Origin of the sequence: Nesterenkonia sp. (assembly GCF_029265375.1) — a bacterium.
Lineage (GTDB): Bacteria > Actinomycetota > Actinomycetes > Actinomycetales > Micrococcaceae > Nesterenkonia.
The window spans coordinates 1-55,202 of record NZ_JAJUJJ010000016.1; the positions used below are offsets into that span (position 1 = coordinate 1).

At 67.8% G+C, this 55,202-nt stretch carries 57 protein-coding genes and 1 pseudogene (1 of these 58 running past the window's edge); 38 read left to right on the forward strand and 20 right to left on the reverse strand.

Annotated features, from left to right (window positions below; translation table 11 throughout):
• The first annotated feature begins 425 nt into the window (after positions 1-425).
• Positions 426-1,598, forward strand: a complete 1,173-nt coding sequence (locus Q1K09_RS07940) for an aminotransferase class I/II-fold pyridoxal phosphate-dependent enzyme (protein ID WP_300344455.1) — start codon at positions 426-428, stop codon at positions 1,596-1,598.
• Between the two features lie 25 nt (positions 1,599-1,623).
• Here Q1K09_RS07940 and Q1K09_RS07945 read toward each other — a convergent pair whose 3' ends face one another.
• Both Q1K09_RS07945 and Q1K09_RS07950 read right to left on the reverse strand, forming a co-directional pair.
• Positions 1,624-2,391 carry a hypothetical protein gene (locus Q1K09_RS07945; RefSeq protein WP_300344456.1) on the reverse strand — a complete coding sequence of 256 codons (768 nt, stop codon included), beginning with the start codon at positions 2,389-2,391 and terminating at the stop codon, positions 1,624-1,626.
• Entirely contained in the window at positions 2,388-2,624 is a 237-nt protein-coding gene (locus tag Q1K09_RS07950) for a helix-turn-helix transcriptional regulator (protein WP_300344457.1), read from the reverse strand. The genes Q1K09_RS07945 and Q1K09_RS07950 overlap by 4 nt, the downstream gene beginning before the upstream one ends.
• 190 nt (positions 2,625-2,814) lie before the next feature.
• Here Q1K09_RS07950 and Q1K09_RS07955 point away from each other — a divergent pair, with 190 nt between their 5' ends.
• The 4 genes from Q1K09_RS07955 to Q1K09_RS07970 all read left to right on the forward strand — a co-directional run bounded on the left by Q1K09_RS07955 (position 2,815) and on the right by Q1K09_RS07970 (position 6,621).
• Positions 2,815-3,639 (forward strand): SurA N-terminal domain-containing protein, encoded by an 825-nt coding sequence (locus tag Q1K09_RS07955; protein WP_300344458.1) that lies wholly within the window; start codon positions 2,815-2,817, stop codon positions 3,637-3,639.
• A gap of 223 nt (positions 3,640-3,862) precedes the next feature.
• Positions 3,863-4,753 (forward strand): manganese catalase family protein, encoded by an 891-nt coding sequence (locus Q1K09_RS07960; protein ID WP_300344460.1) that lies wholly within the window; start codon positions 3,863-3,865, stop codon positions 4,751-4,753.
• A 252-nt stretch (positions 4,754-5,005) separates the two neighbouring features.
• The gene (locus tag Q1K09_RS07965; RefSeq protein ID WP_300344461.1) at positions 5,006-5,350 is read left to right on the forward strand and encodes a bifunctional 3-phenylpropionate/cinnamic acid dioxygenase ferredoxin subunit; all 345 of its coding nucleotides are present in this window, start codon (positions 5,006-5,008) and stop codon (positions 5,348-5,350) included.
• Positions 5,351-5,379: 29 nt separating this feature from the next.
• Positions 5,380-6,621, forward strand: coding sequence for an FAD-dependent oxidoreductase (locus tag Q1K09_RS07970; RefSeq protein WP_300344462.1), 1,242 nt, complete (start codon positions 5,380-5,382; stop codon positions 6,619-6,621).
• A 72-nt stretch (positions 6,622-6,693) separates the two neighbouring features.
• Here the strand turns inward: Q1K09_RS07970 and Q1K09_RS07975 are convergent, their stop codons facing one another.
• Entirely contained in the window at positions 6,694-7,389 is a 696-nt protein-coding gene (locus Q1K09_RS07975) for a Pr6Pr family membrane protein (protein WP_300344463.1), read from the reverse strand.
• Positions 7,390-7,429: 40 nt separating this feature from the next.
• Here Q1K09_RS07975 and Q1K09_RS07980 point away from each other — a divergent pair, with 40 nt between their 5' ends.
• Complete coding sequence (locus tag Q1K09_RS07980; protein WP_300344599.1) at positions 7,430-7,876, forward strand: VOC family protein; 447 nt, start codon at positions 7,430-7,432, stop codon at positions 7,874-7,876.
• Between the two features lie 254 nt (positions 7,877-8,130).
• Here the strand turns inward: Q1K09_RS07980 and purB are convergent, their stop codons facing one another.
• On the reverse strand, positions 8,131-9,561 hold the full coding sequence (purB, locus tag Q1K09_RS07985) for an adenylosuccinate lyase (protein WP_300344464.1): 1,431 nt from the start codon (positions 9,559-9,561) through the stop codon (positions 8,131-8,133).
• Between the two features lie 176 nt (positions 9,562-9,737).
• Here purB and Q1K09_RS07990 point away from each other — a divergent pair, with 176 nt between their 5' ends.
• Together Q1K09_RS07990 and Q1K09_RS07995 are read left to right on the forward strand one after the other, a co-directional pair.
• A complete protein-coding gene (locus Q1K09_RS07990) occupies positions 9,738-10,217 on the forward strand; it encodes a hypothetical protein (RefSeq protein ID WP_300344466.1) in 480 nt (159 codons plus the stop codon).
• A 13-nt stretch (positions 10,218-10,230) separates the two neighbouring features.
• The gene (locus Q1K09_RS07995; protein ID WP_300344467.1) at positions 10,231-11,823 is read left to right on the forward strand and encodes a hypothetical protein; all 1,593 of its coding nucleotides are present in this window, start codon (positions 10,231-10,233) and stop codon (positions 11,821-11,823) included.
• 16 nt (positions 11,824-11,839) lie between these two features.
• Here Q1K09_RS07995 and Q1K09_RS08000 read toward each other — a convergent pair whose 3' ends face one another.
• On the reverse strand, positions 11,840-12,238 hold the full coding sequence (locus tag Q1K09_RS08000) for a phage holin family protein (RefSeq protein ID WP_366909191.1): 399 nt from the start codon (positions 12,236-12,238) through the stop codon (positions 11,840-11,842).
• A 38-nt stretch (positions 12,239-12,276) separates the two neighbouring features.
• Here Q1K09_RS08000 and hisC point away from each other — a divergent pair, with 38 nt between their 5' ends.
• Genes hisC through Q1K09_RS08020 form a run of 4 tightly spaced genes read left to right on the forward strand, consistent with a single transcriptional unit; the run spans position 12,277 to position 17,122 of the window.
• Complete coding sequence (gene hisC / locus Q1K09_RS08005) at positions 12,277-13,371, forward strand: histidinol-phosphate transaminase (protein WP_300344470.1); 1,095 nt, start codon at positions 12,277-12,279, stop codon at positions 13,369-13,371.
• 23 nt (positions 13,372-13,394) lie between these two features.
• Positions 13,395-14,504, forward strand: coding sequence for a thiamine pyrophosphate-dependent enzyme (locus Q1K09_RS08010; RefSeq protein WP_300344471.1), 1,110 nt, complete (start codon positions 13,395-13,397; stop codon positions 14,502-14,504).
• Positions 14,501-15,529 (forward strand): transketolase C-terminal domain-containing protein, encoded by a 1,029-nt coding sequence (locus tag Q1K09_RS08015; RefSeq protein WP_300344472.1) that lies wholly within the window; start codon positions 14,501-14,503, stop codon positions 15,527-15,529. The genes Q1K09_RS08010 and Q1K09_RS08015 overlap by 4 nt, the downstream gene beginning before the upstream one ends.
• 12 nt (positions 15,530-15,541) lie before the next feature.
• On the forward strand, positions 15,542-17,122 hold the full coding sequence (locus Q1K09_RS08020) for a dihydrolipoamide acetyltransferase family protein (protein ID WP_300344473.1): 1,581 nt from the start codon (positions 15,542-15,544) through the stop codon (positions 17,120-17,122).
• A 45-nt stretch (positions 17,123-17,167) separates the two neighbouring features.
• Here Q1K09_RS08020 and Q1K09_RS08025 read toward each other — a convergent pair whose 3' ends face one another.
• Complete coding sequence (locus tag Q1K09_RS08025) at positions 17,168-17,890, reverse strand: hypothetical protein (RefSeq protein WP_300344474.1); 723 nt, start codon at positions 17,888-17,890, stop codon at positions 17,168-17,170.
• A 95-nt stretch (positions 17,891-17,985) separates the two neighbouring features.
• Here Q1K09_RS08025 and Q1K09_RS08030 point away from each other — a divergent pair, with 95 nt between their 5' ends.
• The 4 genes from Q1K09_RS08030 (at position 17,986) to Q1K09_RS08045 (ending at position 21,491) form a co-directional block, all read left to right on the forward strand.
• Positions 17,986-18,831, forward strand: a complete 846-nt coding sequence (locus Q1K09_RS08030; protein WP_300344476.1) for a CoA ester lyase — start codon at positions 17,986-17,988, stop codon at positions 18,829-18,831.
• Positions 18,832-18,875: 44 nt separating this feature from the next.
• Positions 18,876-19,979: an enoyl-CoA hydratase/isomerase family protein gene (locus Q1K09_RS08035; RefSeq protein ID WP_300344477.1), complete on the forward strand. Its 1,104-nt coding sequence runs from the start codon at positions 18,876-18,878 to the stop codon at positions 19,977-19,979.
• 35 nt (positions 19,980-20,014) lie between these two features.
• Positions 20,015-20,599 carry a DUF1648 domain-containing protein gene (locus Q1K09_RS08040; protein WP_300344478.1) on the forward strand — a complete coding sequence of 195 codons (585 nt, stop codon included), beginning with the start codon at positions 20,015-20,017 and terminating at the stop codon, positions 20,597-20,599.
• A gap of 109 nt (positions 20,600-20,708) precedes the next feature.
• Positions 20,709-21,491, forward strand: a complete 783-nt coding sequence (locus tag Q1K09_RS08045) for a response regulator transcription factor (RefSeq protein ID WP_300344479.1) — start codon at positions 20,709-20,711, stop codon at positions 21,489-21,491.
• Positions 21,492-21,497: 6 nt separating this feature from the next.
• Here Q1K09_RS08045 and Q1K09_RS08050 read toward each other — a convergent pair whose 3' ends face one another.
• Together Q1K09_RS08050 and Q1K09_RS08055 are read right to left on the reverse strand one after the other, a co-directional pair.
• Entirely contained in the window at positions 21,498-22,643 is a 1,146-nt protein-coding gene (locus Q1K09_RS08050) for a hypothetical protein (protein ID WP_300344480.1), read from the reverse strand.
• Positions 22,644-22,720: 77 nt separating this feature from the next.
• Positions 22,721-23,725, reverse strand: a complete 1,005-nt coding sequence (locus tag Q1K09_RS08055; protein ID WP_300344481.1) for an aldo/keto reductase family protein — start codon at positions 23,723-23,725, stop codon at positions 22,721-22,723.
• 228 nt (positions 23,726-23,953) lie between these two features.
• Between Q1K09_RS08055 and Q1K09_RS08060 the strand changes: the two genes are divergently transcribed.
• From Q1K09_RS08060 to Q1K09_RS08070, 3 genes are all read left to right on the forward strand, one after another.
• Positions 23,954-24,475, forward strand: a complete 522-nt coding sequence (locus Q1K09_RS08060) for a ferritin (protein ID WP_300344482.1) — start codon at positions 23,954-23,956, stop codon at positions 24,473-24,475.
• Positions 24,476-24,526: 51 nt separating this feature from the next.
• Positions 24,527-25,084, forward strand: coding sequence for an acyl-CoA thioesterase (locus Q1K09_RS08065; RefSeq protein ID WP_300344484.1), 558 nt, complete (start codon positions 24,527-24,529; stop codon positions 25,082-25,084).
• 89 nt (positions 25,085-25,173) lie between these two features.
• Positions 25,174-26,850, forward strand: coding sequence for a formate--tetrahydrofolate ligase (locus Q1K09_RS08070; RefSeq protein ID WP_300344487.1), 1,677 nt, complete (start codon positions 25,174-25,176; stop codon positions 26,848-26,850).
• A gap of 20 nt (positions 26,851-26,870) precedes the next feature.
• On the opposite strand, the gene Q1K09_RS08075 is transcribed toward Q1K09_RS08070, so the two are convergent.
• The 3 genes from Q1K09_RS08075 to Q1K09_RS08085 are packed head-to-tail and all read right to left on the reverse strand — an operon-like array spanning position 26,871 to position 29,285.
• The gene (locus Q1K09_RS08075; RefSeq protein WP_300344490.1) at positions 26,871-27,557 is read right to left on the reverse strand and encodes a GntR family transcriptional regulator; all 687 of its coding nucleotides are present in this window, start codon (positions 27,555-27,557) and stop codon (positions 26,871-26,873) included.
• 37 nt (positions 27,558-27,594) lie between these two features.
• On the reverse strand, positions 27,595-28,368 hold the full coding sequence (locus tag Q1K09_RS08080) for a maleate cis-trans isomerase (RefSeq protein ID WP_300344492.1): 774 nt from the start codon (positions 28,366-28,368) through the stop codon (positions 27,595-27,597).
• Positions 28,365-29,285, reverse strand: coding sequence for a hypothetical protein (locus Q1K09_RS08085; RefSeq protein WP_300344494.1), 921 nt, complete (start codon positions 29,283-29,285; stop codon positions 28,365-28,367). The genes Q1K09_RS08080 and Q1K09_RS08085 overlap by 4 nt, the downstream gene beginning before the upstream one ends.
• An 80-nt stretch (positions 29,286-29,365) precedes the next feature.
• Here Q1K09_RS08085 and Q1K09_RS08090 point away from each other — a divergent pair, with 80 nt between their 5' ends.
• The 15 genes from Q1K09_RS08090 (at position 29,366) to Q1K09_RS08160 (ending at position 43,381) form a co-directional block, all read left to right on the forward strand.
• Complete coding sequence (locus tag Q1K09_RS08090; RefSeq protein ID WP_300344497.1) at positions 29,366-30,367, forward strand: D-2-hydroxyacid dehydrogenase; 1,002 nt, start codon at positions 29,366-29,368, stop codon at positions 30,365-30,367.
• Entirely contained in the window at positions 30,364-31,785 is a 1,422-nt protein-coding gene (locus tag Q1K09_RS08095; protein ID WP_300344500.1) for an amidase, read from the forward strand. Before Q1K09_RS08090 ends, Q1K09_RS08095 begins: the two co-directional genes overlap by 4 nt.
• A 2-nt stretch (positions 31,786-31,787) precedes the next feature.
• A complete protein-coding gene (locus Q1K09_RS08100) occupies positions 31,788-32,300 on the forward strand; it encodes a DUF3830 family protein (protein ID WP_300344503.1) in 513 nt (170 codons plus the stop codon).
• 232 nt (positions 32,301-32,532) lie between these two features.
• Positions 32,533-33,519, forward strand: coding sequence for a YdcF family protein (locus Q1K09_RS08105; protein WP_300344505.1), 987 nt, complete (start codon positions 32,533-32,535; stop codon positions 33,517-33,519).
• A gap of 134 nt (positions 33,520-33,653) precedes the next feature.
• Positions 33,654-34,298, forward strand: coding sequence for a potassium channel family protein (locus Q1K09_RS08110; protein ID WP_300344507.1), 645 nt, complete (start codon positions 33,654-33,656; stop codon positions 34,296-34,298).
• Positions 34,299-34,603: 305 nt separating this feature from the next.
• Positions 34,604-34,840: a 50S ribosomal protein L28 gene (gene rpmB, locus Q1K09_RS08115; protein WP_300344510.1), complete on the forward strand. Its 237-nt coding sequence runs from the start codon at positions 34,604-34,606 to the stop codon at positions 34,838-34,840.
• A complete protein-coding gene (gene rpmG / locus Q1K09_RS08120; RefSeq protein ID WP_022872124.1) occupies positions 34,840-35,007 on the forward strand; it encodes a 50S ribosomal protein L33 in 168 nt (55 codons plus the stop codon). The genes rpmB and rpmG overlap by 1 nt, the downstream gene beginning before the upstream one ends.
• 2 nt (positions 35,008-35,009) lie before the next feature.
• Positions 35,010-35,315, forward strand: a complete 306-nt coding sequence (gene rpsN, locus Q1K09_RS08125) for a 30S ribosomal protein S14 (RefSeq protein ID WP_168886682.1) — start codon at positions 35,010-35,012, stop codon at positions 35,313-35,315.
• Positions 35,316-35,452: 137 nt separating this feature from the next.
• Positions 35,453-36,205, forward strand: coding sequence for an ABC transporter ATP-binding protein (locus Q1K09_RS08130; RefSeq protein WP_300344518.1), 753 nt, complete (start codon positions 35,453-35,455; stop codon positions 36,203-36,205).
• Complete coding sequence (locus tag Q1K09_RS08135) at positions 36,190-37,764, forward strand: transporter (RefSeq protein WP_300344520.1); 1,575 nt, start codon at positions 36,190-36,192, stop codon at positions 37,762-37,764. The genes Q1K09_RS08130 and Q1K09_RS08135 overlap by 16 nt, the downstream gene beginning before the upstream one ends.
• Positions 37,765-37,975: 211 nt before the next feature.
• A complete protein-coding gene (locus Q1K09_RS08140; RefSeq protein WP_300344522.1) occupies positions 37,976-38,260 on the forward strand; it encodes an HU family DNA-binding protein in 285 nt (94 codons plus the stop codon).
• 119 nt (positions 38,261-38,379) lie between these two features.
• The gene (locus tag Q1K09_RS08145) at positions 38,380-38,628 is read left to right on the forward strand and encodes a hypothetical protein (protein WP_300344523.1); all 249 of its coding nucleotides are present in this window, start codon (positions 38,380-38,382) and stop codon (positions 38,626-38,628) included.
• Entirely contained in the window at positions 38,609-40,708 is a 2,100-nt protein-coding gene (locus tag Q1K09_RS08150; protein WP_300344525.1) for a cytochrome c oxidase assembly protein, read from the forward strand. Before Q1K09_RS08145 ends, Q1K09_RS08150 begins: the two co-directional genes overlap by 20 nt.
• Positions 40,709-40,867: 159 nt before the next feature.
• A complete protein-coding gene (locus Q1K09_RS08155; RefSeq protein WP_300344527.1) occupies positions 40,868-42,823 on the forward strand; it encodes an NHL domain-containing thioredoxin family protein in 1,956 nt (651 codons plus the stop codon).
• A gap of 81 nt (positions 42,824-42,904) precedes the next feature.
• Positions 42,905-43,381 carry a flavodoxin domain-containing protein gene (locus Q1K09_RS08160; protein ID WP_300344530.1) on the forward strand — a complete coding sequence of 159 codons (477 nt, stop codon included), beginning with the start codon at positions 42,905-42,907 and terminating at the stop codon, positions 43,379-43,381.
• Here the strand turns inward: Q1K09_RS08160 and Q1K09_RS08165 are convergent.
• Positions 43,374-44,600 (reverse strand): cysteine desulfurase-like protein, encoded by a 1,227-nt coding sequence (locus tag Q1K09_RS08165; protein WP_300344532.1) that lies wholly within the window; start codon positions 44,598-44,600, stop codon positions 43,374-43,376. The two genes, Q1K09_RS08160 and Q1K09_RS08165, sit on opposite strands and share 8 nt — an antisense overlap.
• 76 nt (positions 44,601-44,676) lie before the next feature.
• Between Q1K09_RS08165 and Q1K09_RS08170 the strand changes: the two are divergent.
• Positions 44,677-45,575 (forward strand): annotated as a pseudogene (locus Q1K09_RS08170) (DNA-formamidopyrimidine glycosylase family protein).
• A gap of 95 nt (positions 45,576-45,670) precedes the next feature.
• Complete coding sequence (locus tag Q1K09_RS08175; RefSeq protein WP_300344533.1) at positions 45,671-46,234, forward strand: AAA family ATPase; 564 nt, start codon at positions 45,671-45,673, stop codon at positions 46,232-46,234.
• Between the two features lie 60 nt (positions 46,235-46,294).
• Here Q1K09_RS08175 and purL read toward each other — a convergent pair whose 3' ends face one another.
• From purL to purS, 3 genes are read right to left on the reverse strand one after another with little or no spacing between them, the layout of a single operon-like run.
• Entirely contained in the window at positions 46,295-48,652 is a 2,358-nt protein-coding gene (gene purL, locus Q1K09_RS08180) for a phosphoribosylformylglycinamidine synthase subunit PurL (RefSeq protein WP_300344535.1), read from the reverse strand.
• Positions 48,649-49,428, reverse strand: coding sequence for a phosphoribosylformylglycinamidine synthase subunit PurQ (gene purQ / locus Q1K09_RS08185; RefSeq protein ID WP_300344537.1), 780 nt, complete (start codon positions 49,426-49,428; stop codon positions 48,649-48,651). Before purQ ends, purL begins: the two co-directional genes overlap by 4 nt.
• A 4-nt stretch (positions 49,429-49,432) precedes the next feature.
• Complete coding sequence (gene purS, locus Q1K09_RS08190) at positions 49,433-49,690, reverse strand: phosphoribosylformylglycinamidine synthase subunit PurS (protein WP_300344539.1); 258 nt, start codon at positions 49,688-49,690, stop codon at positions 49,433-49,435.
• 206 nt (positions 49,691-49,896) lie between these two features.
• Here purS and Q1K09_RS08195 point away from each other — a divergent pair, with 206 nt between their 5' ends.
• A complete protein-coding gene (locus Q1K09_RS08195; RefSeq protein WP_300344541.1) occupies positions 49,897-50,745 on the forward strand; it encodes an aldo/keto reductase in 849 nt (282 codons plus the stop codon).
• An 18-nt stretch (positions 50,746-50,763) separates the two neighbouring features.
• Here the strand turns inward: Q1K09_RS08195 and Q1K09_RS08200 are convergent, their stop codons facing one another.
• Both Q1K09_RS08200 and Q1K09_RS08205 read right to left on the reverse strand, forming a co-directional pair.
• Positions 50,764-51,546, reverse strand: coding sequence for a hypothetical protein (locus Q1K09_RS08200; RefSeq protein ID WP_300344542.1), 783 nt, complete (start codon positions 51,544-51,546; stop codon positions 50,764-50,766).
• A complete protein-coding gene (locus Q1K09_RS08205; protein ID WP_300344544.1) occupies positions 51,543-51,695 on the reverse strand; it encodes a CopG family transcriptional regulator in 153 nt (50 codons plus the stop codon). Before Q1K09_RS08205 ends, Q1K09_RS08200 begins: the two co-directional genes overlap by 4 nt.
• 163 nt (positions 51,696-51,858) lie before the next feature.
• On the opposite strand from Q1K09_RS08205, the gene Q1K09_RS08210 reads away from it, so the two are divergent.
• A complete protein-coding gene (locus tag Q1K09_RS08210) occupies positions 51,859-52,515 on the forward strand; it encodes an NAD(P)-binding domain-containing protein (RefSeq protein WP_300344546.1) in 657 nt (218 codons plus the stop codon).
• 5 nt (positions 52,516-52,520) lie between these two features.
• Here Q1K09_RS08210 and Q1K09_RS08215 read toward each other — a convergent pair whose 3' ends face one another.
• From Q1K09_RS08215 to ehuA, 3 genes are all read right to left on the reverse strand, one after another.
• Positions 52,521-53,468 carry a 3-methyladenine DNA glycosylase gene (locus Q1K09_RS08215; RefSeq protein ID WP_300344549.1) on the reverse strand — a complete coding sequence of 316 codons (948 nt, stop codon included), beginning with the start codon at positions 53,466-53,468 and terminating at the stop codon, positions 52,521-52,523.
• Between the two features lie 185 nt (positions 53,469-53,653).
• The gene (locus tag Q1K09_RS08220; protein ID WP_300344580.1) at positions 53,654-54,937 is read right to left on the reverse strand and encodes an aspartate kinase; all 1,284 of its coding nucleotides are present in this window, start codon (positions 54,935-54,937) and stop codon (positions 53,654-53,656) included.
• A 125-nt stretch (positions 54,938-55,062) separates the two neighbouring features.
• Positions 55,063-55,202: the end of an ectoine/hydroxyectoine ABC transporter ATP-binding protein EhuA gene (gene ehuA, locus Q1K09_RS08225; protein WP_300344602.1), read on the reverse strand. The gene runs 622 nt beyond the window's last position; the window shows 140 of its 762 coding nt (coding positions 623-762); its start codon lies beyond the right edge, outside the window — the gene reads right to left on this strand; its stop codon occupies positions 55,063-55,065.

Sequence of the window (55,202 nt, forward strand, 5' to 3'; positions counted from 1 at the left end):
AGGTGCGTCTGGGCGGACGCGAGGTCAGAGCCGCCTACGCCGACGGTAGCTGGGTGGAGGTGGAGCTGGCAGACGGCTACGGCTGGGTCCAGGGCCACATGCTCGAGGGAGCGGTGGACCCCGAGGGAAACCCGATCAATTTAACATACTGCGCGGCATTCTGAACTAGGGAATGCCGAACACAATATAGAAGGATTGATCATATATGTTGGACGGCCTGCTGAACCCCGTTCTGGAGCTCGTCGGCGGACTGCTGGACACCGTTGTGGGTGTCCTGGGCGGTCTGGGCTTCTGAGTCCAGAACCCACGCTGACGCGTCTGTGAATATATACGGGCGCGCAGGCCGTTCTCTGGTGCATGTCGGTCCTCCGGCGGCCCAGAGGACGGCCTCTCTTGTTTCTCAGGGCGCCGGGTAAGCTGACGCCATGCCTGCTTCACGCCGTTCCGACGTTCCCGGCTTCCAAGTGATGAGTGTGCTGACTCGGATCGATCAGCTGCGCGCAGCTGGGCGGGACATCGTCTCCCTGACCGCCGGAGAGCCGGGCTCCGGGGCGCCGCCGGCGGTCAATGCCGCTGCGGCCGAGGTTCACTCCGCCGGCACTGTGCTGAACTATTCGCCGGCCTTCGGCATTATGCCGTTGCGCCGAGCTATCGCCGAGCACTATCAGCGCTGGTACGGCTGCACGGTGGAACCCGAGCGGGTGGCGGTGACCACCGGCTCCTCGGGTGCGTTCGTGCTGAGCTTCCTGGCCGCCTTCGACGTCGGAGACCGAGTGGCCCTGGCTCGTCCGGGCTATCCGGCCTACCGCAATATCCTCTCCAGCCTCGGCGCAGAGGTGGTGGACCTCGACTGCGGTCCGGAGGTGCGCTTCCAGCCCACGGTCGAGCACCTGGATGCCGAAGCGGCCTCCCGGGGACCGCTGAAAGGACTGGTGATCGCCTCACCGGCGAACCCCACCGGCACCATGGTGGACCGCGACCAGCTGAGCGCCCTGGCACAGTGGTGCGCTGAGAATGACGTCCAGCTGATCAGCGATGAGATCTATCACGGCATCACCTTCACCCACCCCGGCGTCAGTGCACTGGAAGTCAGCGATTCCGCAGTGGTCATCTCCTCCTTCTCCAAATACTGGGGCATGCCCGGATGGAGGCTGGGCTGGACGGTGCTGCCCGAAGACCTGGTGGACCCGGTCTCCCGGCTGGCCGGCAATGTGGCGCTGTGCCCGCCGCACGGTTCGCAGATCGCTGCGGTGCAAGCCTTCACCCCGGAATCACTGGCCTTCGCCGAGGCCCAGCTGCCCCACTACGCCGAGGCTCGTCAGCTGGTGCTGGACTCACTGGAGACCCTCGGCTGGGGCGAGGCTGCCCCCGCCGACGGCGCCTTCTACGTCTACGCGCACATGGGGGAGCACCTGCAGCGGTTCAGCGATGCCGGCACCTACTGCACCGCCCTGCTGGAGGAAGCTGGCGTGGCGCTGGTGCCTGGGACAGACTTCGATCCGGTCAACGGCCACCACTGGGTGCGCCTGAGCCTGGCGCCCGGGCCTCAGGCCGTGGCCGAAGGGATTCGCCGGATCCTTCAGTTCCACGGCGGCTGAGGCAGCCCCGGCCGGCCGGTGCGCATCACCGCCGTCCTCGCGCCCTCCGGCGCCCAGCCGCCCACCAGATCCCCAGCAGCGCAGCCGCGTAGATCAGGCCTCCCAGTGCGACGACCACTGCGAAACCATCGCGGCCGCCGAGGATCCACGGCACCTGCGCCGCCAGCAGCGTGACCACGGCGCAGGCCAGAAGCCCCGTCCGCCACCGGCCGGTTGGGTGCCAGTCGACGTCGTCGTCATCGTCCTCATCCTTGGTGGCCCCTCTCCGCTCTGCGGCGCGCTGGACCCACACCACAATGCTGAGCCACAGCATGCTCACCAGCACGCCGACGGCGGCACCGAGAACCGCCAGCAGCGCCATGACTCGGCGCAGATCCTCCCCGACCACCTCGACGTGCAGGTGAAAATCGACCAGCGGCACCCCGTAGTAGACGCGGTAGACCAGCGCCGCCACAGTGAGGGCCAGCAGCACGCTGAAGAACAGGCTGCGGCCGAGAGTCTGAGTCAACGGGGCTCGCGCCAGGAGAGCGTAGCTGTTCACGCCGCGGCGAGAGGCGTACCACAGGCTTGCGCAGCCCGGTATCACCGGAACAAGCACCAGAGCGGCGGCAGCGGTGATCTGGCCCAGTACTGCGCACACCAGCGCCCCAACCCAGCAGGCCAGCACGGTGCACTGCATCCCGAAGGCCTCGGCCTCCATGGACACCGCGCGCTCGCGCTCATCGGCCTGCTCCACTCCGGAGAGCAGCAGCCGCTCTGCGGCATGGTCCATTGACCCAGGTCTCTGGCTCATTCTCTGCCTCCCTGTTCCTGCTGACTGCCGAAGAGGTCCTCCACCGTTGAGCCCAGCGCCCGGGCGATCCGCAGCGCCAGGAACACCGAGGGCGCATAGTCCCCGCGCTCCAGGGCCACCACCGTCTGACGGCTGACCCCGACCTCCTGGGCCAGTTCCGCCTGGGTGAGCTTCTGGGCTTTTCGCAGGGCGCGAACCGGGTGTGTTGCGTCCTGTCGCGGTTCGCCTCCCATACCTCAATGACAACTCAACTTGACACTCAATGTCAAGGAAAATTGACATTTGCGGAGTTTTCTGGAGGTTCCGTCCCCGCTGGGTGGGGCGCCGCTGTGAGTCAGCTGCCACGGCTGGAGAGAAGCTGAGCTGCCCGTTGTGCTCGGAGTGCTACGGTGCCCGTCCGCCCACTAGAAGGAGGTGCTGGGCATGCACAACACCACCCAGAAGACACTGGTGACCACCGCCGCAATGGCCGCGATGCTGTTCGGACTGGCAGCCTGCGACAACGCAGCAGAGAACCCGGAGGACGGCGCCACCGGCGAAGCCGCAGCCCCGGAGTCCCCAGGGGCCGCCGGTGAGCAGGGCGGCGAGGAGGGCCAGCCTGAGGAGGGCGGTCAGCCCGGTGAGATGCCCTCGCCTGACCTGGAGGATGTGCCCGAGGTTGTTGCCGAGGTCAACGGTGAGGAGATCCCGGGCGATGACTTCCGCCAGGCCTATGAGTCCCAGTACACGCAGATGGCCATGCAGGCCCAGATGACCGGTGAAGAGGTCGATGAGGAGGGTCTGCAGGACCAGACAGTGGAGAACCTCGTCAACCTGGAGCTGCTGGCGCAGGACGCTGAGGCCAGCGGCTATGAGGCCACTGAGGAGGACGTGGACGCCGAGCTGGAGAACGTCGCCGAGCAGAACGGCATCGAATCGGTCGATGAGCTGCTCAGCGTGGCCGAGGAGCAGGGCACCAGCGAGGAGCAGCTGCGCGCCGACGTCGAGCAGCAGGTGCTGATCAACCAGGTCATCGACGACCTCGACGTGGCCGAGCCCACCGAGGAGGAGATCGAAGAGGCCTACGAGGAGGTCGCCGCCCAGCAGCCCCCGGCTGAGGGTGAGGACGGCGAGGACGCCGAGACGCCGTCGCTGGAGGAGCTCCGCCCGCAGATCGAGGAGCAGCTGGCGGCTGAGAAGGAGAATGAGGCTGCTATGGCCCATGTGGAGGAGCTGCGCGAGTCGGCCGAGATCGAGGTCCACATCTGAGGCCCCGACGAACCCAGTAAAAATACTGAAAACTCCCAGGTCAGAAGGGGGTTGTACCCCCTGGGAGGCAGCACTAGCGTGACAGGTGCCTTGCAGAGCACCAGGCGTCCCGGGAGCTGAAGCTCTGGCCGTGTGGGTGGCCCGCCGAATACGGCGAGCCGCCCACGCCCTGGCTGGAAGATTCCCTGCGCGGACTTCCGCGCGCCGACTCCCAGGAGGACCTATGCTTCTGCACCGCCAGACCCTGCAGCACCGCGCCACCCCGGAGAAGCCGGATGCGGTCTACGCCCGGAAGCTCCAAGAGCTCATCGGAGGCCAGTACGGCGAGATCACGGTGGCCATGCAGTACAGCTTCCAGGCCTGGAACGCCCATATTCCCGGCAAGTACAAGGACCTGCTGTTCAGCACCGCAGCCGAGGAATTCGGCCATGTGGAGATGTTGGCGACCATGGTGGCCCAGCTGCTGGAGAAAGCCCCTCAGGGCATTACCGAGGAAGCCGTCCAGGATGATCCCACCGTCGCCGCAGTGGTTGGGGGCACCGATGTGCAGGAGGCTATCGCCGCCGGTGCCGGCGCCCGCCCCACCGACAGCAACGGCAATCCGTGGCAGGCTGGCTATGTCACCGCCAGTGGGAACCTGCTGGCTGACTTCACCGCGAATGTCAATGCCGAGATGCAGGGCCGGATCCAAGTGGCTCGTCTCTACCACATGACCGATGACGCCGGTGTCCGGGAGCTGCTGGCCTTCCTGCTGGCCCGCGACACCCATCACCAGAACCAGTGGCTTGCTGCTGCCCGCGAGCTGCAGGCCTCGGGAGCGGAGGAGCTGCCGGTGCCCAGCAACTTCCCGCAGAGCAAGGAGCACCAGGAGTACTCCTACCAAGCCATCAACTTCTCCGACGGCGAGCATATGGCTGACGGTCCGTGGGCCTCCGGTCCGGCACCGGACGGCATCGGTGAATTCACCTATATCCCGACTCCGCCCGAGTCCGCCCGAGGGCGTGCCGATGCCGCCTCCCACCCGGCCCGATGCCGCTTCTACGGGACCACCGATGTCCCCAATGTGGTGGAGAAGACGGCCGGCGCCGTGCAGGACCGGCTCCACCGCGAATAGCCCGGCCCTGCCACCCGGCAGCCGCGGTCCGGCCTCCAGGGCCAGGGACCGCGGCTGCTGCATGGTGCCGCACAGACGGCCCGGGGCAGGGCGGATCCGCGCGGCCAGATCCCCGTGGGGAAGTCTGGGCGGGCGGTGCGTTGTTGTGATGACCGAACGCGTCCATGAGAAGCTTCCGGGAGCGGGCGCAGCCTGGATCACCCTGATGGTCAGCGTCGCGGACACAATCGGCAACGAAGGAGCATCCTGCCCATGAGCAACGGAATCCACGTCGGATCAGTGGACGATATCGAAGAGGGCGAGGCCGAGATGGTTTCGGCCGAGGTCACCGGGATCGGCCGCGACATCGCCGTGTTCCACGCCGAGGACGGAAACTTCTACGCCCTGGACGATGAGTGCACTCACGAGACTGCCTCGCTGTCCGAAGGCTGGGTGGAGGGCACCGAGGTGGAATGCCCTGTGCACTCGGCACGGTTCTGCCTCAAGTCCGGAGAGGCCCTGTGCATGCCGGCCACCATCAATGCCCGCACGCACCGGATCGAAGTCATCGACGATGAGATCTACCTGCATCCGGACACCTCCGGGACCGCAGCCTGAGGGCGCCCGGAGCTTCAAGGACAAGCGCCGTGGGCCTGGAGAGCATCGTCATCATCGGAGGCGGACCGGGCGGCTTCACCACTGCTGAGCAGCTGCGCCGCCGCGGCTTCGACGGGTCGCTGACCGTGGTGGATCCCGAGGGTCTGCCCTATGACCGTCCGCCTCTGAGCAAGGACTACCTCACCGGCGCGAAGCATGCTGAGGCTCTGCTGTTCCAGCAGGCGCAGTGGTACCAGGACCACCAGATCGAGGTCATCGCTGACCGTGCGGTGAGTCTTCACCCGCAGACGGGGGCAGTTGAGCTCGCCTCCGGCCAGCAGCTGCCGGCAGACCGCGCCGTGCTGGCCACCGGCGGAAGACCGCGTCGTCTTCCCATCCCAGGAGGAGATGCTGAGTGCGTGCAGACCCTGCGGACCAGGCAGGATGCCGACAGCCTCCGCGGCTCGGTGCGCCCCGGCAGCCGGGCGGCCATCATCGGGGCCGGTCTCATCGGAGCAGAGACAGCATCCTCGCTCCGCACCCTGGACGCAGAGGTGGTGCTCATCGACACGGTGGACCCTCCACTGGTTCCAGCAGTGGGAGCTGAGCTGGCTCGGCAGCTGCACGATATGCACGCCCAGCACGGCGTGCAGACCATTACCGGCAGCTGCCGAGAGATAGGCCCCGGGCAGACGGAGCACACCATAGTGCTCCAGGACGGCACCGAAGTCCACGCCGATGTGGTGCTCGTCGGCGTGGGCATCACCGCCGTGACCGAACTCGCCGAGGCCGCCGGGGCCGAAGTGGCTGACGGCGTCATAGTGGACGAGCGCCAACGCAGCAGCATCGGCTGGCTCTACGCGGTCGGTGACGCCGCACGCACACGATCTGCAGACGGAACGCTCGAACGCCGGGCGGAGCACTGGGAGCATGCGGTCCAGTCCGGCACCATCGCGGCGGCCGCGCTGCTGGGCCAGGATCCTCCGCCGTCTACCGCCCCGTGGTTCTGGACCGACCGGTACGGGGTGCATGTGGAAGCCGTCGGTGACATGGCTGCCGAGGGCAGCACGGTGCTGCGCGAGCAGGACGGACAGATTCGCGCCGCTTTCCGGCTGGCGGGCGACGGCACCATGCTCGGTGCGGCCGCAGTCGACGCGGGTCTGACGGTAAGGGCGGCCCGCCGGATCATCGACCGCAGGATCGTGGTGGACCCGGTTCAGCTGGCAGATCCGGATGTGCCGCTGAAGAAGCTCATGAAGACCTCCTCACCGACCGGCTCGCCCAACCGGTAATCGGCAGCGGGGGCGGCCGCGACGTCGCCGCTCCAGGAGCAGGTGCCGGGAGCAGGCCCGCTCAGCCGCATCTCAGCGCCGTCGTCGTCCCGGGGTCAGCAGCCGGTCCAGGCCCCAGAGCAGGCAGGCCAGCAGCACATAGCCGGCCAGAATCGAGACGATGTACACCCCGGTGCCGGAGTACCCCATCCCCGGGACATCCAGAATCACGTACGGATACCAGTCCAGCCCCGGGCCGCGCAGCAGCGTCACTGCCAGCCAGACCAGCGGCAGGACTACCGATCCGGCGACCACGGAACCGGTGATGCGGCCCCGCGGCCCGAAAGCCAGCCACACCACAGGGACCACTACGGGCAGCAGCTGGTGCATCACGGTGTCGTTGAACAGCCGCACACCGGTGAGCACAGCGTCGTCGCGCAGCAGAAGGTTGAACACCACCCCGGTGATCACCATCTGCGCCACCGCCGCCAGGCGCAGCGCGTGGAAGACTGCGGAGCGAATCTGCGGACGCACCGCCAGCACAGCCGAGGTCAGCAGCACCAGCACCGCAGAGGTGAAGGTGAAATAGGCCGGCTGGTTGAGCACATGCTCCCAGCCGGCCGAGAAGCCTCCGGAGAAGCCCGCACCGTCCGGCAGCTCGGTGTCCACGGTCCAGCCCAGATACAGGGAGCTGGCCACCCCGGCGGCAGCGATCCCCGCCACTGCCGAGTGGGCGGACCGCGCCGCCGTCGTCATCTCCCACGCCCGAGGTGCTGCAGTCTGACTCACTCTGGGATTATCTCTCATCCTGCCCAAGCGGGTTCACCGGATATTCACCCGGAAGCGGGCCTGCAGACTTTCCCCATACTTGATGTTCGACGGCACTGCGCGGCAAGCGATGGAGTTTTATGCCTCCGTCTTCGGCGGAGAGCTGGACGTGCTCACCTACGCCGAGGGGATGGGTGAGGAGGGCGAGCTTAAGGACCGCCTCATGCACAGCTCGCTCTATCTGGAGCGTGGAGCCCACGTGATGGCTGCCGACACGTTCCCGGGTCAGTCGGCCAGCCTGGGCACCGTCGCGCTCAGCACGGCTGAGGAGGACTCGTGTGAGGAGAATGCGCGTATCGCCTCCTGGTGGGAGAAGCTTGCGCCCGAGTCCCGCATCACGGTGCCCCTGGACGCCGCACCCTGGGATCCCAACAGCCGCTACGGGCAGCTCACTGACCCCTACGGCGTGGAGTGGATGTTCATGGTCGGCCCCACCGAGCAGGGCTGAGAGTCTACGCGCGAGGCACTGAGACTATTGCGCAGGGACTCCATGATTCGCGCCTGGGGATGATCCCGGACGCTACCTCGGGTCGACCTTCCGGCGGGGCCGTGCTCGCATCAGCAGCAGCGGAGTGAACACGACGCCGACGGCCACCTGGATATAGCTGAACCAGTACCAGAACCCGTCTTCTGCGGAGAGGAAAGTCAGCCCCGCCGCGGATATGCTCAGACGGCGGCACGCACGACGCCGTCGCGCTGGAGCTACTTCAGATGCTTCTTCGCCAGCTCGGCAGCCAGCCCGGTGTAGCCGGCAGGAGTGAGATTCTTCAGCCGCTCGGCGGCCTCGGCGGAGAGGCCCAGGGACTCTACGAACTCCTGCAGCTTCTGTGCGTCCACCCGGCGCCCGCGGGTCAGCTCCTTGAGCCGCTCATAGGGGTTCTCCATCCCTTCGACCCCGGCGATCGCCTCGGCGCGCATCACCGTCTGGATCGCCTCGCCGAGCACCTCCCAATTGGCGTCCAGATCAGCCGCAATCACATCCTGCGCCACATCCAGCTGCCCCAGCCCCTTAGCCACATTGGTCAGCGCCAGCACCGAATGCCCCAGCGCGGTGCCGATATTGCGCTGCCCCGAGGAGTCGGTCAGATCGCGCTGCCAGCGTGACTCCACCAGGGTGGAGCCCAGGGCGTCCAGCAGCGCATTGGAGATCTCCAGATTCGCCTCCGCGTTCTCAAAGCGGATCGGGTTGACCTTATGCGGCATGGTGGAGGAGCCGGTGGCGCCGGCCACCGGGATCTGCCGGAAGAACCCGATGCTGATGTAGCTCCACACATCCACGCACAGCCCGTGGAGGACGCGGTTGAACCGGGCGATGTCCGCATAGAGCTCCGCCTGGAAATCGTGGGACTCGATCTGGGTGGTCAGCGGATTGAACGTCAGCCCCAGGCCCTCCACAAAGCTCTGCGCAATGGCCGGCCAATCCGCCCGCGGAGCGGCAGCCAGGTGGGCCGCGTACGTCCCGGTGGCCCCATTGATCTTCCCCAGGTACTCCTGGGACTCGATGCGCCGCAGCTGCCGGTTCAGCCGGTGGACGAAGACCGCCATCTCCTTGCCCAAGGTGGTGGGAGTCGCCGGCTGGCCGTGGGTGCGCGACAGCATCGGCACCTCCGCCGCCTGCTCAGCCAGCTCGCTGAGCCGGCCCACCGCCTGACGCGCAGCCGGCAGCCAGACCTGCTGCACGGCGTCGCGGATTCCCACCGCGTAACTGAGATTGTTGATGTCCTCGCTGGTGCAGGCGAAGTGCACCAGCGGCTTCAGCTCGCCCAACCCCATAGGCTCCAGACGGCGGGCGATGAAGTACTCCACCGCTTTGACGTCGTGAACCGTCTGCGCCTCAATCTCGGCCAGCTCGGCGATCTGCTCTGCACCGAAGTCGGTGACGATCCCCCGCAGCTGCTGCACCTGCTCGGCGCTCAGCTGCGGCAGTCCGGGCAGCACCTGACGCTGACACAGGTGGATGAACCACTCCACCTCCACATAGATCCGGTTGCGGTTCAGAGCCGCCTCAGAGAGGTGATCCACCAGCGGAGCAGCCGCAGAGCGGTATCTCCCGTCCAACGGGCCCAGCGCAATCGCCGGCTCAGCATCAGCAAGGCGGACACGATTCTGTTCGGAGGTCACAGCGGAGGTCATGGGCCTCATTGTGTCACGCACCCGCACGCCGCGGTTTTCCCCACCACCGAGGCGACGGCGACGACGCACCGCAGCACTCCCCAACCTCCTGCATCGGCGCTCGGACCGGCCCGGGGCCGGCTTACCGTGCTGGCTGACAGGGCTGCACCGCACGAGTTTCACCGGGAGGGGCGCAGATGTTCATCACCACCGCCGCGCTGCAGTTGGAGGACGCCGCGGCTGCCTACCGCAGCGCCGCCACCACGCTGAAAACCGCGACCCAGCACACCGATGACTACCTGACGCACCTGCACGACGCCGAAGAGGTGCAGTGGCACTCCGACGCCGCTGAAGCATTCCGCCTGCTGCTGTCCGCCCTCCGGGAGCCCGGCGGCTTCCTGAGCTCGGAGACCGAGGCGCTGGCGGCTGAGGCCGATCTGATCGCCGCAGAACTCACCAGCTATGCCGCCACAGCGCGCCAGCTCAGCCAGATCGTGGATCTGCTCTCCGCAGTCGACCTCCCCGCGCTGATGTGGGACTTGGGCGCCGACCAGGTCGCCGGGCTGCGCAGCGCGGCCGCCGACGCCGTCACCGACGCCGACGAGTTTCTGCGCTTCGTCCACGACAACGGAGGAATCCCGGGACTGCTGCTCGAGGCGGCGGCTCGATTGTGGTGAGGAGGCATCTGAGATGGCTATCGCGCCGATGCCAGGAGGCCCAGTGGTTCTGGGGCCCGAGTCACCGCTGGCACCGGAGATATGGCAGACCCTACCGGCGCGCCGCCCAGGGCTCGCGGTGCGCACCTCCGGGGGACCCACCAGCATCAACCTGTTCTGGGAATCCTTGATGAACGCCCAGTCCCACGTCGGCGCGGCGGCACAGTCCCTGAACTCGCTCGTCGAGGCGCTGGGTGACGCGGCTGCAACAGCCAGCCCGGGCATCGGGCACGTGCACTGGCGGGTGCCCGGGTTCCAGCTGCGCCTGGCCGCGGTCCAAGCGGCAACGGCCGGGCTGGAGGAGCTGATGCAGCGGGCGGTCACCGGGGTGAAGACCAGTCACGACGCCTACCGCGACGCTGAGACTGTGGTGCGCCGCCTCTTCGAGCTGCTCGTCCGCCTCAACGAAGACGAGCTCGTCCTGGAGCATGCGCTGCTGCCCCAGGGGGATAAGTCCTACGTCTACGACTGGATCGCGACCACCGGCGTTCTGCTCGGTGGGGTCGGTGTTGATGTGCTGCTGATGCGGTATCCGGCGATCGGGGCGATCGCCGGGACGCTGATGGCCGTGGAGCGCAACGCCGGGCTCAGCCCCGCGCTGATGGGACGCTACGAGCAGGTCCTGGACCGGGAGCCGACCGCAGAGTTCACCCACACCGCAGACGGAAGTCTCAGCGGCCACCTGCGGCACATGATGGATGTCAGCGAGTCCGGGGACATCGCCGTCTCCCATATCCGCAGGCCGGGGGAGGAGGATGTCTATGCCCTCTACCTCCCCGGATTCGACTTCGAAGGCGCCGGCATGAGTCACGGCCGCAGCCCGATGAGCCTGATCGACGCCTACACCCACGGATCCGAGCACATGATCAGCGCCGTGGAGCAGGCCCTCGAGCAGGCAGGAGTCCCGGAGGGAGCCACAGTGCTGCCCATCGGCCACAGCCTTGGGGGCAGTCACGTGATCAATATGCTGGGCAGCCGGAGGCTCACTGAGCGTTACCGCTTCCCGGCCGCGGCCACCATCGGCAGCCCGGGCCGCAATACGCGCGTGAACTCCGATGCCGCCATCACGCATCTGCAGGACGGGCGGGACCCGGTGCCGCACCTCTTCGGCCAGCGGCACCAGGAGTCGGCCACCCGGCTGAATGTGGTCTATGACGTGCAGAACCCGCACACCGAGGTGGAGACTCCTGCAGGGAGCGCCCACACCCTGGAGCACAACGTGGAGGCCATCGCCGAGGTGGAGGAGCACCAGCTGGACTGGTTCGACGACGACGAACTGGAACACCTCGATGCGCTCCGGCGGCACTTGGACGGTCAGGTCACCACCACCGTCTACCGCACCCAGTGGCAGCCGATGGATACCCCGGAGCATCTGTTCCCCTGGGAGGCTGAAAGTCTGGAGGATCTTGAGTACATGCGGGAGGCCATCCGTGAGGGGATGGAGGAGGCCAAGCAGATGCCGCGCCGCTCCTCTCGGCACGATCCCTCCACCAGCACACCGCCGACTGTGCCGTGGGAGGTCGCTGAGCAGAACCCCGCCCGGATGACCGGCCAGCAGCCGCGCTAGGTCCGGGCCGGGGAGACTAGGTGCGGCTCGGGGAGAGGAGGAACCGGTTGAGCACTGCCGAGATGATGGCCACCACGATCGCTCCCAGGACCGCATCGAAGAAGAAGCTCTCCACCACGAAGGTGACCGGAGTCCACGAGGTCAGCCAGCCGGTCAGCAGCAGCATCAGAGCGTTGATCACCACGGCGAACAGCCCCAGTGTCAGACACGTGATCGGCAGCGAGAGCACCTGCACGATCGGCTTGATGGTCACGTTGACCAGCCCGAATACTGCGCCGACGAACAGGTAGGCCAGCAGCACTGCTCCGAGGTCGTCGCTGACGCCGTCGATATAGATTCCGGGCACCAGCAGAGCGGCTGCGCCGAGGGCCAGTGCATTGAGAGTGATCGCCAGTAGGATTCTCACATAACCCATCGTCTCACGGGCCTGCGCCCGAACCCAGTGAGGAAGCTATGACAGACCCAATTATCACTCCGCGCGCCGCCGTGGCTGCGCTGCCCTCCTACGCCGCCGGCAAGCCGCCGTCCCCCGCCGACGGACTGACGCCCTATAAGCTGTCCTCCAATGAGAACCCCTTGGGTCCGGTGCCGGCGGCAGCGGAGGCTGCTGCCGCGGTGACCACTCTGCACCGCTACCCCAACCCCGCCGGGGAAGCCCTGCGCGCCGCCCTCGCTGACCACCTGGACGTCCCGTACGAAGACATCGTCACCGGCACCGGAAGCCTGGGAGCCCTGACCCAGATCATCCAGGCCTTCGCCGGAACCTCGGCCGACGGCAGCGCAGACGAAGTGATCTACCCGTGGCGGTCCTTTGAGGCCTACCCGATCGTGGTGCGCGTCGCAGGTGCCAAGGACGTCCAGATCCCGGTGGGGCCCGACGGCCGGCACGACCTGCAGGCGATGGCAGCGGCAATCACCGAGCGCACCAAGGTCATCCTGATGTGCACCCCCAACAACCCGACCGGACCGGCTCTGACCCATACCGAGGTCACGCAGTTCCTCCGCGCGGTCCCGCCCCACGTGGTGGTCGTCATCGATGAGGCCTACCAGGAGTTCGTCCGCAGCGAGGATCCGGTGGACACCCTCTCCCTCTACAGCAGTCACCCCAATGTGGCGGTCCTGCGCACCTTCTCCAAGGCCCACGGACTGGCCGCGCTGCGAGTGGGCTACTCGATCGCCCAACAGTCGATCACCGAGCATCTGCGCAAGACGGCCGTGCCCTTCGGCGTCAGCACAGTCGGCGAGGCGGCAGCGATCGCCTCCCTGAAGCACCACGACGAGGTCGACCGCCGGGTCGCTCAGATTGTGGAGGAACGACAAAGAGTCGCCGAAGGCCTCGCCGATGCAGGATGGCAGATTCCAGAGACCCAGGCGAACTTCGTCTGGCTGCCGCTGGGGGAACAGGCAGTCGACTTTGCCCATGCCGCAGGCGTCCAGGCCCTTGCGGTGCGGGCATTCGCCGGTGAAGGAGTGCGGGTCACCATCGGCGAGCCGGAGGCCAACGACCGTTTCCTCCAGTTGTGCAGAACCTACAGCGGACGCCCCTGAACCCGGCTGACACAATGAGGCCCATGGGAGACGTGGTGCAGCTGCTCACCGAGAACGGCGAGCTCAGAGAAGACGAGGTCTACAGCCGATACGTCGAAGAGCTCGACGACGCCGCACTGCGCGATCTCTACCGGCATATGGCCCTCGAACGCCGGGTCGACGCCGAGGCCACCAGCCTGCAGCGCCAAGGGCAGCTGGCGCTGTGGGCACCCGCCCTGGGCCAGGAGGCCGCTCAGGTGGGCACTATCGCTGCACTGAAGCCCACCGACCGGGTCTTCCCCACCTACCGGGAGCACGCCATGGCCCTCTACCGCGGCATCAGCCCTGAGGAGCTGATGGCCACCTTCCGCGCCGCCCGGCACACCGGATGGGACCCCCACACCTACCACTTCAACAATTACGCAGTGGTGCTGGCCTCCCAGACCCTGCACGCAGCAGGCTGGGCCATGGGGATCGTCCAGGACCAGCGCACCGGCACCCTGGACCCGGACCAACCAGCCGACGAGATTGTGCTGGCATGCCTGGGCGACGGCGCCTCCAGCCAAGGCGATGCGCACGAATCCATGGTCTTCGCCAGCTCGTATCAGCTGCCCCTGCTGTACTTCATCCAGAACAACCACTGGGCGATCTCGGTGCCCAGCAGCACCCAGTCCCCGGCGCCGCTGGTGCGTCGGGCCTACGGCTACGGCTTCACCGGCGTGCAGGTGGACGGCAATGACGTGCTGGCCAGCTACGCCGTGGCCCGCCATTGCGCCGAGCAGATCCGGGAAGGCTCCGGGCCGCAGCTGATCGAGTCGATCACCTACCGTCTCGGCGCTCACACCACGGCTGATGACCCCACCAAATACCGCAGCGCCGAGGAGGTGGAGGTCTGGCGGGCCAAAGACCCGATCGCCCGCTGCCGCAGCTGGCTCCAGGCCGAGCAGAAGGCCGATGAGACCTTCTTCGAAGAGACTGACGCCGAAGCCGACGAGCTCGCCGCTGAACTGCGCCGCGCAGTGCTTGAGATGGAGCCGATCGACCTGGAGCGGGTCTTCGACACTGTCTACGCAGAGCCCCACCGGCAGGTGGAGGTGGAGAAGGCCTGGCTGAAGGACTACGAAGCCGGCTTCGCCGAGGAGGAGGGCCGATGACCTCACAGGATTCGCCGGCAGAGGCACAGCCCACCACTAGCACTCTCCCGCTGGCCAAAGCCATCAATGCGGCTCTGCGGGACGCCTTAGCGGCCGATGCGAAGACCCTGCTCATCGGTGAGGACATCGGCAAGCTGGGGGGCGTCTTCCGCGTCACCGATGGCCTGCAGGCCCAGTTCGGCGAAGACCGCGTCATCGACTCGCCGCTGGCCGAATCCGGGATCATCGGCACCTGCATCGGCATGGCCATGCGCGGCTACCGTCCGGTGGCCGAGATCCAGTTCGACGGCTTCGTCTTCCCCGCCTTCAACCAGATCACCACCCAGCTGGCCAAGATCCACAACCGCGCCGACGGCGCCGTCAGCGTCCCAGTGACCATCCGGCTGCCCTACGGCGGCCACATCGGCTCGATCGAGCACCACTCCGAATCGCCCGAGGCCTACTTCGCCCACACCGCAGGGCTGCGCATCATCGCCCCCTCCAGCCCGCAGGACGCTTACTGGATGACGCGGCAGGCCATCGCCTGCGACGACCCGATCATCATCCTCGAACCCAAGCGCCGGTACTGGCTCAAAGGAGAGGTCTCCACCGCCGACCCGGCCCCGGATGCCTTCACCGCGCAGGTGCTGCGCAGCGGCACCGACGCGACCCTGGCCACCTACGGCCCGCTGGTACCGGTCGCGCTGGCCGCCGCAGAGGTCGCCGCCGGCCAAGGACGCAGCGTCGAAGTCGTCGACGTGAGATCCATCAGCCCGCTGGACGACGAGACCATCGCCCGCTCGGCGGCCAAGACTCAGCGGCTCGTCGTCGCGCATGAGGCCCCCACCTTCGGCGGATTCGGCGCCGAGATCGCCGCCCGGGTCAGTGAGCGCGCCCACCACCGGCTGGCCGCCCCCGTGCTGCGCGTCGGCGGATTCCACATGCCTTATCCGCCCACTGCGCAGGAGCACCGATACCTCCCGGACATCGACCGGATGCTCGAAGCGCTTGAACGAAGCTTCGCCTACCCCAGCGCCACCGCCTAAGGAGGCATACCCATGAGCCAGACCTTCACGCTCCCCGACGTCGGCGAAGGACTCACCGAAGCGGAGATCGTCTCTTGGCGTGTGCAGGTCGGAGACACGGTGGCGGTCAATGACATCGTCTGCGAGATCGAGACCGCCAAGTCGCTGGTGGAGCTGCCGATCCCCTTCGCCGGTACAGTGGACGAGCTGGTCGCCGCTGAGGGGGACACCGTCGAAGTGGGCCAGCCGCTGATCCGGATCCGGGACGCCGCAGGAGCCGACGACGACGCCGGAGACGACGCCGGAGGAGCCGACGGCGCAGCCCGCGCCGCTGCAGAGGACGAATCCGCCACACGGGATTCAGGCGCACAGGACTCAGAGGCGCAGGACGCAGCCGCGCAGGACTCAGCCGCACCGGGCGCAGCCACCCAGGACCCAGCCGCACCGGGGGCAGCCACCCAGGGGGCAGCCGCACAGCCCGCCGCTGAGACCAGCGAGCGGCCCGCCGCAGATTCGCCCATCGTAGAGGACTCTGACCAGCAGGCCCTGGTGGGCTCCGGGCCCAAGGCGGATGCGGCCAAGCACCGGCCGCGCCTGCGTCCCACCGAGCTGGACCTGGTCGAGGTCTCCGACCTGGATCCGCCGACGCCGGCCGCTCCGGCGGCGGGACTGCAGGCCGGCGATATAGCCGAGATGGTCGCCAAGGCCTCACCCCCGGTGCGGGCTCTGGCCAAACGGCTCGGAGTGGCCGTCTGGGACCTGGTGGGCTCGGGCCGCAACGGCCAGATCACCCGAGCAGACGTGGAGCGCCAAGCCCAGCAGCGCAGCGGACAGGGCAAGGCCGGCCGCAGCCGTGCTGCCGGCGCCGCGGCGCCAGGCCCGCACGGTGGGCTGCCGAGCCAGACCGGACTGCTCTACGACGGCCCCCGCGAGGAGAAGGTCCAGGTCCGCGGAGTCCGCAAGGCCACCGCGCTCAACGTCTCCGCCTCCGCCTCCACCGTTCCGCATGTCTCAGTGTTCAAAGAGATCGACGTCAGCCGCACTATGGACCTGCGCCGGCGCCTTCGCGACCAGCCTGAGTACCAGGACGTGAGCGTCTCGCCGCTTCTGTTCGCCGCCAAGGCGATCATCTGGGCCGTCCGGCGGCACCCGCAGGTCAACGCCTCCTGGCATGAGACCCACTACACGCTGCGCAACTACGTCAACCTGGGAATCGCCGCGGCCACCCCGCGCGGACTGGTGGTGCCGGTGATCCACGAGGCCCACACCTACAGCACCCTCGGACTCGCCGCAGCCATCACCGAGCTGACCAGCGACGCCCGCGAAGGGCGCACCACTCCGGCCGAGATGCAGGGCGGGACCATCTCCATCACCAATATCGGACCGCTCGGCCTGGACCTCGGCACACCCATCCTGCCTCCGGGCCAGGCGGCGATCGTGGTGCTGGGCGCTGTGCGCACCAAGCCGTGGGTGGTCGAGGGTCAGGTGGTGCCGCGGCAGGTGATGACCGTCGGCGGCTCCTTCGACCACCGGCTCATCGACGGCGACCTGGCCGGCGCATTCATCAGCGACGTCGCAGCCGTTCTGGAAGAGCCCGGGCTGCTGCTGGACTGAACCCTGGGGCTTTCGGACTGATCACCGTGGCGACCGGGTCCCAGCTCAGTCCCGGCGGATCTCGGTGAGCCTCAGCGGAGTCTCATCGGCCAGCCCCCAGTGCGCGGCCAACGGGGTATCGCCGACCATGACCTCCGCCGCAGTGGTGCCGGTGGCCGCACGCGCAGTGGCCTCAATCTGCATGGCCACCCGCCACGCTTCGCAGGAGTCCCGTGCCACCGGCACGTCGCTGAGCGCAACGGTCACGGTCTCGCCGGAGACCTCCACCGATTCCACCTGCACCTCACTGGAGAGCCCCAACGGATTGCCGAAGGCGGGCCTGCCGATCCCCGAGGAGTCCAGGCTCAGCAGGTACTCCAATGCGGAGCGGGCCGGATCGTCAGTGACCGTGGGCACGGTCTGGACCACCGAGACCGTGTTCCCGCAGCCGAAGCTGTCGCTGCGGGCAACCTCCGTCTGATGGGGACGGGGCGCGTTCTGCTGCCCCGGGTATCCCGGCCCGGACTGCGGCTCCACAATGCGGCCGTCCTCCCCGATCGGGGCGATCTCATTGTGCCCGGCTGGGCTGATCAGCCCGATGGGCAGCGCCACGGTCTCGTCGTCGTCGAACTCCGGCTCCGGAATCGGATCCTGATTCTGCTGCTCCTGGCCGTCCTGGCCCGCGTCTTCCTGCGGTGCAGAGGAATCCGGAGAGCAGGCTGAGGTCAGCAGCGCAGCACACAGCGCCGCAGCACCGGCTGCCCGCCAAGCCCGGGGGGTCCACATCATTGCTTCAGGATACGAGCCGGCGATCAGCAGCCGCCAATCGGCCCTCACCGCGGTCATGCGGCTGCGGTGCGCAGCCTCTCCGGTAGGCTGAGATTATGCCTATCCGGAACCGTCGCGCCGCCGCGCTGCCCGCCAAACTTTCCCGGTCCTGGCTGCTGATCAACGCGGCCAAGGAGCAGGACTACGCGCCGGGGCTGGCCAGCGAGGCGGACTCGGTGATCTTCGACCTGGAAGCCTCGGTCCCGGATGAGAAGAAGGCGCAGGCGCGGGAGTCGGTGATGCAGGCTCTCAACGGAGGCATGACCGCCTGGGTGCGGATCAGCCCCACCCACAGCGAGCACTGGGAACATGACGTGGCGGTCCTGGCCTCCGCCGACGGTCTGCGCGGGGTGATGCTGGCAGAGACGGAGCGTGCCGACCAGGTCACCTACACTGCCATGCGGCTGCGGGCCGGCACGCCGGTGATCGCGCTGATCGAATCCGCCCTGGGCGTGGAGAACGCCACCCAGATCGCCTCCGCCCCAGGAACGTTCCGGCTGGCATTCGGCACCAATGACTTCCGCAAGGACGTCGGCGTCTCCTCCGACCCCATGGCGCTGGCCTATGCCCGCTCCCGCCTGGTCATCGCCTCACGGGTTGGCGGGCTGCCCGGTGCCATCGACGGGCCCACCGAGGCCGATGCGGACGAGCGCACCATCGCCGAGGCCTGCCGGGTCACCGCGGAGATGGGCATGACCGGCAAACTCTCCCTCAACCGAGCCCAGGTGGAGCTGGTCAACCAGGGACTGAGCCCCTCGGAGGACGAGGTCGCCTGGGCGCGTGAGCTCATCGAAGCCCACGAACGCGGAGCATCCATAGGCGACGGCTCCTATCTGCCGCGGCTGGCGCGTGCTCAGAAGATCGCCTCCCTGGCGGACTCCTACGGCCTGTGGAACGCCTGATGTAGCCTGTGTCTCACGGTCGGCGTCGATGTGAGGAGGCTTGGATGGGCAGGGAGACCTATACCGGAGATGTGGCCTTTGAGGTGCGGGGACACCTTGGCCTGATCACATTGAACAGGCCCAAGGCGCTGAATTCCCTGACCCAGCTGATGTGCGAGTCCATCACCATCCAGCTGCAGGACTGGGCCCAGGACGACGACGTCGCCCAGGTGCTCATCCGCGGGGCGGGGGACCGGGGCCTGTGCGCCGGTGGGGATGTGGCCAGCATCTACCGTGACATGGTGGAGCTGCAGGACCACGACGGCGGCCCGCTGCTGCCAGACGGTACGCCGGCCTACCGCGCCGCGTTCCCCGGGGAAGAGTTCTTTGCGCTGGAGTACGCGATGAACCTGACCATCGCGGAATACCCCAAGCCGTTCATCGCCCTGATGGATGGTGTGGTCCTCGGCGGCGGGGTGGGTGTGTCTGCCCACGGCTCCCACCGCATCGTCACCGAACGCAGCCGCATCGGCATGCCGGAGACCACTATCGGTTTCTCCCCGGATGTGGGCGGCAGCTATCTGCTCTCCCGGGCGCCGGGCGCGCTGGGGGTCCATGTGGGCATCACCGGAATGCATGTCGGTGCCGCCGACGCGATCCACCTGGGCCTGGCCGACGCCTTCATCAGCTCCGAACAGCTGGAGGACCTCACCCAAGAGCTCACCCACCAGCGCGTGGACCAGGTGCTGGCCCAGCGTGCTGCAGACCCCGGCCCTGCTGCATTGGCGGAGGCGGACTGGATTGACCAGGCCTATGGGCACCAGGACGTGGAGGATGTGGTCGCCCAGCTGCAGCAGCTCGGCGAGAATGTGCCCGAGGCCGCTGAGACCGCGGAGCTTCTGCAGACGAAATCACCCACTATGGTCAAGGTCGCCTTCCGGGCGATCCGTGCCGCCGCGGAGCTGACGCTGGAGGGTGCACTGAGCCAGGAGTACACGATCGCGGTGCATGCTCTTCGCTCCCACGACTTCCGGGAGGGCATTCGTGCCCAGATCATTGAGAAGGACCGCAGCCCGCGCTGGCGCCCGGCGTCGCTGGAGGAGGTCGACGATGACCTGGTCTCCCACTACTTCACCCCAGTGCCGGGCAAGCTGCTGAACCTGCGGTGATCATCCCGGCGCAGGACGCACAGGAGGGACCAGCTGTGGCAGAGACTCACGACCCCGGAAAGAAGGTGGCCACCAGCTACCAGCAGGCGGTGGCTGAGAAGATTCCGCTGCGTGAGGCGGACGGGACGCTGAGCTATCCGTCCGCCGCCGGCAGTCCGCGGCCGGATGTCCGCCTGGACCCTCTGCACCGGGGTCTGCGTCTGCTCAGCGCAGCAGTGCCTGTGGGGGTGAGCCTCTATGCGGGGGCACGCCTGCCGGCGACGCCGGAGCAGATCCCGGTGCACTTTGGGTTTGACGGCTCGGTGTCCCGGTACGGCTCCCCATGGGAGGGTCTGGGTGCGCTGCTCCTGCTGACCCTGCTGGCCGTAGGGCTGGCAGTGCTCAGCCGCTATCCGCACCGCTTCAATTATCCGTTCCTCCTCACCGAGCACAACGTGCAGCGCCAGTACCGCAATGCCGCCCAGATGATGGTCTGGCTCGCTCTGAGCACGGCTGTGATCTCGGTGGGAACGGCGAACGTCTGGTTCGGCATCTCGGGACTGCATATCCTCTGGCTGGGAGTCGTCATGATGGTGGGTACCACCGCGGTGTTCGTCCTGCGGATGGTGCGGATGAAGTAGCTGCGGGGCCCGGGACTATCGGGGGACCCCGGGTCCCTGTATATGATCTGTGAAGAAGCTGTGTGCCCAGATCGGGTGCGCAGAGGCCGGAGCCGCTGCGGGAGGATGCATGGAGACCACGCCGGGCTCTGCCTCGCTGCGCATCTCCTCCCCAGTGCTGATCCTTGCGGGCCCTTCACCGGCCACGAATGAGCTGACCCAGCGGCTGCGCAGCATGGATGTCAAGGTCCTGCAGGCTCCCAGTGCGGCGGCCGCCCGTGAGCTGGCAGAGGAGGAGTCGCCCCGTCTGCTGGTCTGCGACGCCCGTCTGGCGCGGCGGATACCGGAGCTGGACGCGGCCCTGGAGGCCATTCGCAACACCGACGATCAGGTGGCCGTGCTGGCGTGGTTCGACGCCGACACCCCGGATGAGGACATTTTAGGAGTCTGCCGGCCCATCGATGATCATATGGCCGGCAGCATCGCGGTGGATGAGTCGCTGCGCAGGCTGCATTTCCTCAGCGGCAGGCTGCCGGAGCGACGGGAGGGTGAGCGTCTGGTGGTCGGTGACCTAGAGCTGGACACCACCAGCCGGACCGTGACCCGAGCGGGTGTGGACATTGATCTCTCCGACACTGAGTTCCGCCTTCTGCGGCTGCTGATGCGGCATGCGCGCACAGTGCTGCCGAAGTCGCAGATTCTTCAGGAGGTCTGGGAGTACGAGTTCGCCGGCCAGGCCAATATTGTCGAGCTCTACATCAGCTATGTGCGCAAGAAGATCGAAGCGGACTGGCCGCGGATGATCCACACAGTTCGCGGAGCAGGCTATGTGCTGCGCCCGGCCGCGGCGGACCACGCCGCGCAGCAGGAGCAGGACGGAGAGTCCTCCGACGGCGGCGAGGGTCAGGAGTAGAGCGGCTCAGCGGTCCCGCCGGAGCATCAGCATGCTCGCCCGGTGGGTCAGCAGCACCGCCAGAAGGCCCATCGCCGCGGCCCCGAAGGCAAGCACTCCGGCCCATAGAGCGCGTCCGTCCCCCGTCTGCGCCAGCTCACCAGGGTCTGCGGCGGCATCGTCCCGCTCGGCGGCGTTCGGCTCGTCGTCCTCCTCAGGCTCCGAACTGACCTCGGAGGGGCCACTGGCGTCTGAGCCGGGCCCGATCTCATTCCACGGGCTGCCCGGCACCGGGAGCGGGGACAGGCCCTCCTGCTCAGATCCGCCATGCGGCGTGCCCGGAACGCTGGGGCCCTCCGGCGCAACGGTGGTCGGCTCACCGGCCGGCGGAGAGGTGGGGAACTCCGTGACGCCCTGCCCGTCGGTGGGGTCCTGCTTACCGGTGGGATCGGGTGGGGTCGTGGCACTCGGCTGGTCGGTGGGGTCCGGCTCGGTGGGCGTGGGTACGGGGGTGGGCGACGGCGATTCGGTGCCGTAAACGGTGAAGATCACCTGAGCTTCCGCCTCCTCGCCCTCTGGCGGAGTGGCGACAACGGTGAACGTGTCCTGCGGGGTGCCATAGGCCTCCGCGGGAGCGGTGTAGGTCAGCTGATTGCCGGAGAGCTCAACGCTTCCGCCGATCTGCGACTGGCTGTTGCCCAGACCCAGCGTGGCCTCTTCCGTGGTGTAGCAGGTCAGGGTGACGGTCTCACCCGGATCCACGCCGGCGCGCCCGTCGCTGTCGCAGGTGACTGCAAGCGCACCGGTGGTCTCGCCTGCGTCGTCATAGTCGTCCTCGTCAGCATCCTCCCCATCGGTCTCGCCGGGGGTGGGCGAGGGCGACTCACCGGTGGGGTCTCCCTCACCCGGAGTATCCGGCGGGGTGCTGGTGGGATCCTCCGGGCTGGGCTCAGTTGTGCCGTTATCCGGCGTGGGCTCAGTGGTGGCCTGGGAGTCCAGGGTGTTGTTCGGATCCGGGTCCGCGGTCTCCTGCGAGTCAGTGGGGGAGGGGCCGGTCGGGTCCGGGTCCAGCGTGGACGCGTAGGTCGCGGAGGCAGCGCTGATCGTCAGTCCTACCGCCAGTGCCAGGGCAGCACAGGACCGCAGAGTTCGCTCGCCCGCTGCAGAGACCACTGGGACAGTCTAGGCCATGGGTGCAAGCCGCTCCGCAGGCGCGGCGGGGCGGCCTGCACCCGGTCGCGGACCGGCGCTCAGGCCAGGCGCTCCGGCGGGGACTTGGTCAGCGCAGGGTCGTTCTGGGCCAGGTGCCCGACGACCTCGTCGATCGCCGTCATCGTGTCCTGGTCCAGAGTGACGCCGGCCGCGGCCACATTGGAGGCGATCTGCTCGGGACGTGAGGCGCCCACCAGTGCAGAGGCCACATTGGAGTTCTGCAGCACCCAGGCGATGGCCAGTTGAGCGGGGGTCAGCCCGTGGTCCGAGGCGATCGGGACCAGCTTCTGCACCGCTTCGAGAATCTCTTCGGTCAGGTACTTCTCAATGAACTGGGCTCCGCCGTCCTTGTCCGCGGCCCGCGAGCCCTCCGGCCACGGCTGGCCCGGCAGGTACTTGCCGGTCAGCACGCCCTGGGCGATCGGGGACCAGACGATCTGACTGATGCCCAGCTCCTCAGAGGCCGGAATCACCTCCGGCTCGATCACCCGCCACAGCATGTTGTACTGCGGCTGGTTGGAGATCAGCTGGATCCCCAGCTCCTGGGCCAGTGCGTGGCCGGCGCGCAGCTGCTCGGCAGTCCACTCGGAGACTCCGATGTAGAGCGCCTTGCCGGAGCGGACCACGTCGGCGAAGGCCTGCATGGTCTCTTCCAGCGGCGTCTCATAGTCATAGCGGTGGGCCTGGTAGAGGTCCACATAGTCGGTGCCCAGACGCTTGAGGGAGCCGTTGATGGACTCCATGATGTGCTTGCGGCTCAGGCCGGTGTCATTGTGGCCCTTGGGGCCGGTGGGGAAGTAGACCTTGGTGAAGATCTCCAGGGACTCTCGCCGCTGCCCGGCCAGCGCGTCGCCGAGCACCTGCTCGGCCACTGTGTTGGCGTAGACGTCGGCGGTGTCGAAAGTGGTGATGCCCGCCTCCAGGGCCGCGTGCACGCAGGAGGTGGCGACGTCGTTCTCAATCTGGGAACCGTGGGTCAGCCAGTTGCCGTAGGTGATGGAAGAGATCTTCAGCCCGCTGTTGCCGAGGTACCTGAACTCCACGTTCGCTCGCTTCCCGTCTTATCCGTCTGGTTCTCTGTGCCGGGTAAGACCCGATCCTGCAGTATCCACCCTATCGCTGGTAAGGCTGTCCGAACAGATGCGCGCAGGTGTGCGGAAAATCCGGGCAGGAATGCCTCTCCTTCGTAGTCAGGGCGCGGTCGCCGGCGCTACAGTGGGCGGTGCACCCACCGGTCCCAGACGGTGCTGACACATCAGGAGTGATGACCTATGGCAAAACTCACCGGAGAGTTGGAGCAGGCATTCAATCAACAGGTCACCTTGGAGCTGGAGGCCTCGATGGTCTATCGGCAGCTGGGTATTGAGATGGACGTGCTGGACCTTCCCGGCATCGCTTCGTGGTTCCGCGCCCAGGCGGATGAGGAAGTGGTGCACGCCAATAAGTTCATCGACCACATGACCGACCGTGGGGCCCACCCGCGGATCCAGGCGATTGAGGCCGTCACCGCCTCAGCCGGGTCGGTGCTGGAGGCGTTCCAGGCTTCCCTGGCGCATGAGGAGAAGGTCTCCGAAGCGATCCGCGGGCTCTACCGGCTGGCTCAGAAGCAGGGTGATATTGACGCCCTGCCGCTGCTGAACTGGTTCATCGATGAGCAGTTGGAGGAGGAGGCGATGGTCTCAGAGCTCATCGGCAAGGTCAGGCTGATCGACGACGACGGCCCGGGGCTGCTGCGTCTGGACGAGGAGCTGGGAGCCCGGGAGTCCCACGGCACGGAGGCAGACGCCGAGTAGCCGGCCGGAGACGATGTGGCAGGTTACTGGTCGGTCACTTAGCATGGCGATATGCATGTGATCTTCCGCACCCTGCTGATTCTGCTCAAGGCACGACGCCGCCCCCGGGTTTCGCTGTGGGATTCCACTGAGATCACGCTGCGGGCTCAGCTGACCGATGTTGATGTCCTGATGCACATCAACAATGGTCAGTACTTCTCCCTGTTTGATCTGGGCCGCTACGACCTGATGGCGCGTTCCGGCTTCTGGGCCGCGACGCGGCGGCGCGGCTGGCACCCGGTGGTGCAGGCAGAGCAGGTCACCTTCCGCAAATCGGTGAATTTCTTCACCAAGTTTCAGATCTGGACCAAGCTCATCGGGGTCGACGACCGCTGCTTCTACATCGAGCACAGGGTGGTGGTCGACGGCGAGATCTATGCCCGCGCCCACGTGGCAGGCCGGCTCATCGGGCCCGAGGGTCCGGTGCCGATCCAGGACATTCTGGACCTGGCGGCTGAGATCGGACAGCCTGCCCCGGAGAATTTCCAGGTCAGCGAGGAGCTGAAGCAGTGGCGGTCCGAGTTCGCCCTGCCGGCAGCCCGGCGTCCGGCCCCGCACACCGGGTTCTGAGCCTCCCAGGCGCGTCTCTGCGCGCGAGGTGTCTACTACTCTGGAGCGAGGGGGCCCTGTCCCGCCCAGGGCCCTGACACCGAGCAAAGATGCGAGCGATGACCCAGCCTTCAGATATCGAGATTGCCAACGCAGCCACCCTCCGGCCGATCACCGAGGTCGCAGCCGACCTCGGACTCCATTCCGGAGAGTACGCCCTCTACGGCGAACACATGGCCAAGATCGATCCCCAGGTCCTCACCGACCGGCCCCGCGGCGGGAAAGTGGTCCTGATGACCGGAATAAGCCCCACCCCTGCCGGAGAGGGGAAGTCTTCGATGACCGTGGGGCTGGTCGACGGGCTCAACCGCACCGGCACCAAGGCGGTGGCCGCCCTCCGCGAGCCCTCGCTGGGGCCGGTTTTCGGCATGAAGGGCGGCGCGACCGGGGGCGGGTATGCCCAGATCGTGCCCATGGACGAGATCAACCTGCACTTCACCGGCGACTTCCACGCCATCACCGCGGCCAACAACCTGCTCTGCGCAGTGATCGACAATCACATCCACCAGGGCAACCAGCTGGGGATCGATCCGCGCCGGATCCATTTCAAACGTGTCCTGGATATCAATGACCGTGCACTCCGCGGCGTCGTCGTCGGCCTCGGCGGCCCCGGCCAGGGGATGCCCCGCGAGGACGGCTTCACCATCACCGTAGCCAGCGAAGTCATGGCCGTACTGTGCCTGGCTACCAGCCTGCGCGACCTGAAGGAGCGACTGGCCCGGATCACTGTGGCCCACACCTTCGAGCGCACCCCGGTGACCGCCGGAGACCTGGGCATGGCCGACCCCATGGCGATTCTGCTCAGACGGGCCATCCAGCCCAACCTGGTCCAGACTCTGGAGGGCAATCCGGCGCTGATCCACGGCGGACCCTTCGCCAATATCGCCCATGGGTGCAGCTCCGTGCTGGCAACCCAGTCCGCCCAGCGCCTGGCCGACGTCGTGGTCACCGAAGCCGGCTTCGGCGCAGACCTGGGCGCCGAGAAGTTCCTGGACATCAAAGCCCGCTGGGCTGACTGCTATCCCAGCGCAGTGGTCATCGTCGCCACGGTGCGGGCCCTGAAGCTGCACGGCGGGGTGGCCCTGGACAACCTGGGGGAGGAGAACGTGGAGGCGCTGCGCGCCGGGCTGGCCAACCTGCAGCGGCACATCGACAATCTGCGCAGCGTCGGGGCCCAGCCGGTGGTGGCGATCAACGCTTTCGACCGGGACACCCCCGCCGAAACCCAGGCTCTGCAGCAGTGGTGCACCGACTACGGACTGCGTTCTGCTGTGGTCACCGCCTGGTCCGAAGGCGGCGCCGGTGCCGAGGCTCTGGCGCAGCAGGTTCAACAAGCGCTGGCCGAGGACCAGCAGATCGGCTCCTTCTACGAGGACCAGCTCACCCTGGAGGAGAAGATCCGGCTGTTGGTGACCTCCGTCTACGGCGGTGCTGGGGTCGAGTTCGCTCCCGCTGCCCGGCGTCGACTGCGCGAGTACGCCGAGGAGGGCTGGGACCGGTTCCCGGTCTGCATGGCGAAGACTCAGTACTCCTTTTCCGACGACCCTGCCAAGGTGGGTGCACCTGAGGGCTTCACCGTCACAGTCCGTGACCTGGATGTCCGCACCGGAGCCGGCTTCGTCGTCGTGCTCACCGGAAGCATCATGACCATGCCCGGGCTGCCGAAGAAGCCTGCAGCCATGGGCATGAGAATTTCCGACGACGGAGTGATCAGCGGACTGTCCTGAGCCTGCGAAGCGGTGCTGCCCTAGGCAGGGGTCTTTGCGGTGGCGCCGTCCTGGTGGACCAGACGGTCCAGCGCCTCCCGCATATGGGACTCCACTGCCTCGACCAGCTCGTCGGCGTCGGCGGCGGCGATAGCCTCAGCAATCCGGTGGTGCTCCTGCACCTGATCCTCCGGGTCCTGGTAGGTGCCCTGCAGGGCGGTCAGGCACATGCGGGTCTCCACCATCAGGGTCTGGTGCATCCGCTGCAGCCGGGGGCTTCCGCTGCCTGCCACCAGTGCTGTGTGGAATGCCAGGTCCGCATCGGAGAGGGCGGCCAAGTCGCCGCTGTCTGCCGCGGCCTGCATCTGCTGGTGCGACTCCCACAGCGGGGCGAGGGCTTCCGGGTCGTTCCGCGCGATCATCAGCCGGCCCGCGGCAGCCTCGATGGCGATGCGCGCCACATAGAGATCCCGTATGCCGGCGTCGTCGAGCTCCTTGACGAACAGTCCCCGGTGCGGTTCGGCGCGGACCAGTCCCTCCTGGACCAGCCGCTGCATGGCCTCACGCAGCGGTCCGCGGCTCACCCCGAACTGCTCCGCCAGGGCGGCCTCGGACAGCTGGGTTCCCGGCCCCAGCGAGCCGTACATGATCCCTTCGCGCAGCTGGCGGGTGATCAGCTCGGCGGTGGATTCGCGGTTGACCCGCTGGAACGGCTGAGGGGCGGACATCTGACTCTCCCATAGGCGGAATGTTGACAAGGGGCGATTATACGGTCGCAGGCCCGGAGCGCTGCACCGGCCCCAGCAGCCTTCCCAGGCCGGGAATCTGCGGCAGGTCATGACCTGCCAGGCGCATCCCCTCCCAGACGGTGACCTGATTGGCGGTGAGCACCGGCTTGCCCACCGCCTCCTCCAGCTGCTCCACCCGCTGCAGCGAATGCATAGCAGTGTCCGGCACCAGCACCGCCTCTGCCTCGGGGGAGTCGGCGCTGCGCACCATCTGCACCATCTGGGCCAGACCGAGGTGACCCACCTCCCCAGCGGTGAAGATCCCATGGGAGGTGAAACCGGTGACCTCGATCCCAGCCTCGGCCAGAAAGGAGCGGAAGTGCTCGGCCAGCTCCGCCGGGTAGGAGGCCGCCACCGCCACCCGCCCGATCCCCAGAGTGCCGAGAGCGCGCACGAAAGCCAGCGACGTGGAGGAGGCCGGCAGCCCGGTCTCGATTGTCAGCCGGCGCGCCTGCTCCTGCGCCCCCTGCCACCCGAAGACGAAGCTGCCGGAGGTGCAGGCCCACATGAGGGCGTCAGGAGAATGCTCGGCCAGCAGGCGGGTGCAGGCCTCGCTCAACCGCCGGTGCGCCCCGGTTTCCCGCAGGGCCTCCGGGGTATGCTCATCGATCCCGATGGTGGAGATCACCACCGGCAGGCGCACCGGCACCGGCGCCGGGCGTGCCGCCAGGACCGCTTCGAGTCCGGGGTAGTCGTCCTCGGCGGCGTGGCCGGGATAGATGATCCCCACCGTGGAGGCCTGCTCACTCATACCGTGCGCACCTCTTGCAGTTGGCCGGTGTCAGAACGGGGCCCGGCACCCGGTCCCACCGGGACGGCGGACCGCAGGGCATCTCCCGGGCCGTAATAGTCGAATCCCAGCTGCCGCAGGGCCGCCCACACAGTGGCCTGGTTCGCAGAGATCACCGGCTTGCCCAGGTCCTGCTCCAGCTGGTCCAGGATCTCGTAGCTGGGCAGATTCGTGCAGGCCAGCAACACGGCCTCAGCCTCGGCATGATCCGCCCGGCAGGCCAGTTCACAGGTGGTCTGCCAAGGCACTGTCCAGATCCGACCGCTGAGCCCCAGGTGTACGGTATGGACCACCTCCACCCCGGCCTCGGCGAAGAACCGGGCAAACAGTGCCCCGACAGCCTGGTCATAGGGAGTGGCGGCGGCCACCCGATCCGCGCCCAGGGCCCGGACGGCGTCCAGCAGAGCCCCGGATGTGGTCACCGCAGCCGGTTCGGCAGCGGAGGTGCTCTGCCGCGGCTCAGCTGCCGCCGATGCCGCATCGACGGCGAACGCCGCCCTGGCGGCCGCTTCGCGGCCCGCTGTGCGAATGGCCTCGGCCAGCCGGCGCTCTCCGGCCAGACCGCGGACGAAGCTGCCGGAGGTGCAGCCATAGATATAGCCGGCTGGGTCCGTGGCGGAGACCGCACGCACCGCCTCGGTGATCAGCTCCGGCTGTGAAATCTCACGGGCCTGCTCCACGGTGACCGCCAGCGGCTCGAAGCGGGTGCGGGTAAATAGCAGGTCCAGCTGCTCGAACCCGTAGCCGTCCTGGCTGAAGCGCCGCAGCTCGCGGTCCAAGGCCATGTCATAGGGCACTACAGCCCCGACCGGGATGGCCAGCGGCGAGCGGTCTGAGGCCTGGTTCGGCGGCAGAGTGCGGGTGGGAACAGGTGCCATGGGAGACCCCCTGAAGACGGCATCGAGGAGCCCTGCAGGATTGTTGACAATCTGCAGAGCGTCTCCATAGTGTAAACCACATGTCAGAATCCCGGCCGGTGATATGCGTCCTCTGCCCCAGCGATCCCGACGCAGCCCTTCCCAGGCCCCCCGGCATCGAGTCGCTCCAGCCGCAGGCAGAGATCCGCTTCACCACCGCCGAAAACCTCGGTGAGGACATCGCCGGTGCGGACGCACTGTTCCTATGGGACTTCTTCTCCGGGGCGCTGGAGCGGGCCTGGCCCCAGGCGGACCGGCTGCGCTGGATCCACGTGGCCGCCGCCGGTGTGGACAGCCTGCTCTTCGACCAGCTGCGCGCCTCCGATGTAGTGGTCACCAACGCTCAGGGCATATTCGACCGACCGATCGCTGAGTGGGTGCTCGGCGCGGTGTTGGCAGAGACCAAGGACTTCGCCGGGAACTACCGGCTGGCCCGCACCAAAACCTGGCACCACCGCGAGACCAAGCGGGCCCAGGGGGCACAGGCCATTGTCATCGGCACCGGCGCCATCGGCCGCGAGATCGCCCGGCTGCTGAAGGCGGTGGGCATCTCAGTCACCGGAGCCGGACGCACCGCCCGGGAGGGGGACGAGGACTTCGGCACCGTCGTCGCCTCCGAGCGACTCCCGGAGCATGTCGGCGACTTCGACATCATCGTCAACGCCGCTCCGCTGACACCCGCCACCCGGAACCTCATCGGCCCGGCCACCCTGGCGGCCGTCAAACCCGGCGCGCACTTCATCAACATCGGCCGCGGCGCCTCAGTGGACGAACCGGCACTGATCGCCGCACTGCAGGAGGGGCCGCTGGGCTTCGCGTCCCTCGACGTCTTCGCCGAGGAGCCGCTGCCGGCCGACTCTCCGCTGTGGGAGCTGGACAACGTCATGATCGCTGCCCATATGTCCGGCGACGTCCACGGCTGGCGGCACTCGCTGGCTGAGCTGTTCCTGGACAACGCCCGGCGCTGGCTGGACGGGGCGGAGCTGGTCAATGTGGTGGATAAGGAAAAGGGCTATGTCCCGGGGAAGGGGAGCCGACCATGACCGATCTCGCGGACCTGACCGCCGCTGAGCTGCTGGCCGGATACGACTCAGGGGAGTTCACTCCGGTGGACGCCGTCGAAGCGGTGCTGCAGCGGATCGAAGAGCGCGACGGCGAGCTCAACGCCTTCGTGCTGGTGGACCCCGAGTCCGCCCGAGCCCAGGCGGAGGCATCAGCGCGCCGCTGGGCCCAGGGCCAGACCCTCGGGCCCGGAGACGGAGTGCCGGCCTCCATCAAAGACATCTTCCTCACCAAGGGCTGGCCCACCCTGCGCGGCTCGAAACTCATCGACGAGGCCGGGCCCTGGGACACCGACGCTCCCTGTGTGGCGCGGCTGCGTGAGGCCGGCGCGGTGCTGGTGGGCAAGACGGCAACACCTGAGTTCGCCTGGAAAGGAGTCACCGACTGCCTGCGCTCCGGCGAAACCTCCAACCCATGGAACCCCACCACACATGCTGGCGGGTCGTCCGGCGGCTCGGCCGCAGCGGTCGGAGCCGGGATGGGCCCGTGGTCGGTGGGCACCGACGGCGGCGGATCGGTCCGCATCCCGGCGTCCTTCACCGGCACCGTGGCGATCAAAGCCACCTACGGCACCGTCCCGATGTACCCGTCGTCGCCCTTCGGCACGCTGGCCCACGCGGGACCGATGACCCGCACCGTGGAGGACACCGCCCTGCTGCTGGACATCATCTCCGGCTTCGACTCCCGGGACTGGTCTGCGCTGCCCACCCCGGCCGGCTCCTTCACCGCCGGGCTGGATGATGGGATCGAGGGGCTGCGCATCGCCTATTCTCCAACCCTCGGGTTCGGGAAGAACGACCCGGAGGTCCAGCGGCTGGTGGACCAGGCCGTCACCGTCCTGGAGGAGGCAGGCGCCGTCGTCGAGCAGGTCGATCCGCAGATCACCGATCCCGTAGAGCCCTTCCACGTGCTGTGGTTCACCGGAGCGGCCAAGGTCCTGGAGGTCTTCGGGGAGGAGGCCCTGGGCCAGGTGGACCCCGGGCTTCGCGAAGGTATTGAGAAGTACCGCGACGCCTCCGCGCTGGACTACCTGACCGCCACCGCAGTGCGCATGGACATGGGAGTGACCATGGGCGCCTTCCACGAGACCTATGACCTGCTGGTGACCCCCACGATGCCGATCACGGCCTTCGACTGCACCCGGCAGGCCCCCGAAGGATGGCCCTCTCAGGAGTGGACCTCTTGGACGCCCTACACCTACCCGTTCAATATGACCCAGCAGCCGGCCGCCTCGGTGCCCTGCGGTGTGGCGGACAACGGCCTGCCGGTGGGGATCCAGTTTGTGGCTGCCCGCACCCGGGACCGTCTGGTGCTGCGGGCCGCACGAGCCTATGAGAAGGCCTCGGGCGAGAAGTTCAGCCGGCCGGTGCAGCCGCAGAACGTTCAGCCGGAGAGGTGAGGATGGCCCGCTACATCCGCATCACGCTGACCCGGCGCGGCGTCAGCTGCCTGGCCAGAATGCTCGACGAGGCCGCGCCGCGCACCTGCGCCGCCGTCTGGGATGCGCTGCCGCAGTCCGGGCAGGTCTACCACGGCAAGTACGCCCGCAATGAGATCTACAACCTGGTGCCTGCCTTCGCCGCCGAAGAACCGGGAAAGGAGAACACCACCGTCACCCCGATCCCGGGGGACGTGTGCTATTTCGCCTTCGACTCCGACGATCTGGGCAATCCGGCCTACGGCTACGACGCCGCGGCCGACGTCCGGGCCGAGGAGCCGTCCCAGCGCAAAGCCATTGTGGACCTGGCTGTGTTCTACGGCCGCAATAACCTGCTGATCAACGGTGATCAGGGCTGGGTCCCCGGCAATGTGTTCGCCACCATCACCGAAGGTCTCGACGAGCTGGCCCAGGCCTGCCAGTCCATCTGGATGGACGGCGCCCGCGGCGAGGTTCTTGAGTTCACCCGCGCCTGATCCGCCCAGTGCCGCCCCCGCCTCACCCGGCCAGCCCCAACCCCCGCCTGACCCGTTCAGCGTGTCGGATGGGCCCAAACTCGGCCGCATACGGCCTCCATTTGGGACTTTCCCGCACGTGATGGCCCGCTGGTGCGCCGACGGGTGCCGCTAGGGTGAAGCTGTGATCTCTCTGGCACTGGGCATCATCCTCCTCGCGCTCTACCGCCTCTACCGAGGGTGAGATCGGCGGATGCTGCGCAACGGGGTGCTGCTGGTGGTCGGCGTGGTGCTGACGGCCGCCGGCGTCATCGACCTGGCCTGGGCGCTGATGGCCCAGCTGCCGGGACTCTCACCCCTGGCTGCCTATACGACCCCGTGGGCACTGCTGGTTGTGGTCAGCGCGGTCCTGGTGCCGCTGGGGTTTCTGGCCCTGGTGCTCTTCCTGCTGATCAACGGGGCTGCCATGCTGCGCAGGGAGGGCCGCAGCCTGGGAAACATGCTCTCGCTGCTGGCCGGGCTGGGTCTGCTGGGCGCCCCGGTGCTCGTGGTGTGGCTGCTGGCCTCCGACTCCGCGGCCGCGGTGGTGCTGGCCGTGCTGATCGTCTTCGTCACCGGGTACCTCTCGGTCAGCTTCCTAGTGATCCTCATCTACGCCTGGGTCTACGGCCGCGCCATCGCCAAGGTCCGCCCGGCAGTGATCATGATCTGCGGAGCCCAGGTCATCGACGGTCGCGTGCCTCCGCTGCTGCGCTCGCGGCTGGACCGGGCGGTCCGTCTCTACCGCGGCACCGTGGCAGAGGGGCACCCTGCCCCGCTGATGATTCCCTCCGGCGGCCAGGGGCCGGATGAGACCAGGCCGGAGGGGGATGCCATGGGGGAGTACCTCCGCAGCCAGGGGATCCCCGCCGAGCACATCGCCGTGGAGGACCGGGCCACCACCACAGAGGAGAACCTTCGCCTGTCCGCGGCAATCCAGCGCGACGCCGGCAGGCAGGGGCCGATGGTCGCGGTCACCAGCAGCTACCACGCCCTGCGCACCGCTCTGCTGGCGCGGAGGCTGGGGCTCGACGTCGACGCAGTGGGCGCCAAGACGGCGTTCTACTACATGCCGAGCGCCTTTCTGCGGGAGTTCGCGGCCGTGATGCTGGGCCACCGAGTCCTCCACGTGCTGCTCTTCACCCCGTTTCTGCTCCTGGCGGCTGCGGTGTTCCTCATGTGGCTGCTGTGGGACGGGTGAATCAGCTCCCGACGCCGCCTCCGGCAGCCCGACTCTGCCCTGCAGGATCTGGTTAGGCTGGAGTGCGGCACAGGGAGTCGACGCAGAAGAGGCATGATGGGCAGGATCTGGAACAACCGGCGAGCGTTCGAACGATGTCCAGGCTCACCGAATGGCCCATGGTCGGCGTCGCCCTGGTGTTCCTGGTCGTCTACGCCTATGTGGTCATCGGGAACCTGCGGGAATCTCAGGTCCACTGGCCGTTCTGGGTGATGCAGGTGGTCTGGGTGCTCTTCGCGGTGGACTATGTGGTTTCGCTGGTTCCCCACACCCGGCGGTGGTTCATCACGCATCTGCACGAATTGGCCATCGTGCTGCTGCCGGCGCTGCGGCCGCTGCGCCTGGTCACTGTGCTCTCGGTGCTGCAGCGCTCGGCCGGTGCCGCACTGCGCGGGAAGGTGGTGCTGTATGTGGCCTTCACCTCCGCACTGCTGGTGCTCATGGCCGCCCTGGCCATTCTGGATGCAGAGCAGAACCACCCGGAGGCCAATATCTCCAGCTTCGGCGACGCCGCATGGTGGGCGGTGGTGACGATCACCACCGTGGGGTACGGGGACCACTACCCGGTCACCGATCTGGGCCGCTGGATCGCGGTCGCCCTGATGATCTCCGGACTGGGGCTGCTGGGCACTGTGACCGCCACACTGGCCAGCTGGTTCGTGGAGAAGGTGGAAGAGACCGCCGCTAACTCAGCGGGCAAGGCGGAGAGCCGCGGCCGGCAGCAGAGCGACCAGCGCTGAGCCGGGGCGCACGGATTCGCGGGGGCATCGGAGGAGTCTCGACGGCGGATTGCAGGCGGCGGCATTCAGCGAGTACTATAGATCCTTGTCTGCTTGGCTGTGCTGTGCCTTTTCACGGGGTGCGGCGCCGGAAAACAGCTCAAGCGCCGTCAAACTTTGCACCGTCCACGCGGTTCCCGCGTGTCCGTAGGCAACTTCGGTTGGATCTCACCCAGCCTGGTCGTCCTCGTACCGGTGCCAGTGAAACGGCTCGCTTCGGCGAGCCCTCAACAGCATCTACGTACTGAAACTCAAGAGGAGTGATCATGGCAGCACGTTGCCAGGTGACGGGAGTGGGGCCGCAGTTCGGCAACCAGATCTCCCACTCGCACCGCCGCACCAAGCGCCGGTTCGACCCGAATATCCAGAAGAAGACCTACTGGGTCCCCTCTCTGGGCCGCAAAGTGACCCTGAACCTGTCGGCGAAGGGCATCAAGACCATCGACGTGCGCGGCATCGACGCGGTCGTCGCCGATCTGCTGAAGCGTGGTGAGAAGCTCTAATGGCCAAGGACAAGGACGTACGTCCCATCATCAAGCTGAAGTCGACGGCCGGCACCGGGTTCACCTATGTGACCCGCAAGAACCGCCGCAACAACCCTGACCGCATCGTGCTGAAGAAGTACGACCCGGTCGTCCGCAAGCACGTCGACTTCCGAGAGGAGCGCTGATCATGGCCAAGAAGTCCAAGATCGCAAAGAACGAGCAGCGCAAGGTCATCGTTGAGCGCTACGCCGAGAAGCGCGCTCAGCTGAAGAAGACCCTGGTGGACCCCAACGCCTCTGACGAGGAGCGCGAGGCCGCCCGCGTGGGCCTGCAGAAGCTGCCCCGCGATGCCTCCCCGGTGCGCGTGCGCAACCGCGACAGCATCGACGGCCGTCCCCGCGGCACCTTCCAGAAGTTCGGCATCTCCCGCATCCGGTTCCGCGATATGGCCCACCGCGGCGAGCTGCCCGGCATCACCAAGTCTTCCTGGTAAAGCCGCAGGAGCAGCCCCGGCTGCCCCACTGAATCGCTGAGAAGGGGGCGGGACCATCCACCGATGGCCCGCCCCCTTTCGCATGCCCACAGGCATCATCCCTCCACTGGTCCGGCCGCCCCTGCTAGCGTGGCCGCATGACCCCCGCACTGCGCCTGAGAGGCTTGAGCAGACGCTTCGGAAAGACCATCGCCGTCGACCAGCTGGACCTGGAGGTCCCCCGAGGATCCTTCTACGGATTCGTCGGCCCGAACGGGGCCGGTAAGACCACCACACTGTCGATGGCCACCGGCTTGCTGCGCCCAGACGCCGGCACTGCTGAGGTGGCCGGAATCGACGTGTGGCGCAGCCCCACCGAGGCCAAGCGCCGTATGGGTGTGCTGGCCGACTCAGTGATGCTGTTCAATAAGCTCACCGGCGAGCAGCTGGTCACCTACTCCGGACTGCTGCGCGGCATGAGCCGGGATACCGTGGCTCCGCGGTGCGCAGACCTGCTGCGGGTGCTCGGACTTCAGGAGGCATCCGGAACTCTGGTGCAGGACTATTCGGCGGGCATGACCAAGAAGGTCGCGCTGGCCTCCGCCATGATTCATGCCCCCGAACTGCTGGTGCTGGACGAGCCCTTCGAGGCCGTGGACCCGGTCTCCGCCCGGACCATCCGCGGCCTGCTGGAGTCCTATGTGGCCAGCGGCGGCACTGTGATCCTCTCCTCCCACGTGATGGATATGGTGCAGCGGATGTGCACCCATGTGGGCATCATCGCCCACGGCCGGCTGTTGGCGTCCGGAACCCTGGACCAGGTGCGCGGCGACACCGACCTGGAAAGCCGCTTCGTGGAGCTGGTGGGCCTCGACGGCGGAGACCAGGAGCTGTCATGGCTGCGACTCTGATCCGGCTGAAGCTCACCCTGCTGGGTGCCACCTACCGGCGCTCCGGCTGGGCGCTGGCCGGGACCATCATCGCCGGGCTCTACGGCCTCGGTATTCTCGCGATGGCAGTCGCCTTCCAGGCATCCGAAGGCGGCAGCGCCTCCGCACCGCAGGAGCTGCTGGTTCCCAGCGCCATGCTCTCTGCCGGTATCACCATCGCCTGGCTGGCGGTGCCGCTGCTGATGACCGGCGGCGACTCGCTGATGGATCCGCGGCAGCTGGTCACCTACGGACTGCCGCGCCGCGACCTGGTGATCGGACTGTCCGCATCCCGGATGATCTCAGTGGGCGCGGTGCTCACCCTGATCTGGCTGCTGGGCCAGACGCTGCTGTGGAGGTCCTATCCCGGCGCAGCGGCGCTGGCCCTGGTCACCGCTCCGCTGCTGCTGCTCGCGGTGACCGTGGCGTCGCAGGCAGTGACGACGGCGGCTTCGGCGTGGCTGTCCGGAAGGCGATGGCGGGACCTGCTGGCCGTGATCGGCCTGGGCCTGGCGATGCTGGCCTACCCGATCATCACCTCGGTGACTGAGGCCTTCGAGTCGCTGGGCGATGCCCTCCCGGAGCTGGCGCAGGTGCTCGCACTTACGCCCCTGGCGGCCGGGATCGCCCTGCCCTATGACGCAGCCACCGGCCAGTGGGGCATGCTGGTGGTGCGGCTGCTGATCGTCGCCGCGACCCTGGCGGCGGCTCTGCTGCTGATGCGCGCGGCGCTGATCTCCCTGACCGAACGCCCGCGCGCCCAGTCGGGCGGGTCCTCCCGCCGCAAGGGCGTGGGTCTCTTCGCTCTCTTCCCGGCCCGGCCTTGGGCGGCGGTGGCCGCCCGGTGCCTGACCTACTGGATGCGGGACCCCCGGTACGGCGGGTCGCTGGTTGTGCTGCCGGCTTTGACCGTGCTAGCTCTGTTCCTGTGGTGGCAGTCTGAGCTGACGTGGCCGCTGTATGCGCTGGGGCCGTTCATCGCCTGGGTGCTGGGCTACTCCATCTCCGCAGACGTCTCCTACGATCACACCGCATTCGCTCTGCACGTCACCACGGGGGTGACTGGGATCGCTGACCGGGCCGGCCGCACCGCGGCGCTGCTGAGCTTCGCGGTGCCGCTGACACTTCTGGCCTCCGCGGTGCCGATGCTCATCCTGGGCCGGGCAGACCATCTGCTGGTGGTGACCAGTCTGAGCCTGGGCATGCTGCTGAGCAGCTGCGGACTGTCTGCAGTGATCTCCGCGAAACTCATCTACCCCACTCCGCGGCCCGGAGACTCTCCGTTCAAGCAGCCCGAGGGCGTCGGGGGGCGGATGATGATCATCCAGCTGGGTGCCATGCTGGCCACGGCGCTGCTGATGCTGCCAGACCTGGTGCTGCTGATTCTGTGGGCCGTCGCCGGCACCGGATGGTCGCTGGTGCTGCTGGTGAGCGCCACCCTGCTCAAGGGCGCGGCCCTGGTCGCGGCGGGCATTCTGATCGGCGGCACACTCTACGAGCGCACGGCCCCGGAGCTGTTCCAGCGGGTGGCCGCGCACTGAGCTGGCCGGGGCCCGGGAACACCTACGCTGAGAGGCGAAAACCGCCCACAACGGGCGAAAACACGCCAGAAACCGGGGTTTGGGTGCCCCAGATGAGCCGACTGCGTGGTAAGTTGCCATTCTGAAAGCCCGGAAATCCCGCCGATCCGCGGAATGACGCGGAAGTCGGGGGTGACGGGAACCGAAGAGAACAGTCCAGGAGGACAACAATATGGCACTGAACCGCAGCGAGCTCGTGGCCGCCGTCGCAGAGAAGTCCGGCAACTCCCAGGCCGCCGTCAACGGCGTGCTCGACGCCGTCTTCGAGGTGTTCACCGAGCAGGTTTCCAAGGGCGAGAAGGTCTCCATCCCCGGCTGGCTCTCCGTGGAGCGCACTGAGCGCGCCGCCCGCACCGGCCGCAACCCGCAGACCGGCGAGACCATCCAGATCCCCGCCGGCTACTCCGTGAAGCTCTCCGCTGGCTCCAAGCTGAAGGCTGCCGCCACCGGCAAGTGAGCCGACGCCGCACCGGCTGAGCCTGACGCTCGCCGGCTGCGCGACCTCCAGACGACCCCTCCGCCGCTCTCAGCGCGGAGGGGTCGTCTGCTGTGTTCTACGGGGCGTAGAATTCCTATATGCCACACTCTGCTCTGCTCACCGTGCTGGCAGCTCCGCAGCTGCAGACCGAGACTCCCACCTGGGCCCCCATTCTGTTCGCCGTCGGGGCTTTCGGCGTCGTGGTGGTGGTGCTGATCATGGTGCGCCGGAAGCTCAAGCAGTCCGAAGGCTTCCACACGCCCCCGACCTCCGGCTCATCCGGGCATCAGGACAACGTCCCGCCCGAGGCCGACGATCCGGATCCCCGTGACGACGACCCGCGCTGAGCAGCGGCTCCCCGCGGCACCGCTTCCGCTGACAGCCGCGGCCCTGTGCATCGGCCTGATCGCCCTGGCAGCGGCCGGTGTGATCACCGGACTGGGCGAGGCGACACAGATCACCGACCCAGGCCCCCTCACCCGGTGGGGGCTGCCGACGGCCCGGTACGTCCACCACCTGGCCATGGCCACCGCGATCGCCGCGGCGGTGCTGGCCGCAGCCGTGGTGCCGCCCTGGGCCGGCCATCGCCGGCGCGGCAGCGAGCAGAACCGCCGCGAGCATCCCCTCTACACCGGTCTGCTGCGGATCGCAGCGGCCGCCTCTATTGTGTGGACGGTCGCCGCACTGGCGGTGCTGGTGCTGACCTTCTCCGCGCTCTCCGGGCTCCCGCTCTCCGGGGCGGCTGACTTCTCCGCAGGACTGGTCGACTTCATCACAGCCATCGATGCGGGGCGGGCCTGGCTGGCCGTGGTGCTGATCGCGGGAGGATTCGCCACCTTCATCCTGGCCGTGCGCAGCCCGGCCGCGGTCGGCTTCACCGCAGTGCTGGGACTGTGCGCCATTGTGCCGCTGGCCCTGGTGGGACACTCCTCCTCCGGTGATGATCACATCGCGGCGGTCAATTCACTCGGCCTGCACCTTCTCGGTGTGGTGCTGTGGGTCGGCGGCCTGGTCACCCTGGCGCTGCTGGCGCCGCGGATCTCACTGGCCGCACAGAACCTGGACCCCGCTGACCAGGGCGGAGCCGAGATCCTGGGGACTGTGATGCGCCGCTACTCGCTTCTGGCGGGCCTGGCACTGGTGACAGTCGGCGCATCAGGTGTGGTCAACGCGGCCCTGCGGGTCGAGACCTTCGGCCAGCTGCTGGACACCGCCTACGGTCAGATGCTGGTGCTGAAGGCCGGCGCCGCCGTCATGCTGGCCGGCATCGGATGGATGCACCGCAGCTGGCTGATACCTCGCCTGGCCGGCGGACCCGCTGCCGGCTCTCAGTCCGCAGCGAGCGCCCCCCGGCTGCTGTGGCAGCTGATCCTGGTGGAGATCGCGCTGATGTCGGCGGTGATCGGCGTCAGCACAGTGCTGGGTCGCACACCCCCGCCGGTGCCCGAAGAGCTGCCCCCGGATGCCACCCCAGCGCGGATCCTCACCGGATATGACCTGCCTCCGGAGCCGACGATGGGGACGTTCTTCACCCTGTGGCGCATCGACTGGCTGTGGTGCGCCGTCGTCGTGTTCCTGGCTGTCTGGTACCTGCAGGCGATGCTGCGCCTGCGCCGCCGTGGAGACCACTGGCCGGTGATGCGGGCGGCCTCCTGGCTGACCGGGCTGGCCATCTTCTTCTGGATCACCTCCGGAGGCCCGGCGGTCTACGGCATGGTGACCTTCTCCGGACACATGATCCAGCACATGACACTCACCATGGTCGCTCCGATCTTCCTGGTGATGGGCTCCCCGGTGACTCTGGCCATGCGCTCGTTGCCCTCCCGAACAGACGGCAGCCGGGGCGCCCGGGAGTGGATCCTCTGGCTGGTGCACTCCAAGTGGTCCAGGTTCATCACCCACCCGCTGGTGGCCGCGGTCAACTTCGCCGGCTCCCTGGTGGTGTTCTACTACACCCCGATCTTCGGCTGGGCGCTTCAGTACCACCTGGGCCACGTCTTCATGACCGTCCACTTCCTGCTCACCGGCTACATCTTCGCCCTGGTGCTCATCGGCCGGGATCCGCTGCCGCAGCGTCCGCCGCACTTCCTGCGGCTGATCCTCCTGCTGGCCACGATGGTGTTCCACGCCTTCCTGGCCGTGGTGATCTCCGGCTCCGAGACCCTCATCCAGCCGGACTGGTTCGGCAATATGGGCCACGGATGGTTCCCCGCTATCGAGGACCAGCAGCGCGGCGGCGAACTGATGTGGGGCCTGGGCGAGATCCCCGCCGTGCTGATGGGCGTCATCGCGGCCATCCAGTGGTCCACCGACGACAAGCGGGAGACCCGGCGTTCGGACCGCGAGGCCGACCGCACCGGCGACGCCGACCTGGAGGAGTACAACCGCATGTTCGAACAGCTGGCCCAGCGCAGCCCGCACCGCTAGCAGCAGCCCGGCGGCACCGGCCGCCGCAGAACAGCCACCAAGGAGCACAGCCCAAGGAACAGAAACCAGCCGGCGCTGGTTGACCCACCGTATGGGACCGGCGCTGCAGCCGCCCTCACCCCGGCCCCCGGATGCGACGTCGCAAAGGAGCAGGACCCGATGACAGAGACCCTCAGGCGCTCGGCGCGTGTGCGCGCCTCCGAGCTGCTCGGCCGCGGCTGGCTGAACACCGGCGGCAAGGACGTCACCCTGGAAGACCTCCGCGGCAAGATCGTCATCCTCGACTTCTGGACCTTCTGCTGCATCAACTGCCTCCATGTGCTCGACGAGCTGCGGCCCCTGGAGGAGAAGCACTCCGATGTGCTGGTCACCGTCGGAGTGCATTCGCCGAAGTTCGAGCACGAGGCCGACCCGGAGGCTCTGGCTGCGGCCGTGGAGCGCTACGAGATCGCCCACCCGGTGCTCGACGACCCGGAGCTGATCACCTGGCAGGCCTACTCGGCCCGCGCCTGGCCCACCCTGGTGGTCATCGACCCGGAGGGCTACATCGCCGCATCCCTGGCGGGGGAGGGGCATGTGGCCGGTCTGAGTTCGCTGGTGGAGGAGCTGATCGCCGAGCACGAGGCGAAGGGCACCCTGCACCGCGGCGACGGCCTCTATGTGCCCCCGGAGCCGGTCTCCACCACGCTGCGCTTCCCCGGCAAGGCGGTGCCGGTCACCCGGCCCCTGGGCGGGGACGACGACGCCGCCGGACGCTTCCTGGTCGCCGACACCGGCCACCACCGGATTGTGGAGCTGGCTGAGGACCTGGCCACGGTGACCCGCAGCTGGGGATCCGGGCAGAAGGGCTATGCCGACGGCGGACCGGAGACCGCCCAGTTCACCGAGCCTCAGGGGCTCGCCCTGCTGCCCGAGGAGCTGGCCGAGCAGGTCGGCTACGACGTCGTCGTCGCTGATACGGTCAACCACCGGCTGCGCGGCATCGACGCCGCCACCGGAGAAGTGACCACACTGGCCGGCAACGGCGTGCAGCGGCTGCTGGACGCCGAGCGCACCCGCAGCACCGCGGTGACCGGCTCACTGGGCACCGACCCGCTGAACGTCTCGCTGTCCTCCCCCTGGGACGTGCTCTACAGCCAGCGGCTGGGCCTGGTGCTGATCGCCATGGCCGGCACCCACCAGATCTTCAGCTTCGACCCCCGCACCGGAGAGCTGGCGGTCTTCGCCGGCACCGGCCTCGAAGGGCTCACCGACGGCCCCCCTGACCAGGCCTGGTACGCTCAGACCTCCGGTCTGGCCGAAAGCGCGGACGGAGATATCTGGATCGCCGATTCGGAGACCTCCGCGCTGCGCGTGCTGCGCACCTCCCGCAACCCGGAAGAGCCGGTGACCGAGACGCTCATCGGGACCGGACTGTTCGACTTCGGATTCCGCGACGGCGACCCCGCCCAGGCCAGACTTCAGCACCCGCTGGGGGTGACTGCCCTGCCGGACGGCTCGGTGCTGGTGGCTGATACCTACAACGGGGCGATCCGCCGCTGGCAGGCAGAGCACACTGCGGCTGACGGCACCACCGTGCCCGCCGGAGTCTCCACAGTGGCGCGCGGGCTGAAGGAACCCTCCGACGTGCTGCTGGACGCCGACGGCTCCACCCTGCTGGTGGTGGAGACCAACGCCCACCAGCTGGTGCGCATCGCGGTGCCGGAGGAGTACCTCACTGTGGACGAGGGAGCCTCCCAGACCCAGCGGCCGGCCACCGAGGTCGCACCCGGGGAGTTCACCCTGCAGGTGGAGTTCACCGCCCCCACCGGCCAGAAGCTCGACGACCGCTGGGGCGACCCCACCCAGCTGCAGGTCTCGGCCACACCCCCGGAGCTGCTCGCCGATGGCGCGGGCACCTCCACGGGATTGCACCGGCGGCTGCACCTGAACCCGGAGCTCACAGAGGGCGTTCTGCACATCACCGCCCGGGCCGCAGCCTGCGACGGCGCGCCGGGGGAGGAGATCCCCATGCACGCGGCATGCCACCTCTACCAGCAGGACTGGGGCATCCCGGTGACCCTGAGTCCCGCAGGCGAGGCATCCCTGACCCTGGACCTGCGTGGGGTGAAGTGAGCCTCAGCAGGGGCGTGACGGCCGCGGATTCGGTAGGCTCGTGACCAGACGCATCAGTCCTGGCGAAAGGCGGAAGACCCTATGACCACCATGGTCGTTGTGGCCAGCAAGCATGGCTCGACTGCAGAGATCGGCGAACGTATCGCCTCCACTCTGCACGCCCGCGGCGTCAAAGCCTACGTCAAGGACGTCGGGGAGGCCGGACGCTGGCTCTACGAGACGGACAATGTCATTGTGGGCATGCCGGTCTACCGGCAGAAGCTGCTGGGCGAGGGCACGCTGTTCCTGGAGGCCAACCGCACCGAGCTGGCCGGCAAGCCGCTCTTCCTCTTCGCCGTCGGCGGGGCGGAGAAGCTGGAGAAGAAGCTGCTCGATGAGCTCGCCCGCTTCCCGCACCGCGAGGTCGCCTACTTCCGCGGCGCCGTCGACCAGGAGAAGCTCAGCTTCTTCGAGAAGCTGCAGCTCACTGTGGCCCAGGCTCCCAAGGACGCAGACTTCCGGGACTGGCCCGCCATCGAGGACTGGGCCCATAGCCTGCTCTCCTACGGCGTCAGCTGAGTGTGACCAGGGCCCGCTCCAGCCCGGAGAGGAGCCGCTGCACATCCTCCGCGCTGGTATAGGGGGCCACTCCCAGCCGCAGGGCGCCGTCGTCGTCGATCCCCAGCCGCTGGAAGGCCTCATAGGCGTAGAAGGACCCCGCCGGGGCGTGCACACCGTCCTCATACAGCAGCGCTGACACCTCGGCCGCGCGCCGCCCCGGGAAGCTCAGCAGCAGCGTCGGCGTCCGGTCCGCGGCACGGGAATGGACGACGACGTCGTCACCGAACCGGCTGCGGCAGGAGGCAAGAATCTCCTCCGCCAGCTGGTGCTCATGACCACCGACGAGCTTGTGGGCCCTGTGCAGCCGCTCTCTGCGGGTCAGATCCGCCTCGGCGTCGCCGCCCAGCCCGGCCAGGAAGTCCACCGCCGCTGCGGCGCCGGCCATCACCTCATAGGGCAGAGTGCCGTACTCGAACCGTTCGGGCACCTCATTGGTGGAGGGCAGCAGTTTGTCCGGGACGATGCTCTCCAGCAGCTGCGGGTCTGCGGCCAGCACCGCGCAGTGCGGGCCCAGGAACTTATACGGCGAGCAGACGAAGAAGTCGGCGCCGAGGGCGGCGAGATCAACCAGCCGGTGGGCGGCGAAATGCACCCCGTCCACATACACCAGGGCCCCTGCGCGGTGGGCGGCCTCGGCCGCAGCGCGGACATCGGGCACTGTGCCGATCAGGTTTGACGCCGCGGTCAGCGCCACCAGGCGGGTGCGGGGACCCAGCACCGATTCCAGCTGCTCAGCGTCCAGTTCGCCGGTCTCAGGATCAAAGTCCACCCAGCGGACGTGCGTGCCGGTGCGCTCGGCGGCCTGCACCCACGGGCGGATATTGGAGTCGTGATCCAGCCGGGTGACCACCACCTCATCGCCGGGGCCCCAGCTGCGGCCGAGATGGCGGGAGAAGTCATAGGTCAGCTGAGTGGCGCTGCGGCCATAGACGATGCCGGCCGGATCGGCACCCAGGAAGTCCGCGTAGGCAGCTCGGAACGCTGCCACTGCCTGCTCCGCATTGCGTTCGGAGAGCGATCGGGTGCCCCGGTTGGACAGCGGTGCGGTGAGTGTCCGAGCAATGGCCTCAGCGACGTGCCGCGGGGTCTGGGTTCCGCCGGGAGAGTCGAAGAAGGCGATCTGCGAGTCCAGGGCGGGGAAGTGGGAGCGCAGCTGGTTCACGTCGAATCCGGTCATCGTGGCGGAGCCTCTCACTAGGGTGTTCTTCCAGCGAGCCTACCGGCTGCCGGCGGATCGGGGACATACTGGTGCCATGCCTGAGCTTCCCGAGGTTCACGCTCTGGCCGAGGAGCTGACCCGCCGGATGGCCGGCGGCAGGCTCCTGCGCCTGGAGCTGGCCTCCTTCACCGCACTGAAGACCTTCGACCCGCCTGTCGCCGCGCGGGAGGGGGCCCAGCTGCGGCAGGTGGGCCGGCACGGCAAGCACCTGGACTTCCGCTTCGCGCCACGGGAATAGGCGGGAGACTCGGCCGGCCCGCACTTGCATCTGGTGGTCCACCTGGCGCGGGCGGGGTGGATCCGGTGGCGCGCCCCGGCGGCCGGACAAACCCAGCAGCGCCGCAGCCGTCCGGGCAAGGGGCCGCTGGCAGCTCGGCTGATCCTGCAGGAGGGAAGCAGCGCAGACATCACCGAAGCCGGCACGAAGAAGAACCTTGCCCTGTGGTTGGTGCGTGACCCCCAGCAGGTCCCTCGGTAGCGTCCCTGGGTCCGGACCCGCTGGACGAGAACTTCACCGCCGAGGACCTGAGCCGGATCCTTCGGCAGGCCGGACGCGCACAGATCAAAGGCGTGCTGCGCAATCAGTCCCTGCTGGCCGGCATCGGCAATGCGTATTCGGATGAGATCCTGCACGCCGCACGGATCTCGCCTTATCAGGCCGCCGAGCGCACGGACGCGCAGGCCCTGCTGGCTGCTATTCAGGACACCCTGTAGGAGACCATCGCCCGAACCTCCGGTGCTGCCGCCTCCGAGCTGAAGGCCGAGAAGAAGTCCGGGCTGCGCGTCCACGGCCGCGCCGGCCAGCCCTGCCCCGCCTGCGGAGACGTGATCCGCGAGGTGGTCTTCGCCGACAGAAGCATGCAGTACTGCCCCGCGTGCCAGACCGGAGGCAAGATACTGGCCGACCGAGGGCTCTCCCGGCTCCTCAAGTAGGGACACCGGACCCTACCCGGACCCGCCGCCGGCAGCGGCGCACAGAAGACGGCGGCCGCCCAGCGGACCGTGCCGCCGCATATAGACTCAGGAGGGTGCGCACTGCTGAGGACCCGATCACCTGGAACCCCAACCGGATCGCCGTGGCCGGCTCCAGCGGCGCGGGAAAGACCACACTGTGCACCCAGCTGGCCGAACTGACCGGATTCCCCCGGGTGGAGATCGACAGCCTCTACTGGGGTGCTGGGTGGGCCCCGCGGGAGAGCTTCACCGACGACGTCGACCGCTTCACCTCCCAGCCGCGCTGGGTCATGGAGTGGCAGTACCGGACCGTGCGTCCGCTCATCGCTCAGCGGGCCGACACTCTGCTGTGGCTGGACTACTCCACGCCGGTGAAGATGCAGCGCCTGATCCGCCGCACCGTGAGCCGCCGGCTCGGGCGGAGACAGATATGGAACGGAAACATTGAGCCGCCGCTGTGGACGATCCTCACCCGCAAGGAGCACATCATCCGCTGGGGCTGGGCCACCCGAAACGCCCTGAAACCCGTGGTGCCCACACTGGAGGAGCGCTTCGGCGGTCTGACGGTCGTGCGCCTGGCCAGCCCCGCTGAAGCACGACGTTGGCTCAGCGCACTCGAGCGCGCCCTGTCAGAGTGAGCATCTGACACGGCTGCACCGGTGGCACAGCGCCGAAAACAGACTGGGTCCGGAAGCCGCTCACTGCTCCCGGGTGGCGATCTCAGCCTCGGTGAGAGCGCCGAAGCGGCTGGGAATCACCGAGCTCCAGGCCTGCTTGAGCTCATCCAGGCCGATGCCGAAGCTGCCGCCGGGGAAGTCGCCGGTCACCTCAAGGCCCCCAGATTCGGCATCCACCACGCCGATGCGCAGGGCGGGGAAGCCGCGGGCTGTGGTCATATCGGTGAACCGCAGCTCCTCAGAGCGCGGCAGCGCGACGACGGCCCGAGCCTGCGATTCGCTGAACAGCGCGGTGAAGGGGTCCAGGCCATCGCGCTCGCAGAGCTCCTGAACACTGACGCGCGCCCCCACACCGAAGCGCAGGCTCATCTCCGCCAGGGCTGCAGCCAGTCCGCCCTCGGAGAGATCGTGGGCGGCATCGATCATCCCGTCCCGGGACGCGTTGATGAGGATCTCGCCCAGGGTCTTTTCAGCGGCCAGGTCCACCCGCGGCGGGGTCCCGCCCAGATGCCCGCGCAGCCGCGCGAACTCTGAGCCGTCCAGCTCATCGGCGGTGGTGCCCAGCAGGTAGATCGCCTGCCCGTCGGCCCAGCGCTGGTAGCCGGAGGGCGTGCGGCGGGAGACGTCATCGAACCGGCCCATCACTCCCACCACCGGGGTGGGGTGGATAGCCCGCCCGGCGGTCTGGTTGTACAGGGAGACATTTCCGCCGGTGACCGGTACGCCCAGCTCCATGCACGCATCGGAGAGGCCGCGCACGGCTTCGGCGAACTGCCACATGATCTCCGGGTCCTCCGGGGAGCCGAAGTTCAAACAGTCTGAGACCGCCATCGGCACCGCGCCAGAGGTGGCCACATTCCGGTAGGCCTCCGCCAGGGCCAGCTGGGCCCCGGCATAGGGATCCAGATAGGCGTACCGGCCGTTGCAGTCGGTGGCCAGAGCCACGCCCAGGCCGGTCTCCTCGTCCACGCGGATCACCCCGGCGTCGTCGGGCTGGCTCAGCGCGGTGTTGCCGCCGACGAACCTGTCGTACTGGTCGGTGATCCAGGAGACATCGGCCATATTCGGCGAGGTCATCAGCTCCACCACAGCCTCACCCAGCTCCTCGGCAGTGGCCGGCAGATTCTGCCCAGCCCCTGAGGAGCGGAACCTGTCGGCCTGCAGCTCATCCTGCCATGCCGGGCGACGGTACGGCCGCTCATAGACAGGGCCGTCGTGGGCCACAGTGCGCGGGTCGACGTCGACGATGGTCTCGCCGTCCCATTCGATGATCAGCCGGCCGGTATCGGTGACCTCGCCGAGCCAGGAGTACTCCACGCCCCATTTGCCCATCACGGCCTCGAAGGCCTCCACGTTCTCCGGGGTGACCACTGCCATCATCCGCTCCTGGGACTCTGACATGAGGATCTCCCCGGGGGTCAGCGTGGGGTCTCGCAGCAGCACATTGGTCAGCTCCACATGCATGCCGCCCTCACCGTTGGAGGCCAGCTCACTGGTGGCGCAGCTGATGCCGGCAGCGCCCAGGTCCTGGATGCCCTCGACCAACTCCTTGCCGAACAGCTCCAGGCAGCATTCGATGAGCACCTTCTCAGCGAACGGATCGCCGACCTGAACCGCCGGGCGTTTGGAGGGCTTGGCGTCGTCGAAGGACTCGGAGGCCAGCACAGAGGCGCCCCCGATGCCGTCGCCGCCGGTGCGCGCACCGAAGAGCACCACCTTGTTCCCCACGCCGGAGGCATTGGCCAGCCGCAGATCCTGATGCCGCATGACTCCCACGGCCAGGGCGTTGACCAGCGGATTGTCCTGATAGACGGAGTCGAAGACCACCTCACCGCCGATATTGGGCAGGCCCAGGGAGTTGCCGTAGCCGCCGATGCCGGAGACCACCCCGGGCAGCACGCGTTTGGTGTCCGGGTGGTCGATATCGCCGAAGCGCAGCGGGTCCATCACCGCCACCGGCCGGGCGCCCATGGAGATGATGTCGCGCACGATGCCGCCGATGCCGGTGGCCGCGCCCTGATAGGGCTCCACATAGGAGGGGTGGTTGTGGGACTCGATCTTGAACGTCACCGCCCAGCCGTCACCCAGATCGGTGACCCCGGCGTTCTCGCCGATGCCGACCATAAGGTCCTTAGTCATCTGGTCGGTGACCTTCTCGCCGAACTGGCGCAGATGCACCTTGGAGGACTTATAGCTGCAGTGCTCAGACCACATCACCGAGTACATCGCCAGCTCCGCGGCGGTGGGCCGGCGGCCCAGGATCTCCACGATCCGGTGGTACTCGTCCTCCTTCAGGCCCAGCTCGGCCCAGGGCAGCTCAGTCTCCGGGGTGGTTGCCGCGTTCTCCACGGTGTCGATGTTGAATTCGCTCACGGTCACTTGCCTCCTGCCAGGGAGCCCACCACGGAGGTGAAGATGGTCAGTCCGTCGGTTCCGCTGCGCATCCCGGTGGCGTCATCGGGACCGTAGCCGGCCTCCACGGCGTGCTCGGGGTGCGGCATCAGGCCCACCACGTTGCCGCGCGGGTTGGTCACCCCTGCGATGTGATTCCGGGAGCCGTTGGGGTTCTCGCCCACATAGCGGAAGACCACCCGCCCCTCGGCCTCGATCTGCTCCAGCTCTGCGGCGGAGACCACGTACTGGCCGTCCTGGTTCTTCATCGGCACCGCGATCAGCTCATCCTGGGTGAACTGCGCGGTCCAGGGGGTGGCGGTGTTCTCCACCCGAAGCACCTGATCCTTGCAGATGAACTTCAGGTGGTCATTCTTGATCATGGAGCCCGGCAGCAGATGCGCCTCGGTGAGGATCTGGAAGCCGTTGCAGATGCCCAGCACCGGCAGCGGGGACTCGGCCTGCTGGGCGGAGGCCTCGGACACAATGGTGGTCATCACCGGGGCGAAGCGTGCAATGGCGCCGGCGCGCAGGTAGTCGCCGTAGCTGAACCCCCCGGGCAGAATGACGGCGTCGACGCCGTGCAGAGACTGATCCGCGTGCCACAGCGGCACCGCCGTGCCGCCGGCCAGTCGCACCGCCCGAGCGGCGTCGCGGTCATCGAGAGTTCCGGGGAAGGTCACCACACCGATGCGTGCCCCGTCCAAGCGGGCTTCAGCGGGGGAGGGGAAGTCGCCGATCAGGGGAGTGTCCGCAGCTGTCATGGGTTCAGGCGGCGTCCTGCTCAACGGAGACTGACACGACGTCCTCGATCACCGGGTTCGACAGCATCTCCTCGGCGGCGCGGCGGGCAGAAGCCAGCACCTCTTCGGTGACCTCGCCGTCCACGCTGAGCTCGAACCGCTTCCCCTGCCGGACCCCGGAGAACCCGGTGAACCCCAGGTGGGGGAGCGCATTGGCGATGGCTTTGCCCTGCGGGTCGAGGATCTCAGGCTTCGGCATGACCTCGACGACGATCGTTGGCACGTGTGACTCCTGGGGTCAGAACAGTTCGGAACGCCTCACAATCCTACCGCCACGGGAGCACCGGGGCATGCTGGGGCTTTGACGCCGCCGCGGATCCCTGCTCCTCTGGACCGCCCGCGGACCTGACTGCTGCCGGTGACGGCGGTGCAGATGGCAGGATGGGAATGACGACGCCTGTGCCGACTGCATCCACCAGGAGTGAGACGATGACCCAGCCGCATACCGTCCCCGAGCGGACGCTTCTCGATGGCACCACCCTCCCGGAGCTGGGATTGGGCACCTATAACCTGCGCGGGACCGCCGGTGCCGAGGCGGTGGCCGCGGCGATCCGGTCCGGCTACCGGCTGCTGGACACCGCCTACAACTATGAGAACGAAGGGGCCGTCGGTGCCGGCATCGCCGCCTCCGGGGTGGACCGCGACCAGCTGCGCGTGACCTCCAAGCTTCCCGGTCGCTACCACCGCTACGACCAGGCCGTCGAGGCCGTGCAGGAGTCGCTGTACCGGGCCGGGGTGGACTGCTTCGACCTGTATCTGATCCATTGGCCCAACCCGAAGCAGGGCCTCTACACCGAGGCCTGGCAGGCGCTGATCGACCTGCAGGAGGCAGGGCTGCTGCGCTCGATCGGGGTGAGCAACTTCCTGCCCGAGCACCTGGACCGGCTCCACCGGGAGACCGGGGTGATGCCGAGTGTGAACCAGATCGAGATCCATCCGTGGTTCCCCCAGGAGGACCAGCTCTCCGCCCACGCAGAACTCGGCATCGCAGTCCAGGCGTGGAGCCCGGTGGGCAGAAACTCCCAGCTGCAGCAGGAGCCGGTCATCCGCGGAATCGCCGAAGAGCTCGGCCGCAGCCCCGTGCAGACCATCCTGCGGTGGCATATCCAGCGCGGCACCATCCCGCTGCCGAAGTCTGCCGACCCCGCCCGCCAGCGGGAGAACCTTGCGGTCTATGACTTCGAGCTCAGTGAAGACCAGATGGAGCGCATCACCGGGTTGGGGCGACCGGACGGTCGGCTGGCCGGTCAGGACCCCGCCGTCTATGAGGAGTTCTGACCGGCTTTCGCCGCTGAATCAATCTGCGGAGGCTGAACTGAGACGCTGGTAGCCGTAGAGGTCCTGCATCGTCTCGTTGAACTGCAGGTGGGTGCCGTCGGGCTGCATAATGCGCAGCGAGCGGCCGTAGGCCTCGTCGATCACGGTGGCCTCCACCCCGCGGGCTTCCAGCTGCCGGCACAGCTCGGCCACGTCCCCGGTCTCCCCGAAGACCTGCACCACCGGTTGGCCCGGTGCCTCATGGTCCACGGTGCGTATCGCGCCCTCATGGAAGGCAAAGACGCCGTGCCCCACCAGGTCTGTCCATCCACCGTTGTCGCTGGCGATGCGGGGCGTGAGCCCGTACTGCGCCAGCGTCTCGGCGCCGGGCCGCACCGTCTCCGCCGGGCAGTAGAGCAGCGCGCCGATGTTGAGCACCGCCGGGTCGAAGTCCGCTGCACCGGCACTGGTCATGGCTGGACCGATATGCACCCGGCCCTGGGGCAGATCCACCGCCAGGCTGGGACCGTTCCGGTGAAGAAGCCGCACCTGCTGGCAGCTGACCCCGGCGGCTTGAAGCGCATCGGCGTGAGCCTGCACATCGGACACCATGAACTCCACCAGCTGCACGCCCTCCAGGGCATCTCCGGGTTCCATCTCTGCCAGCATCAGTTGACCGGAGCCGGCGGCGAGCACTGTGGCCATCGGGTGGTCAGCCTCCGTGCTGCGCAGCCCCAGGCTGAGGTAGAACTCCCGCCACCGGCGGTATTCGGAGGTGAAGTGCAGGGGCATCACCGTCAGTGTCTGGCGCTGGGCGCTCATTCCTTGTCCTCCTTCGATTCCAGGTAGTCGGTGAGGATCCGCTCCACGAAGGCCGAGAGCGAGACTCCTTCGTCGATGCAGCGGTGCTTGACCGCGCGCACCAGATCCGGGGGCAGATACACGTTGAACTGTGTCTTCTTCTCTGGCATGCCTGCATGCTAGCAAACTATGATGCTCTCATCCGGGGCTGACTCCCTGTGACCCTGACCACAGCAGCGCCTCTGCGGGAACAGGGCGCGCCCGCCGCGTGTTGCCCCAGTGGTAGTTCAAATTTGAACGACAGTTTTCCTGCGCTGGAAAGGACGCTGCACGATGACGAACCCGCTGACCATCGGGATCCTGGGAGCAGGCCGCGTCGGCACCGCCGTGGGCCGTCAGGCGATCCGGGCCGGGCACCAGGTGAGGATCGCCACCGCCAAGCCCTCCGAGGAGATTCGCCTGCTCGCCGAGGTCATCGTGCCTGGCGCTTCGGCTGTGGACAGCTCGCAGCTGCGCGGCAGCGACCTGATCGTCATCGCCGTCCCGCTGCACAAGTACCGCAGCATCGACACCGGCGCGCTGGCCGGCCACGTGGTGATCGACACCATGAACTACTGGGCCCCGGTGGACGGGGTGATGGAGGAGTTCGAGGCCGGTCGCGGCACCAGCGAGGTGATTGCTGACTTCCTCGGCGATGTCCGGCTGGTCAAGACGCTGAACCACATCGGCTACGGGGAGCTGGAAGTCGAGGCCCAGCCCGCCGGGACCCCCTCCCGCCGCGCCCTGGCGATAGCCGGAGATGACGACGACGCCCGCGCTCTGGTCTCCGAGTTCATCGATTCACTGGGATTCGACCCGGTCGACGCCGGACCGCTCAGCGCCGGACGCGCCTTCCAGAATGGCACTGAGATCTTCTCCGGCAGGCACACCAGCGAAGAGATGACCCGGCTGGTGGAGCAGAGCCGCCAGCTGGCGAGCACCGGAGCGTGAAACGCTCAGCGCAGCGACTCCAGCGCCTCCAGGGCTGAGAGGATCTCGCCGCGCAGCTGCTGAGCCTGCTCAGCGAACTCCTTCTGCGCACGGGCGTAGGCGGCCCGCCCGGCCGGCTCCTCGATGCGCACCGGCTCATAGCCCCACTCGCGCAGATCATAGGGGGAGGCCCGCATATCCAGCTCGCGGATGCTGCGCGCCAGGTCGAAGCACCGCAGCAGCAGGTCGCTGGGAAGGGCCGGCATGAGCTTGCCGGCCCATTTGTACAGATCCATGTTTGCGTGCAGGCAGCCCGGCTGCTCCAGGTCCACCTGAGTCTCCCGGGTGGGCTGCAGCCGGTTCAGCGGCGCAGCCGACGGGGTGTAGAACCGGAAGGCGTCGAAGTGCGTGCACTGGATCCGCAGGGACTCCACCACTTCATCGGTCCCCTCGGCCCCCAGCCGCAGCGGGACCTGCTCATGACGCTGCCCGTGCAGCCGGGACCGGTACACCATCGCCCACTCATGCAGCCCGAAGCAGCCCAGCTGGGCAGGCCGGGCCGCAGTGGATTCCAGCAGCCGCCGGATGTATCCGATGGTCGTGCCGCGCTCGGCGCAGAAGCGCGGGACATCCACCACCGCGCCACCGGCGGCGGTGCCGTCGTCGACCACGGTGTAGAACTTCCACCCGGGACGCTCCGAGTCCCCCGCGCCCTCCAGCACCACTCCGGCGCCGGGGTGCCAGCGGGCCAGCTGCCCGGGCTTGAGCGAATAGTAGGTGAACAGGAAATCCTCCACCGGGTGGGAGACCCCTGTCCGGCGCCGGGCCAGGAACGCCTCGGTGCGCAGCTGGACCGCCGCTCGGTGGTCGGCCGCGCGGCTGCGGTGCTCGGCGGCAGGGAGAATCCGCACGCCGGAGGGGAGCGGAGCCCGAGCTGCGGCGGCGACGGTGGGGGCAGGGCTGCGATCGGTCATCGGCCGCCCAGGATACCGTCCCGACAGTAGGGGAACGTCCAGCCAGGGCGCTGACCCTGTAAATAACCTGGGGCTCTGCGGTACACTCCGTGACTGTAACCTCGCACCTGAAAACTGAGGGGCGGCGGAACCCCAGCTGGGATTCCGCCGCCCCTCAGTCGTTGCAGGCAACGCCGCGTCTGCGCTCAGCGCCCGGTGCCGGCGTAGACCTTCGCCTCCTCATCAGAGTCCAGGCCGAAGGCGGTGTGGATGGCCTGCACAGCCTTGTCCATCACCTCCACATCGGTGATCACAGAGACGCGGATCTCTGAGGTGGAGATCAGCTCAATATTGATCCCCGCCTCACTGAGGGCGCTGAAGAACCGCGCCGAGACGCCGGGGTGATTGCGCATGCCGCCGCCGATGAGGGAGACCTTGCCCACCTGCGGCACGAAGTCCAGGCTCTCGAAACCGATCTCATCCTGGTGCTCAGTCAGAATGCGCTGCGCCTTGTCGCCGTCGGCACCGGGGAGGGTGAAGCTGATATTGGTCTTCTTCGTCTCCGCGGAGATGTCCTGAACGATCATGTCGATGTTGATCCCAGCCTCGGCGATGGGGTTGAACACCGCAGCCGCCTTGCCGGGCGCATCCGGCACACCCCGGATGGTCAGCTTGCCTTCCGAGGATTCGTGGGCCAGGCCAGAGATGATGGGCTGTTCCAAGGGTTCGCCTTCCTTGATGGTGACTGTGTCGGTCTCGTCGGGGATGACCCAGGTGCCTTCCTTATCGGAGAAGCTGGAGCGCACGTGCAGCTTCACGCCGAACCGGCGAGCGTACTCCACGCTGCGCAGGTGCAGCACCTTGGTGCCTGCTGCGGCCATCTCCAGCATGTCCTCGCTGGAGATCTCATCAATCTTGCGGGCGGACTTAACCACGCGCGGGTCGGCGGTGAACACGCCGTCGACGTCGGTGTAGATCTCGCAGACTTCGGCGTCCAGCGCGGCGGCCAGGGCCACCGCGGTGGTGTCGGACCCGCCGCGGCCCATGGTGGTGATGTCCTTGGACTCCCGGCTCATACCCTGGAAGCCCGCCACAATACCCACATAACCGGCGTCGACCGCCTCCTGCACCCGCTGCGGGGAGACTTCGATGATCCGGGCCCGTCCGTGCAGGGCGTCGGTGATCATTCCTGCCTGGGACCCGGTGAAGGACTGGGCGGTCTCGCCCAGCTCGTGGATCGCCATGGCCAGCAGCGCCATGGACATGCGCTCGCCGGAGGAGAGCAGGATGTCCATCTCACGCAGCGGAGGGGCCGAGGAGATATCGGCGGCCAGGTCCAGCAGATCGTCGGTGGTGTCTCCCATAGCGGAGACCACCACCACCACCTGGTGGCCGGCTCGCTTGGTATCGACGATCCGGCGCGCCACGCGCTTGATGGATTCGGCGTCCTGCACTGAGGAACCGCCGTACTTCTGAACGATGATGCTCATGGGTGTGGTTACTCACTCCTGATGAGTGCATTGGGGTCGGGTGTTCGGGCACCAGTCTATGGCGCACGCCTGTCCCTGGGCAGGGCGCCGGGACCAGGCGGCAGACTGGTGCGCAGGTGGATCTCTCAGCTCTCTCCGAGAACTGCAGAGAGAAACTTCTGGGTCCGCTCGTGCTCGGGGTTGGTGAAGATCTTCTCCGGGTGTCCTTCCTCGACCACGCGGCCGCCGTCGAACATCATCACCTTGTGGCTGACGTCGCGGGCGA

Coding starts and splice junctions, on each gene's coding strand:
- Q1K09_RS07940 (WP_300344455.1), top strand. CDS start 426: ATGCCTGCTTCACGCCGTTCCGACGTTCCCGGCTTCCAAGTGATGAGT.
- Q1K09_RS07945 (WP_300344456.1), bottom strand. CDS start 2,391: ATGAGCCAGAGACCTGGGTCAATGGACCATGCCGCAGAGCGGCTGCTG.
- Q1K09_RS07950 (WP_300344457.1), bottom strand. CDS start 2,624: ATGGGAGGCGAACCGCGACAGGACGCAACACACCCGGTTCGCGCCCTG.
- Q1K09_RS07955 (WP_300344458.1), top strand. CDS start 2,815: ATGCACAACACCACCCAGAAGACACTGGTGACCACCGCCGCAATGGCC.
- Q1K09_RS07960 (WP_300344460.1), top strand. CDS start 3,863: ATGCTTCTGCACCGCCAGACCCTGCAGCACCGCGCCACCCCGGAGAAG.
- Q1K09_RS07965 (WP_300344461.1), top strand. CDS start 5,006: ATGAGCAACGGAATCCACGTCGGATCAGTGGACGATATCGAAGAGGGC.
- purB (WP_300344464.1), bottom strand. CDS start 9,561: ATGACCTCCGCTGTGACCTCCGAACAGAATCGTGTCCGCCTTGCTGAT.
- Q1K09_RS07990 (WP_300344466.1), top strand. CDS start 9,738: ATGTTCATCACCACCGCCGCGCTGCAGTTGGAGGACGCCGCGGCTGCC.
- Q1K09_RS07995 (WP_300344467.1), top strand. CDS start 10,231: ATGGCTATCGCGCCGATGCCAGGAGGCCCAGTGGTTCTGGGGCCCGAG.
- Q1K09_RS08000 (WP_366909191.1), bottom strand. CDS start 12,238: ATGGGTTATGTGAGAATCCTACTGGCGATCACTCTCAATGCACTGGCC.
- hisC (WP_300344470.1), top strand. CDS start 12,277: ATGACAGACCCAATTATCACTCCGCGCGCCGCCGTGGCTGCGCTGCCC.
- Q1K09_RS08010 (WP_300344471.1), top strand. CDS start 13,395: ATGGGAGACGTGGTGCAGCTGCTCACCGAGAACGGCGAGCTCAGAGAA.
- Q1K09_RS08015 (WP_300344472.1), top strand. CDS start 14,501: ATGACCTCACAGGATTCGCCGGCAGAGGCACAGCCCACCACTAGCACT.
- Q1K09_RS08020 (WP_300344473.1), top strand. CDS start 15,542: ATGAGCCAGACCTTCACGCTCCCCGACGTCGGCGAAGGACTCACCGAA.
- Q1K09_RS08025 (WP_300344474.1), bottom strand. CDS start 17,890: ATGATGTGGACCCCCCGGGCTTGGCGGGCAGCCGGTGCTGCGGCGCTG.
- Q1K09_RS08030 (WP_300344476.1), top strand. CDS start 17,986: ATGCCTATCCGGAACCGTCGCGCCGCCGCGCTGCCCGCCAAACTTTCC.
- Q1K09_RS08035 (WP_300344477.1), top strand. CDS start 18,876: ATGGGCAGGGAGACCTATACCGGAGATGTGGCCTTTGAGGTGCGGGGA.
- Q1K09_RS08045 (WP_300344479.1), top strand. CDS start 20,709: ATGGAGACCACGCCGGGCTCTGCCTCGCTGCGCATCTCCTCCCCAGTG.
- Q1K09_RS08060 (WP_300344482.1), top strand. CDS start 23,954: ATGGCAAAACTCACCGGAGAGTTGGAGCAGGCATTCAATCAACAGGTC.
- Q1K09_RS08065 (WP_300344484.1), top strand. CDS start 24,527: ATGCATGTGATCTTCCGCACCCTGCTGATTCTGCTCAAGGCACGACGC.
- Q1K09_RS08070 (WP_300344487.1), top strand. CDS start 25,174: ATGCGAGCGATGACCCAGCCTTCAGATATCGAGATTGCCAACGCAGCC.
- Q1K09_RS08075 (WP_300344490.1), bottom strand. CDS start 27,557: ATGTCCGCCCCTCAGCCGTTCCAGCGGGTCAACCGCGAATCCACCGCC.
- Q1K09_RS08080 (WP_300344492.1), bottom strand. CDS start 28,368: ATGAGTGAGCAGGCCTCCACGGTGGGGATCATCTATCCCGGCCACGCC.
- Q1K09_RS08085 (WP_300344494.1), bottom strand. CDS start 29,285: ATGGCACCTGTTCCCACCCGCACTCTGCCGCCGAACCAGGCCTCAGAC.
- Q1K09_RS08090 (WP_300344497.1), top strand. CDS start 29,366: ATGTCAGAATCCCGGCCGGTGATATGCGTCCTCTGCCCCAGCGATCCC.
- Q1K09_RS08095 (WP_300344500.1), top strand. CDS start 30,364: ATGACCGATCTCGCGGACCTGACCGCCGCTGAGCTGCTGGCCGGATAC.
- Q1K09_RS08100 (WP_300344503.1), top strand. CDS start 31,788: ATGGCCCGCTACATCCGCATCACGCTGACCCGGCGCGGCGTCAGCTGC.
- Q1K09_RS08105 (WP_300344505.1), top strand. CDS start 32,533: ATGCTGCGCAACGGGGTGCTGCTGGTGGTCGGCGTGGTGCTGACGGCC.
- Q1K09_RS08110 (WP_300344507.1), top strand. CDS start 33,654: ATGTCCAGGCTCACCGAATGGCCCATGGTCGGCGTCGCCCTGGTGTTC.
- rpmB (WP_300344510.1), top strand. CDS start 34,604: ATGGCAGCACGTTGCCAGGTGACGGGAGTGGGGCCGCAGTTCGGCAAC.
- rpmG (WP_022872124.1), top strand. CDS start 34,840: ATGGCCAAGGACAAGGACGTACGTCCCATCATCAAGCTGAAGTCGACG.
- rpsN (WP_168886682.1), top strand. CDS start 35,010: ATGGCCAAGAAGTCCAAGATCGCAAAGAACGAGCAGCGCAAGGTCATC.
- Q1K09_RS08130 (WP_300344518.1), top strand. CDS start 35,453: ATGACCCCCGCACTGCGCCTGAGAGGCTTGAGCAGACGCTTCGGAAAG.
- Q1K09_RS08135 (WP_300344520.1), top strand. CDS start 36,190: ATGGCTGCGACTCTGATCCGGCTGAAGCTCACCCTGCTGGGTGCCACC.
- Q1K09_RS08140 (WP_300344522.1), top strand. CDS start 37,976: ATGGCACTGAACCGCAGCGAGCTCGTGGCCGCCGTCGCAGAGAAGTCC.
- Q1K09_RS08145 (WP_300344523.1), top strand. CDS start 38,380: ATGCCACACTCTGCTCTGCTCACCGTGCTGGCAGCTCCGCAGCTGCAG.
- Q1K09_RS08155 (WP_300344527.1), top strand. CDS start 40,868: ATGACAGAGACCCTCAGGCGCTCGGCGCGTGTGCGCGCCTCCGAGCTG.
- Q1K09_RS08160 (WP_300344530.1), top strand. CDS start 42,905: ATGACCACCATGGTCGTTGTGGCCAGCAAGCATGGCTCGACTGCAGAG.
- Q1K09_RS08165 (WP_300344532.1), bottom strand. CDS start 44,600: ATGACCGGATTCGACGTGAACCAGCTGCGCTCCCACTTCCCCGCCCTG.
- purQ (WP_300344537.1), bottom strand. CDS start 49,428: ATGACAGCTGCGGACACTCCCCTGATCGGCGACTTCCCCTCCCCCGCT.
- Q1K09_RS08195 (WP_300344541.1), top strand. CDS start 49,897: ATGACCCAGCCGCATACCGTCCCCGAGCGGACGCTTCTCGATGGCACC.
- Q1K09_RS08200 (WP_300344542.1), bottom strand. CDS start 51,546: ATGAGCGCCCAGCGCCAGACACTGACGGTGATGCCCCTGCACTTCACC.
- Q1K09_RS08205 (WP_300344544.1), bottom strand. CDS start 51,695: ATGCCAGAGAAGAAGACACAGTTCAACGTGTATCTGCCCCCGGATCTG.
- Q1K09_RS08210 (WP_300344546.1), top strand. CDS start 51,859: ATGACGAACCCGCTGACCATCGGGATCCTGGGAGCAGGCCGCGTCGGC.
- Q1K09_RS08215 (WP_300344549.1), bottom strand. CDS start 53,468: ATGACCGATCGCAGCCCTGCCCCCACCGTCGCCGCCGCAGCTCGGGCT.
- Q1K09_RS08220 (WP_300344580.1), bottom strand. CDS start 54,937: ATGAGCATCATCGTTCAGAAGTACGGCGGTTCCTCAGTGCAGGACGCC.